The following is a 47,051-nucleotide window of genomic DNA, read 5'->3' as shown; positions in this document are numbered from 1 at the left end:
GCGGACCGCTTCCGCGGTCTGCCGGTCCGACAGCCCTTCGGCGAATTGCAGCACCGTGACCAGCATCAACACTCCAGGCGGCACCGCCGGGCGGCCTCCCGCCGGAAACAACGACCCGATCTCTTCCGCAGAGAAGACTTCCGCGAACTCATCCCGCAACCGCATCGCCAGGGTGCCCTTCGGGCACACCGTCCACGCCACCCGAGCTGTCTCCGCCGGGATCTCTCCCAGCCCCCACTGCCGCAGCGACACCGACACCCTCCCCAAACGCAACGTCGGCCTTCACCGCTCCCAACTGGGAGGAGAAGGCCGACGTCACGTTCAGCCCCCGGTTTCCCAACAGTGTCGGTTCGCCGGGGGCCGCACCGTACGCGTCACCCCACTACGGCCGCAGCTGCGGCTCGCGCTCGTTGTCGTGCCGGTCGAGCTTCGCGTCGTACCTGGCCAGCGGCTGCGCCGCGTCCGGGTCGGCCTGGACCGCCGCCGACGCGACCCCCGCCCACTCCAGGATGCGGGCGGTCGCCAGGTCGCGCTCGGCCGGGACCAGGCCCGCCACGTTGGCGCCGTGGTTGGCGCCGGGGGCCGTGAAGACGTACGAGTCGCGCGCCTTCTTGCCGAGGCGGAACGGCTCGGCGCTCCACGGGTCGTTCTCACCGTTCACGAACAGCATGTGGTCGGCGTTGTTCCGCACCCAGCTGTCGATCCGGCGCATCGCGTCCGGCTGGAACTTCATGGGGATGTCCCGCGGGACGAAGTTCCGCGGTGGCTGGTAGCCGTAGCGGATGTACTTCTTCTCGATGTGCGGGAAGCGGATCGTCGGCGCGCCCAGCTGTGTACCCGCCTGGTAGTAGTACGGCGTGTACGTGCTCAGGCCCTGGTCGGTGTAGGCGGAGAAACCGGAGATCGTGTCGACGGATGTCCAGATCTGTTCGTCGGTGGCGTTCTTCGCATCGGCCGGGATCAGGTCACTGTCGCAGTCCGCCAGGGTGCTGTACTGCCAGAAGCCCCAGACGTAGTCCAGGACGACCGCCTCGTACGCCCGGTCCAGGCTGCCGACCGTGTTGAAGGTGTAGCCCTCGGCGGCTACGAGCTCCTCGTACCGCTCCTTCAGCGGCGCACGGCGCACCAGGGCCTCGCGCTGCACCGCGTTCAGCCGGTCGCGGCACTCCTCGGTGCCCACCTTCGCGAAGAACCGGTCGTACGCCGAGTCCTCCTTGTTGTTCACGTCGTTCGGCGCGACGTACGCGACGACGCCGTCCATGTCGCGCGGGTAGAAGCGTTCGTAGTACGTGGCGGTCATGCCGCCCTTCGAGCCGCCCGTCGAGATCCAGTTCTCCGGGTAGAGCGGCTTCAGCGCCTCGAAGATGCGGTGCTGGTCGCTCGCCGCCTGCCAGATGTCGAGCTTGGACCAGTCGGCCGGATCGGGCCGCGACGGGGTGAAGAAGCGGTACTCCATCGACACCTGGTTGCCGTCCACGATCTGGGTCGGCTCGCGGCGGCTCGGGTTGGTCGAGACGTTGTAGCCGCCGGTGTAGAAGACCGTCGGGCGGCTGGTGTCCTTGTGCAGCACGGTGATCCGCTGCTGGAACGTGCCCTTGGACGGCCGCCGGTGGTCCACCGGCTGGGTGTACTCGAGCACGAAGAAGCGGTACCCGGTGTACGGCTTCTCCTCGACCAGGCTCATGCCCGGGATCGCGAGCAGCCGGTCCTTGATGTCGGCGGTGGCCGCGGGGCCGGAACCGGTGCCGTCGGCCGCGGGCTGGGCGGCCACGGCCACTGAGGCCGCGCCCGGCGTGCCTATGAGCACCGCGAGGGCCAGCAGCGATCTGAACGCCTTGCGCATGGGCTCTCCCCTGTGAAACAACTGTGCGCCGGAACCTAGCGGAGCCACCGGCACGGAGACCAGGGGGAGCGGCGCCAACCGGAGCAGTGTCGGCCTGGTGTAGGGAAAACCCTGCGGGGAGCCGGGACGTGTGCCTCGGGCCGCGCGGGGACGTGTGCCTCGGCTCGGGCTCCGCCCGCCACCCCGGCCTCAGCAGAGGGTCCAGCCCGAGCTGACCCCGCCCCGCCCCACCTCGCCCTGGACCCACACGCACCGCCGTCCGGCGTGCACGGTCACCGGTCCCGCGCGGTACCCGTACCGGCCCCGGTCGACGACCGGCCGGCTGCCGCGCGCCCGCACGCTGACGGACATCGGCTGCCGGGCGCCCTGCTTCCTGGCGACGGTGACGGCGCAGACGTACCCGCCACGCCGGTGGACCTGCACGGAACCGGTGGAGAAGGGGAACGTGCGGACCTTGCGGCCCGCGCAGAGCGCGGCGGCGGACGCGCTGTCCGGCCCCGCGACCACCAGCAGCCCGGACGCGGTCAGCAGGGCCAGCACGAGCGCACCGCGCCGCCGCAGCGCACCACGGGTACCTCTCGCTCCCCCGCTCACTTTCGTCCCTCTCGCCACTCCCACCTCACAGACCCCACAGAACGTACTGCTGTACGGACGCGGGAGCCGGACCGGACGGTTGCGTGCACCACCGGACGCGGTGTCAGCCCCGCGTCGTGGCCGCCGGCTCCTCCGCCTCGTCCAGGTCCCCGACGAACGTCCGCCACAGCCGCGCGTACCGCCCGTCCCGGCGCAGCAGTTCGTCGTGGGTGCCGTCCTCCGCGACCCGGCCGTGGTCCATGACGACGACGCGGTCCGCGCGGGCGGCGGTCGTCAGCCGGTGGGCGACGACCAGCGTCGTACGGCGGCCCGCCAGCCGCTCGGTGGCCTGGTTGACCTGGGCCTCGGTGGCGAGGTCCAGGGCGGCGGTGGCCTCGTCCAGGAGCAGGACGTCGGGGTCGACGAGCTCGGCGCGGGCCAGCGCGATCAGCTGGCGCTGCCCGGCGGAGAGGTTGCGGCCGCGCTCGTCCACCGCGTGCAGGTAGCCGCCGTCCAGGGTGGCGATCATGTCGTGGGCGCCGACGGCCCGGGCCGCGGCCTCCACCTCGGCGTCGCTCGCGCCCGGCCGGCCGTACGCGATGGCGTCCCGGACCGTGCCCGGGAACAGGTACGCCTCCTGCGGGACGACACCGAGCCGGTGGCGGTACGCGGTGAGGTCGAGGTCGCGCAGGTCCGTGCCGTCGGCCGTGACCCGGCCGCTCGTCGGGTCGTAGAAGCGGGCGACCAGCTTCACGATCGTGGACTTGCCCGCACCCGTCTCGCCGACGAAGGCGACGGTCTGCCCGGCCGGGATCGTCAGGTTCACCCCGCTCAGGGCCTCCTCCTCGTCCGAGTAGGCGAAGTGGACGTCCTCGAAGGCGAGGTCGCCGCGGAGGGACGTCACCTCCCTCGGCCGTTCGGCCGACCGGGTGGACGTGGGCTCTCGCAGCAGCTCCCGGATGCGGCCGAGCGAGACCGTGGCCTGCTGGTAGCCGTCGAAGACCTGCGAGAGCTGCTGCACGGGCGCGAAGAACAGGTCGATGTAGAGGAGGTACGCGACCAGCGCGCCGGTGGTGAGCGTCCCGGCGTCCACCCGCTGGGCGCCCACGGCGAGGACGGCCGCGGCGGCCACGGACGACAGCAGCTGCACGAAGGGGAAGTACACGGAGATCAGCAGCTGTCCCCGGATGCGCGCCCGGCGGTAGCCGTCGCTGCCGGCGGCGAACCGCGCCCCGCCGTCCCGCTCGCGCCGGAACGCCTGCATGATGCGCAGCCCGGCCACCGACTCCTGGAGGTCGGCGTTGACGCCGGAGACCCGCTCACGGGCGAGCTCGTACGCCTTCACGCTCGCCCGGCGGAAGAAGAACGTGGCGACGACCAGCGGCGGCAGCGTCGCGAAGACGACCAGCGCCAGCTCCACGTCGATCACGAGCAGCGCGGCCATGATGCCGAAGAAGGTGACGACGGCGACGAACGCGGTGACCAGCCCGGTCTGCAGGAACGTCGACAGGGCGTCCACGTCGGTCGTCATCCGGGTCATGATCCGCCCGGTCAGCTCCCGCTCGTAGTAGTCGAGCCCGAGCCGCTGGAGCTGGCTGAAGATCTTCAGCCGGAGCGAGTACAGCACCCGCTCCCCCGTCCGTCCGGTCATCCGGATCTCGCCGGTCTGCGCGGCCCACTGCGCGAGCACGGCGGCCAGCCCCAGCGCGGAGGCGGCCCACACCGCGCCGAGGGCGAGCTGCGAGACCCCCTGGTCGATGCCGTGCCGGATCAGCACGGGGAGCAGCAGCCCCATGCCCGCGTCGACGGCGACCAGCAGCAGGCTGAGCAGCAGGGGCGTGCGGAAGCCCCGCAGCAGCTGCCGCAGCCCGTAGGAGGTCCCGGGCTCGGGCAGCACCGCGCGTGCCTCGTCGATGTCCGGGGTGTCGGTGGCCGGGGGCAGCGCGTCGACCCGGGCGAGCAGCTCCGGGGTGGCGGGCGTCCCGGCCAGGGCGGCGTCGCGGGGTTCGCGGTCGCCGGTCCACAGCCGGGGGGTGATGCCGCGCTCGGCGTCGAACTCGGCGTCCAGCTCTTCGCGCACGGGATCCCGTACGAGGCTGTCCTCGGCCTTCTCGGACGAGGCCGACGGCACATGGCCGGGCGACACCCCGCCGAGCTCGTCGGGGTCGGTGAGGAGCCGCCGGTACAGCGCGGACCGTTCCTGGAGCTCCTCGTGGGTACCGATGTCGGCGAGCCGGCCGCCCTCGAGGACGGCGATGCGGTCGGCGAGGTTGAGGGTGGAGCGGCGGTGGGCGATGAGGAGGGTGGTGCGCCCCTCCATGACCTGCTGCAGCGCCTCGTGGATCTCGTGCTCGACCCGGGCGTCCACCGCGGAGGTGGCGTCGTCGAGGACGAGCAGCCGGGGGTCGGCGAGGATGGCGCGGGCGAGCGCGACCCGCTGCCGCTGGCCGCCGGAGAGGGTGAGGCCGTGCTCGCCGACCTTGGTGTCGTACCCCTCGGGCAGCTCGGCGATGAAGGCGTCGGCCTGGGCGGCGCGGGCGGCGGCCTCGATCTGCTCCCGGGTGGCGTCGGGCCGCCCGTACGCGATGTTGGCGCCCACGGTGTCGGAGAAGAGGAACGAGTCCTCGGGCACCAGTCCGATCGCGGCGCGCAGCGAGTCCAGGGTCAGCTCGCGCACGTCGTGGCCGCCGATGAGGACGGCGCCGCCCGTGACGTCGTAGAACCGCGGGAGCAGCATCGACACGGTCGACTTGCCGGAACCGGAGGCGCCGACGACGGCGAGGGTCTCACCGGCCCGGATCTCGAAGGACAGCCCGTCGAGCACGGGCGGCCGCCCGGTGTCGTACCCGAACGAGACGTCGTCGAACTCGACGGTGGCGGGGGCGTCGGCGGGCAGCACCTTGGTGCCGTCGTTCATGACCGGCCGGGTGTCGATCAGCTCCAGCACCCGCTCGCTGCCGGCCCGCGCCTGCTGTCCGACGGTCAGCACCATGGCGAGCATGCGCACGGGCCCGACGAGCTGGGCGAGGTAGGTGGAGAAGGCGACGAAGGTACCGAGCGTGATGTGCCCGTGCACCGCGAGCCAGCCGCCGAGCGCCAGCATGGCCACCTGCCCGAGGGCGGGCACGGCCTGCAGGGCGGGGGTGTAGCGGCTGTTCAGCCGAATGGTCCGCAGCCGCCCGGCGAACAGCCTGCGCCCGACCCCGCGCAGCTTCCCGGTCTCCTGCTCCTCCTGCCCGAACCCCTTCACCACGCGTACGCCGCCGACGGCGCCGTCGACCACGCCCGCGACGGCGGCGGCCTGGGCCTGCGCGTACCAGGTGGCGGGGTGCAGCCGGGTGCGGCTGCGGCGGGCGATCCACCACAGGGCGGGCGCGACGGCGAGCGCGACGAGGGTGAGGGGCAGCGACAGCCACGCCATGATGACGAGCGAGATCACGAAGAGGACCACGTTGCCGATGGTCATCGGCAGCATGAAGAGCAACCCTTGAATGAGCTGCAGATCGCTGGTGGCCCGCCCGACGACCTGCCCGGTGGACAGCTCGTCCTGCCGCCGCCCGTCGAGCCGGGCGACCGCCTCGTACATGTCGGTGCGCAGGTCGTGCTGGACGTCGAGGGCGAGCCGGCCGCCGTAGTAGCGCCGGACGAAGGTGAGGCCGTACACGAGGACGGCGGCACCGATCAGCAGCCCGGCCCAGGGAGCCATCTCCCGGCTGCCGTCCCCGACCACGTCATCGATGATCACCTTGGTGATGAGCGGCACGAGGGCCATGACGGCCATCCCGGCGAGCGAGGCACCGAGGGCGAGGACGACCTCCTTGGGCCGCCGCCAGGCGTAGGCGGCGAGCCGCCGGGCCCAGCCCGGACCCGGCTGTCCCCCCGCCCCGTCCGTACAGTGCTCGTCCCCCTGGTGCGCTGCCACGCGGGTGCCTCCCTCAGCTGCTGTTCTGCCGGAAGTCACCAACGCGGGCGGGGCGGGATTTCATCCCGCCGTTACATTCGGGCGCGGGCCGGTACCGCTCTTCCCTCACTCGTTCGAGCGGTGGGGTGCCACTCTTGCTCGATAGGCTGACGCGTGGGATCAGAATCGCGCCCATGGGAGTAGCCATGACCACCGCCGCCGCCGGGCAACCGCCGCTCATCCCCCAGCCCCCCGCCACCGTTGCCGCGCTGCGGCAGGCCATCAGCCAGATCACGCCTGCCGCCCTGCCGGCCTTCACCCGGGAGCTCGACCAGGCGGCCGATCAGTCCCGCCAGGGCTCCGATCTGGCACCGCTCCAGCGCTTCGTCGCCCAGTGGGCCGTCCATGTCCACATCCAGCGCCAGCCCGGCCTGGCAGCGGACCTCCGACGCTGGGAGGACACCGCCGAGAACGGGAACGCCGCCCAGGCGCGACAGGCCGCCTCCGAGATCGGACGGATCCTGGACGCAGCCCACGCGGCTGTCGGCCTGTCGGCCCGGTGAGCGGGGGGTGGCGCTGGGAGTACGACCCCGATCACGACCACGTGGCGGGTGGCGTCCCCGTTCACGTCGTGGCGGAAGTGCGACGCCTGGCCGACCAACTGGTCGACCTTGCCGGCACCGGCATCGACGTCAGTGACCTCGGTAACGGCCCCAGGCCGGGCGGTCTGCGACGCATGGACGCCGCCGGCGGTTGGTTCTACTTCCTGGTGGCACCGCGAGACCCGCTGATCATCGTTGTCCGGATCGTGCCCCCGTTCGACGCGTTGTAGTCACCTCATCGGTGACGCGCGCTCACCACTGAGTCACGCGTCCGCGTCGTCGGAGCTGAAGAGCGCGGCGACGTCGCACATCTGCCGCAGGGCCGGGCTCCAGGGGCGGCCGGCGGGGCCGGTGAGCACGAGGGTGCGGGACAGGTACGGCTCCAGCCCCACCATCACCAGTTCGGGGCCGATCATGCTGCTCGCGAGGGAGGGCATGACGGCCACGCCCAGGCCGGCGTCGACCATGCCGAGCAGGGTGCCGATGCTGTGCACCCGCTGGGCGGGCCGGTAGGGGGCGCCCACCCGCGTGTGCAGGCCCTTGATCTGGGGTTCGCAGCCCGAGGAGGAGACCAGCAGCGGGTCCTCCAGGAGGTCGGTGAGCGCGATGACGGGCTCACTGGCGAGCGGGTGGTCGGACCGGACGACGGCCCGGAAGTCGTCCTGTGCGAGGACGACGGCGCCCGGCCGCACGTGCTCCGGGTCGATCAGCACGGCCGCGTCGACGACGCCCGAGTCCAGCCAGTCGGCCAGCTCGTCGTCACCGCCCTCGAACAACGTCACCCGCACGTCCGGCAGCCGGGTCCGCCACTGCCGCAGGAGCCGCGGGACGAGGCGGTGCGCGGCGGTCGGGGCCACGGCGAGACGGACCGTGCCGGAGGTCGCGCCGGTCCGGTGGAGCGCGATCCGCGCCTCCAGCGCACGCGTCGCCGACTGCACCGCGCGTGCGTGCGGGACGAGCTCCTGCCCCAGGGCGGTCGCGGAGCTAGGCGGCGCCCGGTGCACCAGCTGATCGCCCACCTCGCGCTCCAGGGCGGCGACCGTGTGGGACACGGCGGACTGGCTCATCCGCAGATGATCGGCCGCCGCGCTGAACCCGCCCTGCTCCACGACGGCGAGGAAGACCTCCACCTGGCGAACCGTCACGCTCATGCAGACACCTCATGTGTGGATGAGTCTCATCTATTTGCTGCATAGAAAGCCTAGCCCGAACCTGGTGCACGACAGCAGGGGCATGCACCGGCAGGGGAGGACCGCGATGGCGGCGCAGGGCACAGGCACACCGGACCGGACGACGGGAAGCACGGGCTGGAAGCTGGGTGCCCAGTACCTGGGCGCGGCCGCGGCGTGGAGCGCCAGCTTCCTGTTCATCAAGGTGGCCGTGACCGGCATGGGACCGGGACAACTGGTCGTGGGACGGCTCACCGCCGGAGCCGTGACGCTCGCGGCCATCATGCTCGTCACCCGGCGACGCTGGCCGCGGGGTCTCGAGGTGTGGCTGCACCTGACCGGGATCGGCGCGGTGATGTGCGTCTTCCCGTTCCTGCTCTTCTCCTGGGCCGCCGAACGCCTGCCCTCCAGCCTGTCCAGCATCTACAACGGCACCACGCCGATCATGACCATGCTCGTCGCCCTGGCGTTCCTGCCCGAGGAGCGGCTGACGCGGGCGAAACTGTCGGCCTTCCTGGTGGCCGCCGCCGGCGTGGTGCTGGTCGCGGCGCCGTGGAACGCCATGGACTCCTCCCACGGCGACCTCCTCCTGGCCGGCCTCGCGTGCCTGGGCGGCACCGTCTGCTACGGCTTCGGCTTCGTCCTCACCCGCCGCTTCCAGCGCACCTCGCCGTACGACGCCCTCACGGTCACCGCGAGCCAGATCGGCGCCGGCGCCCTGCTCAGCATCGCCCTGAGCCCCGTCATCGCGTCGGGCCCTCTGAGCATCACCCCGGCAGTGGCAGCGAGCACGATCGTCCTCGGCGCGATCGGCACCGGCATCGCCTACGTCTGGTACGCGAACGTCATCAACGCCTGGGGCGCCACCATCGCCTCCACCGTCACCTACCTGACCCCCCTCGGCGGCGTCCTGCTCGGCACGGTTTTCCTCGCCGAGACGGTGACCGTTCGAGAGATCGCCGGCGGACTGGTCGTCGTCCTCGCGGTACTGGTCAGCCAGGGCCGCCTGAGGGTGCCGTCCCGCAACAGCGCCCCGACCGACCGGCGGACCACCCGCCCGGACCGTACGGCTCCGACCCGGCCCCCGGTTTCGTCCGCCATCTCCCGGGCACCTTGGGGGCCATGAGGATCGGGGGAAGCAGCCGGCACCGCCTGACCGTCGACCAGGACTCCGTCAACGGCCCGCCGGTCGACGCCATCGGCCGGCCCACCGCTCCCCGAGGGCGCCGATGAGGAGGGCATGGGTGGACCTGGCCGCCTCCGGAAAGTACGCGCCGGTCGAGAACGGACGAGACGCGCTCATCTTCATCGCGGTGTACGCCGCGACAGGAGTTGAAGGGGCCCGTGTCCGTGCTACCCGTGGAAATGCTCGCCGCCGAGGGCCGAGGAGGCTGGATCCCGGAAGGTACCGCCGGAAAGGTGGTGGTCGTCCTCATCTTCGCGTTCGTCGTCGCAATGTTCGCGTACGGGATATGGAACAGGAATCGCCGCAGGAGGCAACGATGAAATTCCTCATCATTCTCGCCGTCGTCATCGTCGTGCTCTACCTCGTCATGAAGCGGGGGCGCGGCTAGCCGCTTCCGCGGCCGCCCCCGCCGCCTGACGGGAGCCGCCCTCGGCAGCGGTCTGCTTCCGTACGCTGTCGGCCATGCTGAAGCTGGAACGACTGCACATCGACCACGGGGCGGCCCTGCTGGCCTTCGAGCGGGAGAACCGCAAGTATTTCGCGCGGTCGGTGCCGGATCGCGGGGACGCGTACTTCGCCGAGTTCGCCGACCGTCATCGTGCGCTGCTCGCCGAGCAGGACGCCGGGGAGTGTCACTTCCACGTCGTGCTGGACGGGGACGGCGAGCTGGTCGGCCGCGTCAACCTCGTGGACGTGGGCGCCCAGGAGGAGGGCACTGCTGAACTCGGCTACCGGATCGGTGAGCGCGCCGCGGGACAGGGCGTGGCGACGGCTGCGGTGCGGGAGGCGTGTGATCTGGCCGCCACGGCGTACCGGCTGTCCTCACTCACCGCGTTCACCACGCGCGACAACGCGGCCTCCATGACCGTGCTCGGACGCAATGGGTTCATCGCGGTGGGGGATGCCGGCATCGGTGGGCGGCCCGGAGTGCGGTACATGCGCCGGCTCGCCGCAACACTTTGACCACCGCACCCGCGTACGTCGACTGAGTTGCTCGCACGCGAGTGCGGGATCACGTCACCCCTGCTGAGTCACGCTTCTTCGGTCTGCCGCCCGGCGGGCTGCATTCGCGGGCCGCTGCGACGGAAGGGAGTATCGATGGATGACGCAAACGCGACAAGAAGGGTGAGCACCCTTTCTGCGATCGGGATCGTGGGAGGGGCATGCGCCTGCGTTGCGGGCACGCTTACCGGCGATGCCGTGCCGGTCGCACTCGGAGTTGTCGCCGCGGTGTGCGGAGCAGTTCTGGCGGTCATCGCCTTCCTGGCCCGTCGGAAGACCCGGTCATGATTGCGCAGGAGGGGCCGGAGCGTCAGCCGGCCGTCCGCACCCGCAGCGAGTAGAACCGCGTCGTCTGGGCCGCGTTCTGGTTGTCGTCGCTGACGAGGAGGACGTTCAAACGGCCCTTGCTGCGGCCGGTGATCGTCATGCCCTCGATGTTGTCGAGGAGGGGGTTGGGCTGGGGCTGCTTGGCGGTGGCGCCCAGGGTGGGGCAGTTCACCAGGTCGGCGAGGAGGGTCTTCTTGATCAGCCGTACGCCGCGCTGCCCGGTCAGCGCCTCGATGCCGCTGGTGTCCGTGGCGCGCTCCGGGTCGGCCAGGTAGAGGCGGACCGTGTTGCCGACGCCGGCGGTGAAGCCGCGCTCCAGGACGAGGAGGCGGCCGTCCGGGGTGGCGGTGACCTCGGGGACGCCGAGGCCGGGGTCGGTGCGGTAGGCGTACTGGGCGGAGAGCCGGAACTGTCCGCCGTGCGCAACTTCCTTCCGCTGCCAGGTCTGGAAGCGGACGATGTCCGCGCCGTCGCCGGAGATCGCGTACTCCATGGCGGCGAGCAGGGTGCGGTCGCCGGGCAGCATCGTCAGGCCCTCGAAGGTGCCGTTGGTGGTGGCGCGCCCGGCCGGGGCGACCCGGAGTGCGTCCGGTACGGGCAGCTCTTCGAGGACACGGCCGTCGCGGGCGTGCCGCCGTACCGCGGGCCCGGTCTCGTCGCTGATCAGCCGGGTGCCGTCGCGGTCCACGACCAGGCCCTCGGCGTCCAGCGCGGCCCCGTCGCGGTCGGCGAGCTGTACGACACCGGTCGGCCGGAGGGTCCCGCGGTCCAGCCGGAACAGCGCGGACCGGTCGGAGACCGCGGCGAGGGAGCCGTCGCGGTCCACGGCCAGGGCGGAGAAGTTACCGACGTACGTGCCGTCGTACGTCGTCTTGTCGAGGGCGTCGGAGAAGCCGTCGAGGGAGACGGCGGGCGAGCAGGACCTGTTCCCGGCACGGGGGTCACCCGCGTGGGCGGGACCGGCGACCGTGAGCGTGGTGGCCGCCGTGAGGCCGGCGGTGAGGGTCACGAGGAGGGTTCTCAGGCGCATGCCGTCACCGTAGGCCGCGTGGGGTGGTGCGGGGTGGTACGAAAGTGGACTCCGCGTGAACGGGCCGGAGTTCAGCCCGTCGGCGGCACCGGCACGAAGGCCTCCTCCGGTTCGTCGGTGGGCTCGTACCGCTGGGCGCCGGCCCCGTGGGTGACCGGTACGAGGTCCGCGTGGACGGCTCTGGCGATGCCCTGGATGGTGGCGACGCCGTAGTTCATGGTGCTGTTGCCGTGGGTGAGGACGACGATCGTGTAGTCGTGCCCGGCGCCCTCGAACGCGCCGATGCTGTGCACGCGCCAGCCGTACGTCGACCGGGACAGCCAGCCGTTCTTGACGTGCACCGAGACGGTGGCGGGCGCCCCGGCGGGCGTGCCCCAGCGTTGCGAGGGGACGACCTTGCCCATGAGTTCGAGGATGTACGCGCGGTTGGCGTCGCTCAGCACGGAGTTCTCGGCGGTGATCAGTGCGAGGAGCTTCTGCTCGTCCCGGACGGTGATCTGGGTGAGCCCCCAGTAGCCGTTGGCGCCCGCCCTGGTCTCGGTCATCCCGGCCGCGGCGAGGAAGTCCTTGATCTTCGCCATCCCCAGCTGCCGCCACAAGGTGCTGGTGGCCGCGTTGTCCGACTTGGTGATCATGGCGGTGGAGAGCTGCCTCTCCCGCTGCGTGAGCCTGCGGCCCTCCTGCCGCGCGTCCCTCAGCAGGGTCGCGAGCACGGTCACCTTCACGACGCTGGCCGAGTCGAAGGTGGTGTCGGCACGCAGGGTGCAGGTGGTGTCCGTCCCCCGGTCGTGCACCCCGACCGCGATCGTGCCCCTGCGGTGCGCGAGTGCGGCGGTGATGTCCCGGTACAGGGCGGCGGCCAGCGCCGCCCGGTCCGATGTGCAGTGCAGCTTCGGCACGTCCCCGCCCGCGGGCGGTCCCGTCGCGGGCGCCGCGACGGCGACGGACGGTATGAGCAGCCCGGCGCCCACGGCACCGGCGACGGCCGCGCGTACGTGACCTAATCTGCGGTGGGTCCGATGAGTTCGGTTCATGAGGGCCCCCTCTCCATGGACCGCTGTACTCGCCTCGTCGGCTCACCGCAACACGTCGTCGTCCGTATCCCCGCGCGCGCCCACCGCGAGCCGGCCACCCCGGCTCTCCGCGATCCGGTGCACGTCGGTCAGCGCCTCGTGCATCCGGGCGAGCAGGTACCGCAGCTGGGTGGGGGTCGCGCGGCGGTCGGTGAGCATGTCGGCCGCGTGCGCGAGGAGGTCGCCGGCCATCCCCAGCTGCACGGTCTCGGTCGTGTCGGCCAACCGCGAGAGATGGCCGGTTCCGTCGGTGATCAGGTAGCAGCGCCTGCCGTCCGGTGACGGCCAGGGCAACAGGCGGGCGCTCTCCAGTCCCCCGTCGCTCACAGCGCCACCTCCACACCATGGACGGCGAGCAGGAGCGTGCGGCGCCGGGTGCGCCGCCGCCGCGCTTCCTCACACCGCTCGTGCGCCACGAGGTAGGGGCGGACCAGGTGGTTGTCCTCGCCCCGGAGCGGACGGGAGCCTGCCTGCCTGGTGGTCGGCGTGTCGGGGACGTACGGGGCGAGTGGCTGCCCGACCGCTCGGCGGTGCCGTCCACGGGCGGGAAGCAGCAGTCGTAGCAGCGGCTCGGTGAGCCGGGCGATACGGTGACGCACGTCATCAACTCCCTGTGATGTGGCGGTTGGTGGCCATGCCCCCGGACCGGTTGCTCGGTCGCGGGGGTGTCGCTTTGTGTAGCGGCACGTTCACAGAGTGGTGCCGCTGTGGCTAGGCTCGCCAGAGGGAAGTTGGTGACAGGGTCGTTGTAGCAAGGGGGTTGACGAGTTGGGCAACGTCTACGGCGACTGGCTCAAGGCGCAGCGCGAGGAGGCGGGGCTGACGCAGCAGCAGTTGGCCGACGCCGCGATCATGAGTCGCTCACTCATCGGGCACATCGAGACAGGCCGCCGCGTCCCGACCAAGGGGGACGCGCAGCGGCTGGACGGGGTCCTGAACACGGGGAACGTACTGAGCAGCTTCCTCCCACAGGAGGACGCGGCGGTGGCCGACTACTTCGAGACGGCGAGGCAGCTCGAACAGCAGGCGGTGCTGATCCAGGAGTTCGCTCAGTGCCTCGTCCCGGGCATCCTGCAGACGGAAGGGTACGCGCGTGCGATTCTGGGCACGGCCTTCCCTCCTGTGAGTGAAGGGGAGTGTGACAGGCGCCTTGTCACACGGCTCGAGCGCGCAAAAATCCTCGACGAGGCGGTCACCCCCGTAATGTGGGCGCTGCTCGACGAGGCGGTGCTACGCCGTCGAATCGGCGGGCCGGACGTCATGGCCGAGCAGATCGATCATCTCGTGAGCCTCGCGGAGAGCGGCAGGATCCAGGTGTATGTGCTGCCGTTCGCTCTGGGTTTCCACCCTCTCCTGGGCAACATGCTCACGCTGATGTGGTTCGAGGACCAGCCACCCGCGGTGTACAGCGAGGGCCTGTACGTGGGGAAGGTCCACGACGCACCGTCCGTGGTGCAAGAGCTGCAGCACCGCTACGCCCTCGCACTGGCGAACGCGCTGCCGCTCGCGGAAACATTGGCCCTACTCAGGGCGACCGCAAGGGACTACGAACTTCATGACTGACATACCGACCACCGCAGCACCGCAGGGCTGGCGGAAGTCCTCGTACAGCAACGACCAAGGCGGCAGCTGCCTCGAAGTCCTCGACCACCACCCCGCAGGCGTCCCCGTCCGGGACTCCAAGTACCCGGACGGCCCCGCCCTCCTCTTCCCGACAGCCCCTTGGTCGTCCTTCGTCACCGCCGTGCGGAACGGCGACCTCCCCGCCTGATCAGCGACTCCGACGCCGCGCGAGCAGCGTCGAGTCCTCGGCGTGGACGGTCGCACCCTCGCGGTTCATCGTCCGGGGCCGCTGCTCCACCACGACCGCCTCGAAGTCGTCCGGCAGGGCACCCCGCAGCTCCTCCGCGAGGAACATCGCCTTGCGGTGGCTCTCGGTCAGCTGGGTGAAGTGCGCGTCCGGCGCGTGGCCGACGACGAGCAGGTGACCGCCGGGGGCCACCGCACCGGCGAGCCGGCGGGTCACCTCGACCATTCCGCCGTCGGGGGCGTGCAGATAGTGGCTGGTCACCAGGTCGTACGACCGGTCGCCGGCCTCGAAGGTCCGGGCGTCGACCTGCCACCAGTCGACGCGGTCGGCTACACCGGTCTCCTCGACGTGCCGGGCGGCGCGGGCCAGGCCGTTGGCGGAGAAGTCGGCGCCGGTGACCGTCCAGCCCTGTCGGGCCAGCCAGACCACGTCGCCGCCCTCGCCGCAGCCGACGTCCAGGGCGGTTCCCGGGGTCAGCCGGGAGGCGATCTCGACGAGCTGCGGGTTGGGGTTCCCGCTCCAGAACGCCTCCTCGCCCGCGTACCGCTCCTCCCAGGCCGGCGGCTCGAACATGTCGGCCGCCGCCTCGTCGTGCCCGTGCCCGTGCTCGTGTCGCGTCACATCGTCATGAGTGCTCATGCCGCGATGGTGCACACGCTGCCGGAGAACCGTCACCAAAGATTGCCGGAACGGCAAAGGGCGGGGCGGAAGGAGCAAGGGCCGGGTGGTCAGCGGTCGCCCTCGTCGACCGTCTCGCCCGCGGGCCCGCTGGTACCGGGAACGACGTCCTCGGGTCCGAGCGGGCGGCCTTCCCACAGGAGCACCCGCCAGCCCTGTTCGGGGGAGCCTTCGAGGACGACGACGCCGGTGTTCCGCAGCGCGTGCTCGGCCGCGTACCGGGCGCCGACGTTCTCCGCGCGGGCGGCCACCCACATGCGTATCGCCGCGCCGTGGCTGACCATGGCCACCGTCTCCGCCCCGGTGGCGGCGGCCTCCTCGACGACGGCGTCGTAACGCGCGAGGGCCTCCACGCCGTTCTCCCCGCCCGGCATGCGCAGCTCGGTGTCGCCCGCGGACCAGGCCAGGGCGGTGGTCATGTACGTCAGGCCGGCCTCCTCGTCGCCGCGCATCTCCAGGTCACCGGCGAGGACCTCCCGGATGCCGTCCCGGACGCGGACCTCGAGCTGCTTCGCGGCGGCCAGCGGTGCGGCGGTGAGCTGGGTGCGCACCAGCGTGGACACGTACAGGGCGTCGATCTCCTCAGACGCCAGCACCTCGGGGAGTGCGGCCGCCTGCTCCTGACCCAGGGGGGTCAGTCCGGGGCCCGGCTCCGCGGTGTCCAGGAGGTGCTTGACGTTGGAAGGGGTCTGGCCGTGGCGGATGAGCAGCAGGCGCATGTAGGGGTCTACCTCCGAGGACTCCGGGGACACTGGTCGCGTCCCTCCACTGTGCCACTCGGCGGTGCCGTTCCCGGCGGCAGGTCGGCCTCTTCGCCTCGCCGTCGTCGTCCGTCACCGGCGCCGTAACCTGCGCTTTCTCCGCTCCGGGCGCTCCGGGCGCGGGACGCCCGCCGCACGGGAGGTCACTTCGGGGCGGCCTCCGCGCACGGGTGGTGGCCCTCCGGCAGGTGCCTGTCGGCCCACCGCGCGAGTTCGGTCAGGGCCGGTTCGAGCGCGGCGCCCGACTCGGTCAGCCGGTAGGAGACGCGCAGCGGGGGCCCCTCGTTGATCTCGCGCACCACCAGTCCCGCGTCGGCGAGCTCGGTGAGGCGGTCGGAGAGCATGCGTTCACTGATGCCGGGGACGGCCCGGCGCAGGTCGGCGAAGTATGCGGGCTGCCCCACCAGCACGGACACGATCGGGCCGCTCCAGCGCTTGCCGAGCAGCTGGAAGACGCGCGTGATGCCGCCGTCGACGCGTTTGCACACTGCTTCATCGTGGATCTGCTCGTGCGTGTCCTCGGCCGCCATGCCCTCATGATACCGCCCACCGACCTAGTAGCTGAGAAAAAGTAAGCTAGTGTGGTATCACTAGTTAGGCACGAAACTTCATCGGGGTCGGCCCGTGCCGGGGCGCCCTTCCTTCCTCACGTCCTCTTCCTCTCGGAGACATGCCATGGCCACGCTGCTGCACATCGACTCGTCCGTCACTCCCGGCGCCGCGTCCTCCTCCCGCTCGGTCACGGCCGCCTTCCGCACCGCCTGGCTGGAGCAGCACCCGGAGGGCACGGTGATCTACCGCGACCTGTCCACCCACCCCGTCGCGCACATCACCGCCGAGGCGCACACGGCCGGTTTCGTCGACCCCGCCACGCACACCCCGGAGCAGGCGGCGGCCTTCGCCGAGCGCGCCCGGCTCATCGAGGAACTGGAGCAGGCCGACGCCGTGCTGATCGGCGCCCCGATGTACAACCTGTCGATCCCGTCGACCCTGAAGGCGTGGCTGGACAACGTGTTCCTGGTCGGCCGCACGGCGGGCGACGCGCCGTCCCTGAAGGGCACCCCCGTCACCGTGGTCGCCAGCCGCGGCGGCGCCTACGGGCCCGGCACGCCCAGGGAGGGCTACGACTACGTACAGAACTTCCTGGGGGCCGTCCTCGCCGACGTGTTCGCCATGGACGTCGAGTTCCTCGTCCCCGAGCTCACCATGGCCCCGCACAACCCGGCGATGGCCGAGCTGGTCCCCCTCTACGAGGCCTCCCACGAGCGCGTCCTGCAGGAGGCGGCGGCCAGGGCCAAGGCGATCAGCGGCCGGCTCGCCGCCGCCTAGGGCCTGTTGCGTGGTGATCGGCCGGATGGCGGGGGACCGGCGTGCGGGTGTCGTCGCCCGCACGCCGGTCCCCCGCCACCCTCAGGAGTGCGTACGGACCTGACGAACTGCCCCGATCCGTCCCGGTCCACCGGTCGGCACCCGGGCGTCTCGACACACAACCGCCTCACCGCGTTCACCCGTTCAGGCGTACGTCCGTGCCACCCTCCTCCCGTTGGCCGCTCCATCAACTCGCGTAGAACGGACACCCCATGCCCGCCACGCACATACGCCGCCGCCGCTGGATCGCCCCCGCACTGACGAGCGCTGCGCTGCTGGCCGCCCTCACCCCGGCCGCCACGGCCTCCACCGTCCCCTCCCCCGCGTCCGCGACCGCCGCGGTGACGACCGCCGCGTACGACGACACGTACTACGCGGGCGCGACCGGCAAGACGGGCAGCGCGCTCAAGGACTCCCTGCACGACATCATCAGCGACCAGAAGAAGCTGTCGTACTCGGCGGTGTGGGACGCGCTGAAGGTGACGGACCAGGACCCGGACAACAGCAACAACGTCCGGCTGCTCTACTCGGGCCTCTCCCGCAGCAAGTCGCTGAACGGCGGCAACACCGGCAACTGGAACCGCGAGCACGTGTGGGCCAAGTCCCACGGCGACTTCGGTACCGCGACCGGTCCCGGCACCGACCTGCACCACCTGCGCCCGGAGGACGTGCAGGTCAACTCCGTGCGGGGCAACAAGGACTTCGACAACGGCGGCAGCTCCGTCAGCAACGGCGGCGGCAGCCTCACCGACTCCGACTCCTTCGAGCCGCGCGACGCCGTCAAGGGCGACGTGGCCCGGATGATCCTCTACATGGCCGTGCGCTACGAGGGCGGCGACGGCTGGGCCGACCTGGAGCCCAACAACTCCGTGACCAACGGCAGCGCCCCGTACCACGGACGCCTCTCCGTGCTGAAGCAGTGGAACGACGAGGACCCGCCGGACGCCTCCGAGAAGCGTCGCAACGACCTCATCCACAGCGACTACCAGGGCAACCGCAACCCGTTCATCGACCACCCGGAGTGGGTCGAGGCGATCTGGTAGTCGTCGGCAGCACGACCACCGACGGGCCCGGCGCGGACAGCGCCCGCGCCAGGTCCGACGCCAGTGTCTCCGGGCCCGTCCGCACCCCCGGCACGCCGAACGACTCCGCCAGCGCGACGAAGTCCGGCGGAACGCCGTCACCGTCGTCATCGCAGTCGCCGTCACCGCAGTCGCCCTCGTCGACGACCAGCCAGGTGACGTCCAGGCCGTACCGGCGGGCCGTGGCCAGCTCGGCGATCGAGTACAGCGCGCCCCCGTCGCCGGACACGGCCAGCACCGGGTACGTCGGGTCGGCCACCGCCGCGCCGAGCGCCGCCGGGAAGGCGTAGCCGGGGCCGCCCGCCCCCTGGGCCGAGTGCATCGTGTTCGGGTGGCGGGCGTCGAAGGCGGACCAGACCCGGTAGGTCAGGGGCGTCAGGTCCCAGAAGGAGGGCGCCCGGGGCGGAAGCGCCTTGCGGACGGACGCCAGCACGTCCTGCTGCTCAGGGGCGGGATCCCGGGCGGCGCGCTCCTCCCCCGCCCGGTGGTCCAGGAGGGCCCGTACGCGCGTGGGTGCCGTGTCGTCCTCGCGCGTGCCGGCCGTCTCCAGGAGTGCCTGGAGCGCGAGGCGGGCGTCGGCGTGGATACCGAGGGCCGGGTGGTTGGACTCCAGCTTGCCCGCGTCGGCCTCGATCTGGATCACCCGGCCGCGGGGGGCGAACGTGTGCCCGTCGGCGGAGAGTTCACCGAGGCCGGAGCCGATCACCAGCAGGACGTCGGCGTCCTCCAGGAAGTCCGTGGTGGCGGGGTCCGCCGGCCAGGAGCGCAGCGACAGCGGGTGGTTCCAGGGGAACGCGCCCTTGCCGCCGGAGGTGGTGACCACGGGGACCGACAGCCGCTCGGCGAGCTGTCGCAGCTTGCCGGCCGCGTCCGCCCGGACGACCCCGCCGCCCGCGACGATCACCGGCCGCTCGGCGCGCGTCAGCAGGTCGGCGGCGACCGCGGTGAGCTCGGGACGCGGCGGCAGCTCCTCCGGCGTCGCGTCGACCCCCGTCACCACCGGGATCGCCGTCTCCGCCAGCAGCACGTCCTGCGGGATCTCCACCCACACCGGCCCGTGCGGGACGGTCAGCGCCGACCGCCAGGCCGCCGCGAGCGCCGAGGGGATCTGCGACGCGGTGCGGGCCGTGTGGACGGACTTGACGACCCCCCGCAACGAAGCCACCCGGTCGGGGACCTGGGCGCTGATCGCCAGGACGGGGGCGGAGGCCGCGGCGGCCTCCTGGAGCGCGGCGAGCGACAGCAGCGCGCCCGGACCCGCGGGCAGCAGGAGGGGGGCCGCCTCACCCGTGATCCGGCCGTACGCGTCCGCCGCGAACCCCGCGTTGTGCTCCGTCCGCAGCCCCACGCACCGCAGGTCCGAGCGGCGCAGCGCGGCCAGGACGCCGGGCGCGAGCCGGCCGGGCAGGCCGAAGACGGTGGTCGCGCCGAGTCCGGCCAGGGTCTCCACGACGAGGTCGGCGCCGTTGCGGCCGGGGGGAGGGTTCAGTGCGGCCCGCGTCTGGGCGGGTGTGGGGCGCAGTTCCAGGTCGTGGTCGTGGGTCACTTGGCGCGGGCCTCCGCGATGGTGCGGGTCATGAGGGTGGTGAGTTCGTACGCCGTGTGGGACGCGGCCACCGACGTGATCTCGGCGTGGTCGTACGCGGGCGCCACCTCGACCACGTCCGCGGAGACCAGGTTGCAGGGGGCGAGTCCGCGCAGGATCTCCAGCAGCTCGCGGGAGGTCATGCCGCCCGCCTCCGGAGTGCCCGTGCCCGGGGCGTGGGCCGGGTCCAGGCAGTCGATGTCGACGGAGACGTAGAGGGGCCGGTCGCCGATGCGCTGCCTCAGCTGGTCGGCTATCTCGTCGGCGCCGCGCCGGTAGACGTCCGCCGAGGTGACGATGCCGAAGCCCATCTTCTCGTCGTCGGTCAGGTCCTGCCTGCCGTACAGCGGGCCGCGCGTGCCCACGTGGGACAGCGCCTCCGTGTCCAGGACGCCCTCCTCCACGGCCCGGCGGAACGGCGTCCCGTGGGTGTACTCGGCGCCGAAGTACGTGTCCCAGGTGTCGAGGTGCGCGTCGAAGTGGAGGAGGGCCACGGGGCCGTGCTTCCGGGCGACGGCGCGGAGCAGCGGCAGCGCGATCGTGTGGTCACCGCCCAGCGTCATCAGCCGGGCCCCGGTGCCGAGCAGGTCGTCCGCCGCCGCCTCGATGGTCTCCACGGCCTCGTTGATGTCGAACGGGTTGGCCGCTATGTCGCCCGCGTCGGCCACCTGCGCCAGCGCGAACGGCGAGGCGTCCTGCGCCGGGTTGTAGGGGCGCAGCAGCCGGGAGGCCTCACGGACGGCGTTGCCGCCGAAGCGGGCGCCCGGCCGGTAGGAGACGCCCGAGTCGAACGGCACGCCCACGACGGCGACGTCGGCGGCGCCGACCTCGTCGAGGCGGGGCAGCCGGGCGAAGGTCGCGGGGCCGGCGTACCGCGGGACGCGGGAGGAGTCGACGGGGCCGCGGGGCGTCTCGGTGCTGCTCATGGAGGTCCTGCCTGCTTTCCTTCGCTGCGCTGCTCACGTACGACCGGGCACGGCCGGTCGTGACTCTACTGCCGGGCCGGGACGGACCGGCCCTCCGGCTCCGTGACACGCGTCCCAGCGGGCGGGAGACCGGGTGCCCGCGCGGGCGCCTGCCCCACAATGGGAGGCATGCCGATACCCGGGACCCCCAGCCGCGCCGAGCTCGTCGACCACCTCGTCAGAACCCGTATCGCGGGCGATGTCGCCACGCCCCGCGAGAACAACCTCTCCCACTACCGCAAGCTCGCGAACGGCGACCGCCTCTACTGGCTGGGCCTGGAACTGGGTGACCGCTGGACCGACGAGCAGGACGTCCTCGCGGTGATGGCGGAGCGCGTCGGCGTGGTCGACGACCCGGAGCACCGGCACGGCCAGGACACCATCGACCCGGAGCTGACCGTCGGCGCCCTGGAGCGCATGGCGGCGCGGCTGCGCAAGGCCGCGGACGGGGAGCAGCGGGTGCTGTTCGCCACGGGTCACCCGGGCGGCCTGCTGGACGTGCACCGTGCGACGGCGGCCGCCCTGCGCGCGGCGGGCTGCGAGATCGTGGTGATCCCGGAGGGGCTGCGGACGGACGAGGGGTACGTCGTGCAGTTCGCGGACGTGGCCGTGCTGGAGCACGGGGCCAGCCTGTGGCACACGCACTCCGGCGAGCCGATGCGGGCCATCCTCACCGGCCTGGAGCGCGCGGGCCGCCCGCTGCCCGACCTGGTGGTGGCCGACCACGGCTGGGCGGGGTACGCGGGACAGCACGGCGTGGACTCGGTCGGTTACGCCGACTGCAACGACCCGGCGCTCTTCCTCGCCGAGTCCGAGGGCACCGTGCAGGTGACGGTGCCGCTCGACGACCACGTGGTGAGCCCGCGCTTCTACGACCCGATGACGGCGTACCTGCTGGAGCAGGCGGGTCTCACCGGCTGAGCCGCCGGGTCCGCAGGCGGTACCGGGCGGCAGCGGGCCGACGGCGGTCCGGCGTTCACCGGAATGTCGCCGTCCCGCTGTCCTACGCTGGGTCCGTCGTCGCGGCGCCGACCCGGGAGGCCGTCATGGACGAACCCTCATGGCTCACGGACGTCGCCCGCGCCCGCCACCCCGGCCCGGCCGCCCTCCCGAGGGACGAGGTGGCGGAGCTGCGCGCCGAGCTGCGGCACCTGCGGGCGGAGCAGCACACCCACCGTGTGGTCTCCCACGCGGCGGGGGTCCTGCTGGAGCGCTACCGGCTGCCGTGTGCCGAGACCGGGCTGCGGCTGCTGCGGGACGGGGCACAGCGGCACGGTCTGCCGGTGCACGTCCTCGCGGGCGCCGTGCTGCGGGAGCCCCGGTACGGCGACGGCGGTCCGCCCCGGCTCCCCGGCCGCCGGCCGCCCCCTCCCCCGCTGTCGTTTCTCGGCGGGACGCACGACCCGGTGCCCCGCGCCACCGTGCTGGCGGCGGCGCTGGACCGCGGCCTGACGGTGATGGGCACGCGGACGGGCAACCTGCAGTCGACCGGTTCCGGCACCGACGTGCTCCTCATGGAGCACCACCACGGCTTCGACAGCTCCTTCCTGGACCGCTTCGCCGTGATCCGCGGGACGGGCACCCCCTGCGGCCGCGCCGCCGACCAGCGCAGACCCGTCGTCTCCCACGTCGTGTCCGACCGCTTCTACACCGAGCCCGACCGGGAGGCCCTCCTGGTGGCCGGGAGCCGCACCATCCACAGCGTTCCCCTGCTCTCCGTCGCCGGCCGCGCGCACGGGGTGGTCTCCGTCCACCTGGACCGGTCCGGCGTGCTGCTGCGGCGCACCGAGGCCCACGCCCTGTCGGCGCTGGCCACCGAGACCGGTCAGTGGCTCGCCTGGCACCGGTTCACCACGCTCCTCGACGCCTTGGCCGACCTGCACCGCTGCGCCGTCACGGCACCGTCCCCCCGGGCGTCCCGCGCGCCCGCCCACGCCGCCGTCACCGGGGGTGCCGGCCGCTCCCCGGGCGAGGACGATCCGCTCCCGGGCAGGGAACCGGCGACCGTGCGCCGGGCCCTGTCGTACATGGAGGCCCACGCCGCCCGGCCGCTGACCGTCGGCGACCTGGCCGGAGCCGTCGGGATCAGCGTCCGCGCGCTCCAGCAGGCCTTCGCCCGGCACCGTGGCACCACTCCGATGAGCGAGTTGCGGCGGGTCCGGCTGGCCCACGCCCACCGGGAGCTGCGGGCCGCCGATCCCACCCGGGGCGCCACCGTCGCGGAGATCGCCCACCGCTGGGGCTTCGGCCGTGCCGACCGTTTCGCCGCCGCCTACCGCCGCGTCTACGGGGTGCCGCCCTCCCGCACCCTGCGCGGCTGAGATCCTGAGCGCCGCCGGCCCGTGCCCGACGGCGCTCAGGCTCTCGGACCGCGGTGGAAGGGCGGCTCGGTGAGGGCGCCGTCGACGACGGCGCGGGCGGTGTCGCGCAGGGAGCGCCGGTGGCTGCGGGCGTACCCGCGCAGCAGGGAGAACGCCTCGTCGAGGGTGCGCAGCCGGCGTTCGGCGAGGATGCCCTTGGCCTGTTCGAGCACCACCCGGCTGTCCAGGGCCCGCTGCAGTTGTTCGGCCCGTTGCGCGTGCCCCTGCGCGGCCAGGGCCGTGGTGCAGGCGTCGGCGAGCGCCTGCACCACGGCGGCTGCCCGGCGGGGGACGGCGGTCTCCTGGTACTGGTAGACGGAGAGGACGCCGAGCGACCGGCCCTGGTGGCGCAACGGCAGGGTGACGACCCGGCGGACGCCCGCGGCCAGGGCCTGTGCGGCGAACACCGGCCACCGCGGGGGTGCGGGGCCGTCCAGCGCGGTGCCACCGGACGGCCGCCCGGTGCGCAGGGCCTCCACCGTGGGCCCCTCGCCCCGGTCGAACTCCAGTCGGTGCAGGGTGGCGGCCCCCCGTCCGCTGTGCCCCGCGGCGCTGCGGGCGCCCGCGCAGGCGTCCCACAGCAGCACGGTCACCTCGGTCCGCAGCCCGTCGGCGGCCAGCACGTCCCGCGCGTACCGCGCCAGCACACCGAGCCGCTCGCAGATGTTCCCCGGGGTGTGCGGCCCGGGCGTCCGCTCGGCGTCGGCCAGGTCCGCCAGCGCCACGGCCAGCCGCAGTTCGCTGTTCATGCGGCGACCGGTTCCACCGGGTGCCCCGGCTCCGGCACACCCGGCCGGGGCCGCTCCCACTCCCGCATGACGTCCTCCTCGCACCGGCGCACCGGCCCCTCCATGACACAGCAGCCGGGCCGCCGGTCACCAGGACGGCCCGGCCCGGGCGTCGCTTTCGGGGGGCGGGACTGCGCGGGCGGGGGGTGTTGTGCGCCGGGCGCCCCGGAGTGCGCCACAGGCTCTCAGGACCTGGGGACGCGGATCACGCCTTCCTGGATCACCGAGACCGCCAGCCGCCCGTCCTGGGTGTAGATGCGGGCCTGGCCGAGCCCCCGGCCGCCGTGCGCGGAGGGGGACTCCTGGTCGTACAGGAGCCATTCGTCGGCGCGGAACGGGCGGTGGAACCACATCGCGTGGTCCAGGGAGGCGCCGACGACGTCCCCGACCGCCCAGCCGCCGCGGCCGTGCGCGAGCAGGACGGAGTCCAGGAGGGTCATGTCGGAGACGTAGGTGGCGAGGACGACGTGCAGCAGGGGTACGTCGACCGCGCCGGCGAGCTTGCCGTTGGTGCGGAACCAGACCTGGGAGTGGGGTTCCCGGGGCTCGCCGAACCGGCCGTACGGCGGCTCCTCGACGTGGCGCAGGTCGACCGCGGCCCGCGCCTGGAGGAACCGCTCCACGACCTCGGGTTCCAGGTGGCCGTACCCCCGCAGCCGCTCCTCGCCGGTGGGGAGCGTGACGGGGTCGGGCGCGGGCGGCATCGGGGCCTGGTGGTCGAGGCCGTCCTCGTACTGCTGGAAGGAGGCCGACAGCGTGAAGATCGGCTTGCCGTGCTGGACGGCGACGACGCGGCGCGTGGTGAAGGAGCGGCCGTCGCGGAGGCGGTCGACGTCGTAGACGATGGGCGCGCCCGGGTCGCCCATGCGCAGGAAGTACGCGTGCAGCGAGTGGGCGGGCCGGTCCGCGGGGACCGTCCGTCCGGCCGCGACGAGCGCCTGGGCCGCGACCTGTCCGCCGAAGACGCGGGGGACGACGGCGGACCGGGACCGGCCGCGGAAGATGTTCTCCTCGATCTGCTCCAGGTCGAGCAGATCGAGGAGATCCTGGAGTGCCTGACTCATGGGTCGAGTCTGTCAGCGAGGTGTGACAGCGGGGTGTACGGCGGTCACAGCCCCATGTCCTTGGCGATGATCGTCTTCATGATCTCGCTGGTACCGCCGTAGATGCGGTTGACGCGGTTGTCCGCGTACAGGCGGGCGATCGGGTACTCGTTCATGTAGCCGTAGCCGCCGTGCAGCTGGAGGCAGCGGTCGATCACGCGGTGGGCGACCTCGGTGCAGAACAGCTTGGCGCTCGCGGCCTCGGCGGCGGTCAGCTCGCCCGCGTCCAGGGCCTCCAGGGCGCGGTCGGCGACGGCCTCGGCGGCGTCCACCTCGGCCTGGCAGGCGGCCAGCTCGAACTTGGTGTTCTGGAAGTGGGCGACCGGCTTGCCGAAGACGACGCGCTCCTGGACGTACTGCTTGGCGAACCGGACGGCGGCCTTGGCCTGCGCGTACGCGCCGTAGGCGATGCCCCAGCGCTCGGAGGGCAGGTTGGCGCCGAGGTAGTGGAAGCCCTTGTTCTCCTCGCCGAGCAGGTCCTCGGCGGGCACCTTGACGTCGACGAACGCCAGCTCGGCGGTGTCGGAGGTCCTCAGGCCGAGCTTGTCGAGCTTGCGGCCGACGGAGTAGCCCTCCGACTTGGTGTCCACGGCGAAGAGGGAGATGCCGTGGCGGCGGTCCTCGGTGGTCGGGGCGGCGGTGCGGGCGCAGACGATCACCTTGTCGGCGTGCACGCCGCCGGTGATGAAGGTCTTGGCGCCGTTGAGGACGTAGTGCGTGCCGTCCTCACTCAGCTTGGCGGTGGTCTTCATGCCCGCGAGGTCGGAGCCGGTGCCCGGCTCGGTCATCGCGATGGCCCACATCTCCTCGGCGGAGACGAACTTCGGCAGGTACCGCTTCTTCTGCTCGTCGGTGGCGAGCATCTTGAGGTACGGCAGGGCGAGCAGGACGTGCACGCCGGAGCCGCCGAAGGTGACGCCCGCGCGCGCGGTCTCCTCGTACTGGACGGCCTCGAACTTGTGGGTCGTAAGGCCCGCGCCGCCGTACTCCTCGGGGACGTTGATGCCGAACAGGCCCAGCTCGGCGAGCTTGTGGTAGAACTCGCGCGGCGCCTGGCCGGCCGCGAACCACTCGTCGTGGACGGGGACGACCTCGGACTCGATGAAGTCCCGCAGGGTCTCCCGGAACGCCTCGTGATCCTCGTTGAACACCGTGCGGCGCAACCCCGCCACCTCCACCTGCATCAAGTCCGGACGCCTAAGCGCTTGCTCAGTCCAAAGGTACCGGCCGGTACGAGAACCCGTCCAGACCCGTCCGGCCCTTGGGCCCCGTAACGCTCGTCACCCGTCGGCCGCCGCGAAGGCCCCCTTCGCCATCCGGTGCAGCAGCGCCGCCGTCGCCCCGCGGCCCGGCAGCGTGCCCGCCCGCCCCAGGTGCGGGGTCGAGTTCAGCAGCCCGAACACCGAGTGCACCGCCGAGCGGGCGGCGGGCTCGGACAGCCCGGGGTGCACCTCGCGGACCACCTCCACCCAGATCTCCACGTACTGCCGCTGCAGCTGGCGCACGAGCTTGCGGTCACTGTCCCGGAGGCGGTCCAGCTCCCGGTCGTGCAGGGTGATCAGGGGGCGGTCGTCGAGCGCGAAGTCGATGTGTCCCTCGATGAGCGAGTCGAGGACCTTCTCCGGATCCCCCTCCGACTCGGTCACCCGCCGCCTGCCCCCGGTCAGCAGCTGTTCGCTGATCCCGACCAGCAGCTCGGCGAGCATCGCGTCCTTGCCGGCGAAGTGCCGGTAGAGGCCGGGGCCGCTGATGCCGACGGCCGCGCCTATCTCGTCGACACCGACCCCGTGGAAGCCGCGCTCGGCGAAGAGCCGGGCAGCCTCCCTGAGGATCTGCTCGCGTCGGGTGGGGGCGTCCGTTCTGCTGGCCATGAGAACAATTCTAGACAGGGCGGTTAGCGGTCGTTAACCTAGAGGAAATGCGTTAACGCTCATTAACAAGTGAGGGGACCGCAGGATGGACCAGGCACCGGAGCTGACGACCGCGGCCGACCCCGCGTCGGAGGCCTTTCGGGCCAATGAGGCCGCGCACCGCGCGCTCGGCGAGAAGCTGCGCGCGAAGCTGGCGGCCGCCCGGCTCGGCGGGGGCGAGAAGGCGCGCGAGCGGCACACCGCGCGCGGGAAGCTGCTCCCGCGCGACCGCGTGGACACCCTGCTCGACCCCGGCTCGCCCTTCCTGGAGCTGGCCCCGCTGGCGGCCGACGGGATGTACGACGGGCAGGCCCCGGCCGCAGGGGTGATCGCCGGGATCGGGCGGGTGAGCGGGCGCGAGTGCGTGATCGTCGCCAACGACGCCACCGTCAAGGGCGGCACGTACTACCCGATGACGGTGAAGAAGCACCTGCGGGCCCAGGAGGTGGCGCTGGAGAACCGCCTCCCCTGCGTGTACCTGGTGGACTCCGGGGGCGCCTTCCTGCCCCTCCAGGACGAGGTGTTCCCCGACCGCGACCACTTCGGGCGGATCTTCTACAACCAGGCGCGGATGTCCGGCGCGGGCATCCCCCAGATCGCGGCCGTCATGGGCTCCTGCACGGCGGGCGGGGCGTACGTCCCGGCGATGAGCGACGAGGCCGTCATCGTGCGGAACCAGGGCACGATCTTCCTCGGCGGCCCGCCCCTGGTGAAGGCGGCCACCGGCGAGGTCGTGACCGCGGAGGAGCTGGGCGGCGGCGAGGTCCACGCGCGCGTGTCGGGTGTCACGGACCACCTCGCCGAGGACGACGCGCACGCGCTGCGGATCGTGCGGACCATCGTCTCCACGCTGCCCGCGCGCGGGCCGCTGCCCTGGGCGGTGGAGCCGTCCGTTGCGCCCAAGGTCGACCCGTACGGGCTGTACGGGGCGGTGCCGGTCGACCCCCGCACCCCCTACGACGTGCGCGAGGTCATCGCGCGCGTGGTGGACGGCTCGCGGTTCGCGGAGTTCAAGGCGGAGTTCGGGCAGACGCTGGTGACGGGCTTCGCGCGGATCCACGGCCACCCGGTCGGCATCGTCGCCAACAACGGCATCCTGTTCTCCGAATCGGCCCAGAAGGGCGCCCACTTCATCGAGCTGTGCGACCAGCGCGGCATCCCGCTGCTCTTCCTGCAGAACATCTCCGGCTTCATGGTCGGCCGCGCCTACGAGGCCGGCGGCATCGCGAAGCACGGCGCCAAGATGGTGACGGCGGTGGCCTGCACGCGCGTGCCCAAGCTGACCATGGTGATCGGCGGCTCGTACGGCGCGGGCAACTACTCGATGTGCGGCCGGGCCTACTCGCCGCGCTTCCTGTGGATGTGGCCGGGCGCCAAGATCTCGGTCATGGGCGGCGAACAGGCCGCGTCCGTCCTCGCCACCGTCAAGCGGGACCAGTTGGAGGCGCGCGGGCAGGAGTGGCCGGCCGAGGCGGAGGAGGAGTTCAAGGCCCCGGTCCGGAGCATGTACGAGCGCCAGGGCGACGCCTACTACGCCACCGCACGCCTGTGGGACGACGGCGTGATCGACCCGTTGGAGACCCGGCAGGTGCTGGGCCTGGCGCTGACCGCGTGCGCGGGCGCGCCGCTGGGCGAGCCCGCCTTCGGCGTCTTCCGGATGTGAGGGGGAGCGGACCATGACCATGTTCGAGACGGTGCTCGTCGCCAACCGGGGCGAGATCGCCGTACGGATCATCCGGACGCTCAGAACGCTCGGGGTGCGCTCGGTGGCCGTGTTCTCCGACGCCGACGCGGACGCCCGGCACGTCCGGGAGGCCGACACGGCGGTACGCATCGGCCCGGCCCCGGCGGCCGAGAGCTACCTCTCGGCGGAGCGGCTGCTGGACGCCGCGGCCCGCACGGGCGCGCAGGCGGTGCACCCGGGCTACGGCTTCCTCGCGGAGAACGCGGACTTCGCGCGCGCCTGCGAGGACGCCGGCCTCACGTTCATCGGCCCGCCCGCGGCGGCGATCGCGCTGATGGGCGACAAGATCCGCGCCAAGGAGACGGTGCGGGCGGCCGGGGTGCCGGTCGTGCCCGGCTCCAGCGGCAGCGGGCTCACCGACGCGGAACTGGCTGCGGCCGCCCGGGAGATCGGCATGCCGGTGCTGCTGAAGCCGAGCGCGGGCGGCGGCGGCAAGGGCATGCGGCTGGTCCACGACGCCGGGGCCCTGGCGGAGGAGCTGGCCGCCGCCCGCCGTGAGGCCCGCGCCTCCTTCGGGGACGGCACCCTCCTCGTCGAGCGCTGGATCGACCGCCCCCGGCACATCGAGATCCAGGTCCTGGCGGACGGCCACGGCAATGTGCTCCACCTGGGCGAGCGCGAGTGCTCGCTCCAGCGCCGCCACCAGAAGGTCGTCGAGGAGGCGCCGAGCGTGCTCCTCGACGAGGCCACCCGCGCGGCGATGGGCGAGGCGGCGGTCCGCGCGGCCCGCTCCTGCGGGTACCGGGGCGCGGGCACGGTGGAGTTCATCGTGCCGGGTGGAGACCCCGCCGCCTACTGCTTCATGGAGATGAACACCCGGCTCCAGGTCGAGCACCCGGTCACCGAGCTGGTCACGGGCCTGGACCTGGTGGAGTGGCAGCTGCGGGTGGCCGCGGGCGAGCGGCTGCCCCTCGGCCAGCAGGACGTGACGCTGACCGGGCACGCGATCGAGGCGCGGGTGTGCGCGGAGACCGTGTCCGTCAAGGAGGGCGCCCGCGGGTTCCTGCCCTCGGGCGGCACCGTGCTCGCCCTGCGCGAGCCGCGGCGGGAGGGCGTCCGCACCGACTCGGGCCTCAGCGAGGGCACCGAGGTCGGCAGCCGCTACGACCCGATGCTCTCCAAGGTGATCGCGTACGGGCCGGACCGGGACACCGCGCTGCGCAGGCTCCGGGCGGCCCTCGCGGAGACGGTCACCCTGGGCGTGCCGACCAACGCGGGCTTCCTGCGCCGGCTGCTGGCCCACCCCGCGGTCGTCGCGGGCGAGCTGGACACCGGGCTCGTGGAGCGGGAGATGGACGCCCTGGTGCCGGGCGGGGTGCCCGAGGAGGTGTACGAGGCGGCGGCGGCCGTACGGCTGGACGCGCTGCGGCCGGCGGGCGGCGGCTGGACGGACCCGTTCTCGGTGCCGAGCGGCTGGCGGCTCGGGAGCGTGCGCCGGCCGCCCGCCTTCCCGCTGCGGGTGCCGGGCCTTGCCCCCGTCGAGCACGTACCGCGGGGCGCCCACACCGTCACCGCGGACGAGGTGTCGGTGGTCCTGGACGGCGTCAGGCACACCTTCCACCGGGCCGGCGACTGGCTGGGCCGGGACGGCGACGCCTGGCAGGTGCGCGACCACGACCCCGTGGCCGACTCGCTCACCGCGGCCGGCGCGGGCGGCGCGGACTCCCTGACCGCTCCCATGCCCGGCACGGTGACCGTGGTGAAGGTGGCCGTCGGCGACGAGGTGGCCGCCGGGCAGAGCCTGCTGGTGGTCGAGGCGATGAAGATGGAGCATGTGATCGCCGCGCCGCACGCCGGCACCGTCACCGAACTGGACGTGGCCCCGGGCACGGCCGTCGCGATGGACCAGGTGCTGGCCGTGATCGCACCGCTCGAGGAGGCGCCGGCATGACGGCCCCGGACCTGCCCATGGCCGTCCCCGCCGAGGGACTGCCCGCGCGCGTACGGATCCACGAGGTCGGCCCGCGGGACGGCCTGCAGAACGAGAAGGGCACCGTCCCCACGGAGGTCAAGGCGGAGTTCGTCCGCCGACTGGCCGAGGCGGGGCTGACGACGATCGAGGCGACCAGCTTCGTCCACCCGAGGTGGGTGCCCCAACTGGCCGACGCCGAGCAGCTGTTCCCGCTGGTCGCCGGCCTGCCCGTGGAGCTGCCGGTCCTGGTGCCGAACACCCGCGGCCTGGACCGCGCCCTCGCGCTGGGCGCGCGGCGCGTCGCGGTCTTCGCCAGCGTCACCGAGTCCTTCGCGAGGGCCAACCTCAACCGGACCGTCGACGAGGCGCTGGCCATGTTCGAACCGGTGGTGGCCCGCGCGAAGGCGGCGGGCGTGCACGTCCGCGGCTACCTCTCCATGTGCTTCGGCGACCCGTGGGAGGGCCCGGTGGCCGTCCCCCAGGTCGTACGGGTCTGCCGGGCGCTGTCGGACCTGGGCTGCGACGAACTGAGCCTGGGCGACACGATCGGCGTGGCGACGCCGGGCCACGTGAAGACGCTGCTGACCGCGCTGAACGAGGCGGGTGTCCCCACCTCCGCCCTCGGCGTCCACTTCCACGACACCTACGGGCAGGCGCTCGCCAACACCCTCGCCGCCCTCCAGCACGGCGTGAGCACCGTCGACGCCTCCGCGGGCGGCCTCGGCGGCTGCCCGTACGCCAGGTCGGCCACCGGCAACCTCGCCACCGAGGACCTCGTGTGGATGCTGCGGGGCCTCGGCATCGACCCGGGGGTCGACCTCGGCCGCCTCACCGCGACGAGCGCGTGGATGGCCGGTCACCTGGGCCGGCCCAGCCCGTCCCGCACCGTAAGAGCCCTCTCGCCCCACCAGGAGCCGTGAGCAGCCATGGACCACAACCTCTCCCCCGAACTTCAGGAACTCCGCCGGACGGTCGAGCAGTTCGCCCACGACGTGGTGGCTCCGAAGATCGGCGACCTCTACGAGCGGCACGAGTTCCCGTACGAGATCGTCCGTGAGATGGGCCGCATGGGCCTGTTCGGGCTGCCGTTCCCGGAGGAGTACGGCGGTATGGGCGGCGACTACCTGGCGCTGGGCATCGCGCTGGAGGAGCTGGCCCGGGTGGACTCCTCGGTGGCCATCACCCTGGAGGCGGGGGTGTCGCTGGGCGCGATGCCGATCCACCTGTTCGGCACGGAGGCGCAGAAGCGCGAGTGGCTGCCCCGCCTCTGCGCGGGCGAACTGCTCGGCGCGTTCGGCCTCACGGAACCGGACGGCGGCTCGGACGCGGGCGCGACCCGGACCACGGCCCGCCTGGACGCGTCGACGGACGAATGGGTGATCAACGGCACCAAGTGCTTCATCACCAACTCCGGCACGGACGTCACGGGCCTGGTGACGGTGACGGCCGTGACGGGCCGCACGCCCGAGGGCAAGCCGCTCATCTCCTCGATCATCGTCCCGTCGGGCACCCCCGGCTTCACGGTCGCCGCCCCCTACTCGAAGGTCGGCTGGAACGCCTCGGACACCCGGGAGCTCTCCTTCTCCGACGTGCGGGTCCCGGCGGCGAACCTGCTGGGCGAGGAGGGCCGGGGCTACGCGCAGTTCCTCCGCATCCTCGACGAGGGCCGCATCGCGATCTCGGCGCTGGCGACCGGCCTGGCACAGGGCTGCGTGGACGAGTCGGTGAAGTACGCGAAGGAACGGCACGCCTTCGGCCGCCCGATCGGCGCCAACCAGGCCATCCAGTTCAAGATCGCCGACATGGAGATGAAGGCCCACACCGCGCGCCTCGCGTGGCGGGACGCGGCCTTCCGGCTGGTCGCGGGGGAACCCTTCAAGAAGGAGGCGGCCCTCGCCAAGCTGTACTCCAGCACCGTGGCCGTGGACAACGCCCGCGAGGCCACGCAGATCCACGGCGGCTACGGCTTCATGAACGAGTACCCGGTGGCCCGCATGTGGCGCGACAGCAAGATCCTGGAGATCGGCGAGGGCACGAGCGAGGTGCAGCGGATGCTGATCGCGCGGGAACTGGGGCTGGCCGGCTGACCCCCGGAACTGCTCCTGGTCGATGGGAAGGTTAGGCTAACCTAACGTCAGAGTCACCGTCGCCACCCCCTGACAACGCCCCGGGACCACCGATGACCACGGCCGTAGCCACCCCGTTCCGCATCTTCTCCCTGCAGGTCGCACGGACGAGGCGGCTAGGCCCGTCATTGGTCCGCGTCACCTTCGCCGGCCCCGACCTGCTCGCCTTCCACTCCGACGGCATGGACCAGTCCCTCTCGCTGTTCCTGCCGCGCCCGGGGCAGCCGGAACCCGTCGTGCCGCTGGACTACGGGGACTCGTGGTGGCAGGCCTGGTGCGACGTACCCGAGGACGTGCGGGCGGTGATGCGCTCGTACACCCTGCGCGCGCTGCGCCGGGACGCGGACGGCGATGTCACCGAGATCGACATCGACTTCGTGCTCCACGGTGTCGGGCCGGGGGCGGACGCACCCGCCGGTCCCGCCTCCCGCTGGGCGGCCGCGGCCGCGCCCGGGGACCGGGTGGCGCTGATCGGCCCGGCGGTCGCCGACAACCGGGCGATCCGGTTCCGTCCGCCGGAGGGCACCGACCTGGCGCTGATCTGGGGCGACGAGACCGCCCTGCCCGCCGCCGCCGCGATCCTGGAGTCCCTGCCGCCGGGCACGCGCGCCCACGTGTGGCTGGAGGTGCGGCACGCGCAGGACATCCAGGACCTGACGACCGTGGCCGACGCGGAGATCACCTGGCTGGTGCGCACGCCGGGCGCCCCCACGGCCCTCGACCTGATCCGGGAGACCGAACTCCCGGACGGCGGGCAGCCGTACGCCTGGATCGCCGGGGAGGCCGGCCGGGTGAAGGAGCTGCGCCGCCACCTCGTGCGCGAGCGCGGGATCGACAAGCGGTGCGTGACCTTCGTCGGCTACTGGCGGGAGGGCCTGACGGAGGAACAGCTGCGCGTGCGAGGCGAGTGACGGACGTGACGCCGGTCACGGGTGGGGCAGGTTTCGGCGAGGTTTCGTTAGGTTAGGCTTGCCTAAGTTAAAGCCGCGCGACTCCGTCCCCACCCCTGTCCCGCACGGACTTTCTCCCACCCGGAGGGCCCCCACCATGCGCTCGCACCTGCTCAATGACACGACCGCGGAGCAGTACCGCCGCTCCGTGACCGAAGGCGTGGAGCGGGTGGCGGCCAAACTCGCCACCACCGACCGTCCGTTCACCGGTGTCACCGTCGACGCCCTCGCACCCCGCATCGACCGCATCGACCTGGACCGGCCGCTCGGCGACACCACCGCGGTCCTGGACGAGCTGGAGGACGTCTACCTCCGGGACGCCGTCTACTTCCACCACCCCCGCTACCTCGCCCACCTCAACTGCCCCGTGGTCATCCCGGCAGTCCTCGGCGAGGCGATCCTCTCCGCCGTCAACTCCTCCCTCGACACCTGGGACCAGTCGGCCGGCGGCACCCTCATCGAGCGCAAACTCGTCGACTGGACCACCGAGCGCATCGGCCTCGGCCCGGCCGCGGACGGCGTGTTCACCTCCGGGGGCACCCAGTCCAACCTCCAGGCGCTCCTGCTGGCCCGCGAGGAGGCCAAGGCCTCCGACCTGGCGAAACTGCGGATCTTCGCCTCCGAGGTCAGCCACTTCAGCGTGAAGAAGTCGGCGAAACTGCTGGGCCTGGCCGCCGACTCGGTGATCTCGGTCCCGGTCGACCGCGACAAGCGGATGCAGACGGTCGCCCTCGCTCACGAGCTGGAGCGCTGCCGCCGGGACGGCCTCGTCCCCATGGCCGTCGTCGCCACCGCGGGCACCACCGACTTCGGCTCCATCGACCCGCTGCCCGAGATCGCCGAGCTGTGCACGCAGTTCGGGGCGTGGATGCACGTGGACGCGGCCTACGGATGCGGACTGCTCGTCTCACCGGAGCGCCGTCACCTCCTCACGGGCATCGAGCGCGCCGACTCGGTGACCGTGGACTACCACAAGTCCTTCTTCCAGCCGGTGAGTTCGTCCGCCGTACTGGTCCGCGACGCCGCCACGCTGCGCCACGCGACCTACCACGCCGAGTACCTCAACCCGCGCCGCATGGTGCAGGAGCGCATCCCCAACCAGGTCGACAAGTCCCTGCAGACCACCCGCCGCTTCGACGCGCTGAAACTGTGGGTGACGCTGCGCACGATGGGTGCCGACGGCATCGGCCGCCTCTTCGACGAGGTGTGCGACCTGGCGGAGCAGGGCTGGGAACTGCTCGCCGCCGACCCCCGCTACGACGTGGTGGTCGAGCCCAGCCTGTCCACGCTGGTCTTCCGCTACATCCCCGAGGCCGTCACCGACCCCGCCGAGATCGACCGCGCCAACCTGTACGCCCGCAAGGCGCTGTTCGCCTCCGGTGACGCGGTGGTCGCGGGCACCAAGGTGGGCGGCCGCCACTACCTGAAGTTCACCCTGCTCAATCCCGAGACCACCGCCGACGACATCGCGGCCGTCCTCGACCTCATCGCCGGCCACGCCGAGCAGTACCTGGGAGACTCCCTTGACCGCGCTTCCTGAACGCCCGGAACCCGTGCAGACCACCCATGACTTCGTGGGCATCGGGCTCGGCCCCTTCAACCTCGGCCTGGCCTGCCTCACCGAGCCGATCGCCGAGCTGGACGGCGTCTTCCTGGAGTCCAAGCCGGACTTCGAGTGGCACAGGGGCATGTTCCTGGACGGCGCCCACCTCCAGACGCCGTTCATGTCGGACCTGGTGACCCTCGCCGACCCGACGTCCCCGTACTCCTTCCTCAACTACCTCAAGGAGCGCGGGCGGCTGTACTCGTTCTACATCCGCGAGAACTTCTACCCGCTGCGCGTCGAGTACGACGACTACTGCCGCTGGGCCGCGTCGAAACTGAGCAGCATCCGCTTCGGCACGACGGTCACCGAGGTGACGTACGACGAGGCGGACGGGCTGTACCTCGTCCGCACGGCGGCCGGCGACACCTACCGCGCCCGCCACCTGGTCCTCGGCACCGGGACGGTCCCGTACATACCCCAGGCGTGCCGGGACCTGGACAGCGACTACTTCCACACCGCGCACTACACGCAGCGCAAGGCGGAGCTCCAGCGGAAGAAGTCGATCACGATCGTGGGCAGCGGCCAGAGCGCCGCGGAGATCTACCACGAGCTGCTCGCCGAGATCGACGCGCACGGCTACCAGCTCAACTGGGTGACGCGCTCCCCGCGCTTCTTCCCCCTGGAGTACACCAAGCTGACGCTGGAGATGACGTCCCCGGACTACATCGACTACTTCCGCGCGCTGCCCGAGGAGACCCGCTACCGGCTGGAGAAGGAGCAGAAGAGCCTCTTCAAGGGCATCAACTCGGACCTGATCAACGACATCTTCGACCTGCTGTACCAGAAGAACGTCACCGGCGGCGGCCGCCCGGTCCCCACCCGGCTGCTCACCAACTCGACGCTGCGGACCGCCCGGTACGAGGACGGCGTCCACCACCTGGGCCTCCACCAGGACGAGCAGGACAAGGACTTCGAGATCACCACCGAGGGCCTGGTCCTCGCCACCGGCTACCACTACGAGCCGCCGGCCTTCCTGGAGCCGGTACGCAGCCGCCTCCGTTACGACGGCCACGGCCGCTTCGACGTGGGCCGCAACTACGCCATCGACACCACCGGGCGCGGGATCTTCCTGCAGAACGCGGGCGTCCACACCCACTCGGTCACCTCGCCCGACCTGGGCATGGGCGCCTACCGCAACAGCTTCATCATCAGCGAGCTGCTGGGCACCGAGTACTACCCGGTGGAGAAGACCATCGCCTTCCAGGAGTTCGCGGTATGAGCACCGACGGCATCGGCACCCTGACGTTCCGCCCGGTCGACCCGCTGACGGACGCCGAACTGCTGCACGACTGGGTGACCCACCCCAAGGCGGCGTTCTGGTTGATGCAGAACGCCCGGCTCCAGGACGTCGAACGGGCCTACATGGAGATCGCGGCCGACGAGCACCACCACGCCCACCTGGGCCTGCGCGACGGCGTGCCCGTCTTCCTGATGGAGCGGTACGACCCGGCCGAGCGCGAGCTGGTGGGCCTGTACGAGCCCGCGCCGGGCGACGTCGGCATGCACTTCCTGGTGGCGCCCACCGACACGCCCGTCCACGGTTTCACCAGGGCGGTCATCACCGCCGTCATGGAGGAGCTGTTCGCCGACCCGGCCACCCGGCGGGTCGTGGTCGAACCCGACGTGCACAACAAGGCGGTGCACGCGCTGAACGCGGCCGTCGGCTTCGTGCCCGACCGCGAGATCGACAAGCCGGAGAAGCGCGCGCTGCTCAGTTTCTGCACGCGCGAACAGTTCGAGGAAGCGAAGCGCAGCCAGGCTGCCCGAGGAGTGGCTGTATGACCCTGTCCGACGCCGTGGCGCACCTGTCCCCCCACCGCTGGGCGCGGGCCAACCGCCTGCTCGTCCGCAAGGCGCTCGCCGAGTTCACGCACGAGCGGCTGCTCACCCCCGAGCCCGCCCCCGAGCCCGCGGGTGAGGCGGGCGGGGACCGGTACGCCGTCCGCAGCGACGACGGCTCGACCACCTACACCTTCACCGCCGTCCGGCGCGCCCTCGACCACTGGCAGGTCGACGCGGACTCCATCGCCCGGCACCGCCACGGGAGTGAGCTGGACCTCGCCGCGCTCGACTTCTTCATCGAGTTCAAGGACGCGCTCGGCCTGACCGACGACATCCTGCCCGTCTACCTGGAGGAGATCTCCTCCACCCTCTCGGGCACCTGCTACAAGCTCACCAAGGAGCAGGTCCCGGTCGCCGAACTGGTCACGAGCGGCTTCCAGGCCATCGAGACCGGCATGACCGAGGGCCACCCCTGCTTCGTCGCGAACAACGGCCGGCTCGGCTTCGGGGTCCACGATTACCTCTCGTACGCGCCCGAGACCGCGAGCCCGGTCCGGCTGATCTGGCTGGGGGCGCACCGCTCCCGGGCCGCGTTCACGGCGGGTGTCGGCATCGAGTACGAGGCGTTCCTCCGCGAGGAGCTGGGCGCGGAGACCGTCGAGCGCTTCCGCACCGTACTGAGCGAGCAGGACCTCGACCCCGCGGACTACCTCTTCATCCCGGTCCACCCCTGGCAGTGGTGGAACAAACTGTCGGTCACCTTCGCCGCCGAGGTCGCCCGCCGGAACCTCGTCCTGCTGGGCGAGGGCGACGACGAGTACCTGGCCCAGCAGTCCATACGGACGTTCTTCAACGCCTCGCACCCCGGGAAGCACTACGTCAAGACGGCGCTCTCGGTCCTCAACATGGGCTTCATGCGCGGACTGTCCGCCGCGTACATGGAGGCCACCCCGGCGATCAACGACTGGCTCGCCCAGCTGATCGAGAACGACCCGGTGCTGAAGTCGACGGGCCTGACGGTCATCCGTGAGCGCGCCGCGGTCGGCTACCGGCACCTGGAGTACGAGGCCGCCACGGACAAGTACTCCCCGTACCGCAAGATGCTGGCCGCGCTCTGGCGGGAGAGCCCGGTGCCCTCGCTCCAGGACGGCGAGTCGCTCGCCACGATGGCGTCCCTGCTCCACGTCGACCACGAGGGCCGCTCCTTCGCGGCCGCGCTGATCGAGCGCTCGGGGCTCACCGCGGCGGAGTGGCTCTCGCGCTACCTGCGGGCGTACTTCGTCCCGCTGCTGCACAGCTTCTACGCGTACGACCTGGTCTACATGCCGCACGGCGAGAACGTCATCCTCGTGCTGGAGGACGGCGCGGTGCGGCGTGCGGTCTACAAGGACATCGCCGAGGAGATCGCGGTGATGGATCCGGACGCGGTGCTGCCGCCCGAGGTGGCCCGGATCCGCGTCGACGTCCCCGACGACCAGAAACTGCTGTCGATCTTCACGGACGTCTTCGACTGCTTCTTCCGGTTCCTCGCCGCGCACCTCGCCGACGAGGGCGTCCTGACGGAGGACGACTTCTGGCGCACGGTCGCGGCCTCCGTCCGCGCGTACCAGGAGGCGACGCCGGAGCTGGCCCACCGGTTCGAGCAGTACGACATGTTCGTCCCCGAGTTCGCCCTGTCCGCGCTGAACCGGCTCCAGCTGCGCAACAACAAGCAGATGGTCGACCTGGCGGACCCGTCGGGCGCCCTGCAGCTCGTCGGCTCCCTGAGGAACCCCATCGCGGGGCTCTAGCCCCGCAACCCCGGGTCACGAGACGGGCGGGCACCTCGGAGTACGGTCCTCCGAGGTGCCCGTCATCCTCACCCCTGCCGCGCGGGCCAGGGCACCTCCGGCGCCCGGTGGTAGCCGATGCCGAGCGCGTCCCAGCGCGGTCCCTGCGCCGCCAGCCGCTCCTTGTAGGCGTCCCAGTCGTGGGTGTCCGCCGACGACCAGCCCAGCTCGGCGACGCCCGGCAACCGGGGGAAGGCCAGGTACTCGAGGTGGTCGGAGTTCTGCACCGTCTCGGTCCACAGCGGTGCCTCGACCCCCCGGACGGCCGACGCCGGGACGCCCGGCAGGTACGTGTCCGGGTCCCAGTCGTACGACCGCCTGACGTCCACGAGCCCGGCCCAGTCCAGGCCGAGAGGGGTGTCGTCGTCGTACTTCATGTCGAGGTACACCCGGTCGGCGGGCGAGAGGATCACTCCCGTGCCGTTCCGCGCCACCGCGGCGACCTGCTCCTTCTCCGCGGCGGGGGTACTGTCCAGCCCCCAGTACTGCACGAGCGCGCCCTTCGCCGGCGCCGCCCCGGCCAGCTGGTGCCAGCCGGTCACGGTCTTGCCGTACTTCCCGACGACCGGCTGCACCCGCTCCATGAACCGCACGTAGTCCTCGTGGCTGGTGGAGTGCGCCTCGTCGCCGCCGATGTGCAGATGGCGGCCCGGGGTGAGCGCGGCCAGCTCGCGGACCACGTCGTCCACGAAGTCGTACGTGACCTCCCTGTCCACGCACAGCGAGCTGAAGCCGACCTCGGTGCCGGTGTACAGCGGGGGTGCCACGCCGTCGCAGTTCAGCTCGGGGTAGGAGGCGAGGGCCGCGTGGGTGTGGCCGGGCATGTCGATCTCGGGGACGACCTCCAGGTGACGGGAGGCCGCGTACCGGACGATCCTGAGGTAGTCGGCCTTGGTGTAGTGGCCTCCGGGACCGCCGCCGACCTCGGTGGAGCCCCCGTACGTGGCGAGCCGCGGCCAGGAGTCGATCGCGAGGCGCCAGCCCTGGTCGTCGCTGAGGTGCAGGTGCAGCTTGTTGATCTTGTACAGGGCGAGCTGGTCCACGTACCGCTCGACCTGGTCGACGGTGAGGAAGTGGCGGGAGACGTCGAGCATCGCGCCGCGCCAGGCGTAGCGCGGGGTGTCCTCGATGGTCCCGCCCGCGACCAGCCACGGGCCCGGCTGCCGGGTGTCCCGTTCGACGGCGGCGGGCAGCAGCTGGCGCAGGGTCTGCACGCCGTGGAAGAGCCCGGCGGGTTCGCGGGCGGTGATGGTCACCCCGCGCCGGCCGCTGTCCAGGCGGTAGCCCTCGGCGCCGAGGGAGGTGTCCGTGGTCGCGAGGGTCAGCCGGATGCCGTCGCCGTGCCGGTCCGTCACGGGCAGCCGGTAGCCGGTGGAGGGCCGCAGGACGTCCGCGAGGTACCCGCCGATCCGCCGCACCTCCCGCGCGTCGTCCACGTGGATGCGGGTGCCGGCGGTGATCCGGTACGGTGCGCCGCCCGCCCGCACGGAGGCGGGTGCCGGAATCACCCGGTGCAGCGGGGTGGCGGCCGGGCTGTCCTGCGCCGCGGGTGCCGCGGGTGCCGCGCCCACGGCGAGGACACCGGACGCCGCCATGAGCAGCAGCGCCCCGAAGAGGCGAGTCGTTCTGTGATGGTGGTGCCGTTTCACCTGCGCTCCTTCCATCAGTGGACCCACCGCCGTCATCGGGAGATGGGTATAGACCACTCTCCCGCAAGGCCGATGGAAGAATCACCCCCATGGCGGAAATCATCCAGCGGGACGGCACGTGGACCTTCGACGGCGATGCGCTGCGGCTCACCCCGGGGCGCGACAAGGGCGTGAGCCTGTTGCGCCGGACGCTGGGTGAACTGACCGTCCCGCTGGGCGCGTTGGCGGGCATCTCGTTCGAGCAGGGCAAGAAGTCGGGCCGGCTGCGGCTGCGGCTGCGCGACGGCGCGGACCCGCTGCTGCACGCCACCGGGGGCCGCCTCACCGAGGGCAACGACCCCTACCAGCTCGTCGTCGAGTCGGACCGCTACGGCGTCGCCGAGTACGTGGTGGACGAGGTCCGCGGCGCCCTCTTCCTCGACCAGGTTCCCGGCGACGCCGTCGACGGCTACCTGCTGCCGGGGCCCGCCGTCCCGCTCTCCGTCTCCGCCGGGGACGGCACGGCGAGCTTCGACGGCGAGCACGTACGGCTGGAGTGGAACTGGAAGACGGAGGACGCGAAGGCCGCCGCCGGGGCCCGCACCCTCGCCCTCGGCGACATCCAGGCCGTGGAGTGGCAGCCGGCGGCCGGCCTGGAGAACGGCCACCTCCGCTTCGCCGTGAAGAACGCGCCGACCAAGGCCCCGCCGAAGTACGACCCCAACTCCGTGGAGCTCTGGGGGTTCAAGAAGGACCCGTTGATGGCCCTGGTCGCGGCGGCGGTCCAGGCCCGGCTCCCGCACCCGGCGGCGGCCCCCGGGACGGCCGAGGTGCCGCAGGACCGGACCCCCCTCCCGCTCCCCCCGCCCGCACCGGCCCCCGAGGACGACCACGACGCCCTGCTGCGCCGACTGCGCGAACTGGGTGAACTGCACAAGTCGGGCGTACTGACGGACGAGGAATTCGCCCTGGCCAAGCAGGCACTCCTCAAGCGAATGTGACGCGGACCGGGCCCCCACCCCTTCCCTTCGCCGCCTCTTGCCCGATATCGGGCAGGATTCTTGCGAAACAGCTCCCGGTACTTCAGGATCATCGGGTGCACGACGAACTTGTTGATCACCTGACGCGGTCCACGCCCCTCAGCCGGGGCGAGGCCGCGCGGGTGGTCCAGGACGTGCTCGCCTACTTCGACGAGACGACCGAGGAATACGTCCGTCGGCGCCACCGCGAACTCCAGGCCCAGGGCCTGGTGAACGCGACGATCTTCGAACGGATCGGGGCGGACCTCAGGTACCGCGCGGTCGCACCCCCGGAGCTCACCCTCCGGCAGCTGCGCCGCATGGTCTACGGCTGATGACCGGCCCCTACGGGGAGAGAAGGAAAGAACCATATGTGCGGAATCGTCGGATACATCGGCAAGCGCGACGTGGCGCCCCTGCTACTGGAGGGCTTGCAGCGGCTGGAGTACCGCGGCTACGACTCCGCGGGCATCGTCGTCACCAGCCCGAAGTCGGCCGGTCTGAAGATGGTCAAGGCCAAGGGCCGCGTCCGTGACCTGGAGGCCAAGGTCCCCGCGCGCTTCAAGGGCACCACCGGCATCGCCCACACCCGCTGGGCCACCCACGGCGCCCCCTCCGACGTGAACGCCCACCCGCACATGGACCCGGAGAACAAGGTCGCCGTCGTCCACAACGGCATCATCGACAACGCCTCCGAGCTGCGCAAGAAGCTCGAGGCGGAGGGCGTCGAGTTCCTCTCCGAGACCGACACCGAGGTCCTCACCCACCTCATCGCCCGCGCCCAGGCCGACAAGCTGGAGGACCGGGTCCGCGAGGCGCTCCGCCTGATCGAGGGCACGTACGGCATCGCCGTCATGCACGCCGACTTCCCCGAGCGCATCGTGGTGGCCCGCAACGGCTCCCCGGTCGTCCTCGGCATCGGTGAGAAGGAGATGTTCGTCGCCTCGGACATCGCCGCCCTGGTCACCCACACCCGGCAGATAGTGACCCTCGACGACGGCGAGATGGCCACCCTCAAGGCGGACGACTTCCGCACGTACACCACCGAGGGCACCCGCACCACCGCCGAGCCGACCACCGTGGAGTGGGAGGCCGCCTCCTACGACATGGGCGGCCACGACACCTACATGCACAAGGAGATCCACGAGCAGGCCGAGGCGGTCGACCGCGTGCTGCGCGGCCGCATCGACGACCGGTTCTCCACCGTGCACCTGGGCGGCCTCAACCTGGACGCCCGCGAGGCGCGCCAGATCCGCCGCGTGAAGATCCTCGGCTGCGGCACCTCGTACCACGCGGGCATGATCGGCGCCCAGATGATCGAGGAGCTGGCACGCATCCCCGCCGACGCCGAGCCGGCCTCCGAGTTCCGCTACCGCAACGCCGTCGTCGACCCCGACACCCTCTACGTCGCGGTCTCCCAGTCCGGTGAGACCTACGACGTGCTGGCCGCCGTGCAGGAGCTCAAGCGCAAGGGCGCCCGGGTCCTGGGCATCGTGAACGTGGTCGGCTCGGCGATCGCCCGTGAGGCCGACGGCGGCATGTACGTGCACGCGGGCCCCGAGGTCTGCGTCGTCTCCACCAAGTGCTTCACCAACACCACGGTCGCCTTCGCGCTGCTCGCGCTGCACCTCGGCCGCACCCGTGACCTGTCGGTCGCCGACGGCAAGCGGATCATCGAGGGCCTGCGCAGGCTGCCCGGCCAGATCTCCGAGATGCTGGAGCAGGAGGAGGAGATCAAGAAGCTGGCCGAGCAGTACGCCGAGGCCCGCTCCATGCTCTTCATCGGCCGTGTCCGGGGTTACCCGGTGGCGCGCGAGGCCTCGCTGAAGCTGAAGGAGGTCTCGTACATCCACGCCGAGGCCTACCCCGCCTCCGAGCTGAAGCACGGTCCGCTGGCGCTCATCGAACCCGCCCTGCCGACCGTGGCGATCGTCCCGGACGACGACCTGCTGGAGAAGAACCGCGCGGCCCTGGAGGAGATCAAGGCCCGCAGCGGCAAGATCCTCGCGGTGGCCCACCGCGAGCAGGAGAAGGCCGACCAGACGATCGTCGTGCCCAAGAACGAGGACGAGCTCGACCCGATCCTCATGGGCATCCCGCTCCAGCTGCTCGCCTACCACACGGCGCTGGCGCTCGGCCGGGACATCGACAAGCCCCGCAACCTGGCCAAGTCGGTGACGGTGGAGTAGGACCCGCAAGGCTCCCGCCGAACGGCAACTCCCGGTCCGTGGACCGAGGATGCAACGTGAACGACCCCCTGCGCGCCACCCGCACAGGGGGTCGTTCCCGTGAGGGACCGGGGCCGCCCAATGCCCCGGCCCCGCCGGGCGAAGGGGGCCCACACCCCCCACCCCGGCCCGCGGCGCCTCAGCCGGTAGCCGTCACCCCCGGCCGGCAGCGCGTCCGAAATCGTGCAGGTGCACGTGCTGCCGCGCGGTGACCGGTATATGCCCTTCACAAACACGCAAACACCCGTACGCGTCAGTAGATGTGTGCGACATGGGGGAAGAACGCGCCAAGCCCCCGACTCGCCCCATGCGGGACGGAACGACGGGCGGGGATGCGCCCTAAGGGATGACGATCACCGGGCGCTGCGCGCGCTTGGCGAGCCGTCCGGCGACCGAGCCGAAGAGACGGCCCACGAGCCCGTGCGAGGAACCGACGACGATCGCGTCCGCCTCGTACTCCCGCCCCACCTCTTCGAGTTCGTGGCAGATGTCGCCGCCGCGCTCCACCAGGATCCAGGGGACCTCGGCGAGGTAGTCCGCGCAGGCCAGCTCCAGCCCGAGCACCTCGGTGCGGTGGTCGGGGACGTCCACGAAGACGGGCGGCTCACAGCCCGCCCACACCGTGGTGGGCAGCCGGTTGGCCACGTGCACGATGATCAGGCCCGTACCGGAGCGGCGGGCCATCCCGATGGCGTACGCCAGGGCGCGCTCGCTGGACGTCGAACCGTCGAAGCCGACGACGACGCCGTGCTGGAAGGCGGGGTCGCAGGCGGGGCGTGACTCCTCAGCCGCCAGGGGGTCGGCCGCCGTCGGGTCGGCGACCGGCCGCCTGCGGTCAGCGGGATCGAAGAATTCGTGACCGGCCATGGGTGTCTCGGCGTTCGGATCCTCGGTGGGTGGGACAACAGTGTGCGGCGGAGCTGTGTCCGGGAATCATCTTCCCAACCCCATACCCCCAAGGGTACGGCGGCACGCCTCCACGAGCCCGGACCCGCGCACGCCGCACGGGGTTCCCCGGAGCATGCACGAGCGGACGCCCGTAACGCAATGGTTGCTGCCTCGTACAGGTGGTTCGCGCGGCGTTCACCGACGACCGGCACACTGCCTCTCGCGGGCGTACGGCGACCGGCGGCCGGAACACCGCCCCCCGCGTACGGCCGGCCCCGCGCCACGGGGCCGGGCGGCACGGCGCCCCGGACGCGTCCGGCCCGGTCCGCGGGACACGCCCGGCCGCACGGCCCGGCAGTGACCGACCGGTCGAACAGGCGTTGAACCCGGGTCAGCCACCCGTACCGAGAGGACGCCGCGCCGTGCCCGGACGTCGGACCGCATCCCGGCCCACCCCACCCGCCCCCCGGCCCGTGGAACAGCCCACCGCCGACACCGCGACCGACGTCATCCGCTGGGCGCTGTTCTCCTGCGTCCTCGTCCCCGTGACCCTGGTCTGGTACGGCACGTCGCTGGCGGGCGCCGCCGGGACGGCCCTGGGCCTCGCGGCCGTGACCGGCGTCTGCAGGCTGCTGCTGCGCCAGTCGGAGCGGGGGGCGGCACGGCTCGCCGAGAAGGGCGTTCCGCACCGTGGCCGGCATGGCAGGAGCGGTGCCGGGGCACACCGGGGAGGACGCCGCCCCGGGAGTCACTCTTCGGTCGACTGACCGGTTCACGCACAGGCTTCCGCTTCTTTTCAGCCAACTTCGGCTTCCTGGGCATGCCTTGCGGTAACACCCCCCCACCCCTCCCTCGACCTGCGCTGAAAGGGGCTCGCCGGGCGCCCGCACCCTACGGGGACCGGCCACCGCGACAAGGCGCACTTCCCTGAGCGTCGCGAGGGTGCCACGCTTCGTGATCGAATGCTTCACGCCAAGTTGCCATGTCGACAATGTGCCGGGTGGGAACTGGTCACGCCGGTACGACACCACACAGTAGATTCGATCATGATGGTCTTTACGGCGGGGGACTCGTGCAGGACCGAGGGGAAACGTGCAGGAGCGACACAACCGAGGAGCCGCGACCACCGAGGGGGGCTTAGCAGCATGAGCCACGACTCCACTGCCGCGCCGGAAGCCGTGGCCCGGAAACTCTCCGGGCGACGCCGCAAGGAGATCGTCGCGGTGCTGCTGTTCAGCGGCGGCCCGATCTTCGAGAGTTCCATACCTCTGTCGGTGTTCGGCATCGACCGCCAGGACGCCGGGGTACCGCGCTACCGCCTCCTCGTGTGCGCCGGCGAGGACGGACCGCTGCGCACCACCGGAGGACTCGAACTCACCGCACCGAACGGACTGGAGGCGATCGCACGAGCGGGCACCGTCGTCGTGCCCGCCTGGCGGTCGATCACCTCACCGCCACCGGAGGACTCGCTCGACGCGCTGCGCCGGGCGCACGAGGAGGGCGCCCGCATCGTCGGACTGTGCACCGGCGCCTTCGTGCTGGCCGCCGCCGGCCTGCTGGACGGGCGCCCGGCCACCACGCACTGGATGTACGCGCCCACGCTGGCCAAGCGCTACCCGTCCGTCCACGTGGACCCGCGCGAACTGTTCGTGGACGACGGGGACGTCCTGACCTCCGCGGGCACGGCGGCCGGCATCGACCTCTGCCTCCACATCGTGCGCTCGGACCACGGGAGCGAGGCAGCGGGCGCACTCGCCCGCCGCCTGGTGGTACCGCCGCGCCGCAGCGGCGGCCAGGAACGCTATCTCGACCGGTCTTTACCGGAGGAGATCGGCGCCGACCCGCTCGCCGAGGTCGTCGCCTGGGCACTGGAGCACCTCCACGAGCAGTTCGACGTGGAGACGCTCGCGGCGCGCGCGTACATGAGCCGGCGCACCTTCGACCGGCGCTTCAGGTCGCTCACGGGGAGCGCTCCCCTGCAGTGGCTGATCACCCAGCGGGTGCTCCAGGCACAGCGGCTGCTGGAGACGTCGGACTACTCGGTGGACGAGGTGGCGGGCCGCTGCGGCTTCCGTTCGCCGGTGGCCCTGCGCGGCCACTTCCGCCGGCAGCTCGGCTCGTCCCCGGCGGCGTACCGGGCGGCCTACCGCGCCCGGCGGCCGCAGGGCGAGAAGCCCGACCTGTCCGACGGCCCGGCCGGACCGTCGGGCCCCGGCGGGCCGC

At 72.1% G+C, this 47,051-nt stretch carries 45 protein-coding genes; 25 read left to right on the top strand and 20 right to left on the bottom strand.

The features are described from left to right. The 4 genes from UW392_RS34040 to UW392_RS34025 form a co-directional block, all read right to left on the bottom strand. Positions 1–252, bottom strand: a 252-nt coding sequence (locus UW392_RS34040; protein WP_320779058.1) for a transposase, incomplete at its 3' end; no start/stop codon positions are given. Positions 253–382: 130 nt separating this feature from the next. Further along, positions 383–1,843, bottom strand: coding sequence for a S28 family serine protease (locus UW392_RS34035; RefSeq protein ID WP_320779057.1), 1,461 nt, complete (start codon positions 1,841–1,843; stop codon positions 383–385). Between the two features lie 189 nt (positions 1,844–2,032). Then, positions 2,033–2,374 carry a hypothetical protein gene (locus UW392_RS34030; RefSeq protein ID WP_320779062.1) on the bottom strand — a complete coding sequence of 114 codons (342 nt, stop codon included), beginning with the start codon at positions 2,372–2,374 and terminating at the stop codon, positions 2,033–2,035. A 166-nt stretch (positions 2,375–2,540) separates the two neighbouring features. Next, positions 2,541–6,338 carry an ABC transporter ATP-binding protein gene (locus UW392_RS34025; protein ID WP_320779056.1) on the bottom strand — a complete coding sequence of 1,266 codons (3,798 nt, stop codon included), beginning with the start codon at positions 6,336–6,338 and terminating at the stop codon, positions 2,541–2,543. 185 nt (positions 6,339–6,523) lie between these two features. On the opposite strand from UW392_RS34025, the gene UW392_RS34020 reads away from it, so the two are divergent. Further along, entirely contained in the window at positions 6,524–6,880 is a 357-nt protein-coding gene (locus UW392_RS34020) for a DUF6247 family protein (RefSeq protein ID WP_320779061.1), read from the top strand. Positions 6,881–6,948: 68 nt separating this feature from the next. Next, positions 6,949–7,149 carry a hypothetical protein gene (locus UW392_RS34015; protein ID WP_320779055.1) on the top strand — a complete coding sequence of 67 codons (201 nt, stop codon included), beginning with the start codon at positions 6,949–6,951 and terminating at the stop codon, positions 7,147–7,149. A 33-nt stretch (positions 7,150–7,182) separates the two neighbouring features. On the opposite strand, the gene UW392_RS34010 is transcribed toward UW392_RS34015, so the two are convergent. Then, positions 7,183–8,070: a LysR family transcriptional regulator gene (locus UW392_RS34010; RefSeq protein WP_320779054.1), complete on the bottom strand. Its 888-nt coding sequence runs from the start codon at positions 8,068–8,070 to the stop codon at positions 7,183–7,185. Between the two features lie 64 nt (positions 8,071–8,134). On the opposite strand from UW392_RS34010, the gene UW392_RS34005 reads away from it, so the two are divergent. The 3 genes from UW392_RS34005 (at position 8,135) to UW392_RS33995 (ending at position 10,237) form a co-directional block, all read left to right on the top strand. Then, complete coding sequence (locus UW392_RS34005) at positions 8,135–9,214, top strand: DMT family transporter (protein ID WP_320779053.1); 1,080 nt, start codon at positions 8,135–8,137, stop codon at positions 9,212–9,214. Between the two features lie 118 nt (positions 9,215–9,332). Continuing rightward, a complete protein-coding gene (locus tag UW392_RS34000) occupies positions 9,333–9,662 on the top strand; it encodes a hypothetical protein (RefSeq protein WP_320779052.1) in 330 nt (109 codons plus the stop codon). A gap of 74 nt (positions 9,663–9,736) precedes the next feature. Then, positions 9,737–10,237, top strand: a complete 501-nt coding sequence (locus UW392_RS33995) for a GNAT family N-acetyltransferase (RefSeq protein ID WP_320779051.1) — start codon at positions 9,737–9,739, stop codon at positions 10,235–10,237. A 349-nt stretch (positions 10,238–10,586) separates the two neighbouring features. Here the strand turns inward: UW392_RS33995 and UW392_RS33990 are convergent, their stop codons facing one another. The 4 genes from UW392_RS33990 to UW392_RS33975 all read right to left on the bottom strand — a co-directional run bounded on the left by UW392_RS33990 (position 10,587) and on the right by UW392_RS33975 (position 13,305). Then, entirely contained in the window at positions 10,587–11,633 is a 1,047-nt protein-coding gene (locus tag UW392_RS33990) for an esterase-like activity of phytase family protein (protein WP_320779050.1), read from the bottom strand. A gap of 71 nt (positions 11,634–11,704) precedes the next feature. Continuing rightward, the gene (locus tag UW392_RS33985; protein ID WP_320779049.1) at positions 11,705–12,667 is read right to left on the bottom strand and encodes a serine hydrolase; all 963 of its coding nucleotides are present in this window, start codon (positions 12,665–12,667) and stop codon (positions 11,705–11,707) included. Positions 12,668–12,709: 42 nt separating this feature from the next. After that, positions 12,710–13,033: a hypothetical protein gene (locus UW392_RS33980; protein ID WP_320779048.1), complete on the bottom strand. Its 324-nt coding sequence runs from the start codon at positions 13,031–13,033 to the stop codon at positions 12,710–12,712. Continuing rightward, on the bottom strand, positions 13,030–13,305 hold the full coding sequence (locus UW392_RS33975; protein WP_320779047.1) for a hypothetical protein: 276 nt from the start codon (positions 13,303–13,305) through the stop codon (positions 13,030–13,032). The genes UW392_RS33980 and UW392_RS33975 overlap by 4 nt, the downstream gene beginning before the upstream one ends. Positions 13,306–13,474: 169 nt before the next feature. Here UW392_RS33975 and UW392_RS33970 point away from each other — a divergent pair, with 169 nt between their 5' ends. Together UW392_RS33970 and UW392_RS33965 are read left to right on the top strand one after the other, a co-directional pair. Continuing rightward, positions 13,475–14,269, top strand: a complete 795-nt coding sequence (locus UW392_RS33970; protein ID WP_320779046.1) for a helix-turn-helix transcriptional regulator — start codon at positions 13,475–13,477, stop codon at positions 14,267–14,269. Beyond that, on the top strand, positions 14,262–14,477 hold the full coding sequence (locus tag UW392_RS33965; protein WP_320779045.1) for a DUF397 domain-containing protein: 216 nt from the start codon (positions 14,262–14,264) through the stop codon (positions 14,475–14,477). The genes UW392_RS33970 and UW392_RS33965 overlap by 8 nt, the downstream gene beginning before the upstream one ends. On the opposite strand, the gene UW392_RS33960 is transcribed toward UW392_RS33965, so the two are convergent. The 3 genes from UW392_RS33960 to UW392_RS33950 all read right to left on the bottom strand — a co-directional run bounded on the left by UW392_RS33960 (position 14,478) and on the right by UW392_RS33950 (position 16,485). Further along, on the bottom strand, positions 14,478–15,155 hold the full coding sequence (locus tag UW392_RS33960) for a class I SAM-dependent methyltransferase (protein ID WP_320779044.1): 678 nt from the start codon (positions 15,153–15,155) through the stop codon (positions 14,478–14,480). A gap of 89 nt (positions 15,156–15,244) precedes the next feature. Further along, the gene (locus UW392_RS33955) at positions 15,245–15,913 is read right to left on the bottom strand and encodes a histidine phosphatase family protein (RefSeq protein ID WP_320779043.1); all 669 of its coding nucleotides are present in this window, start codon (positions 15,911–15,913) and stop codon (positions 15,245–15,247) included. A 185-nt stretch (positions 15,914–16,098) separates the two neighbouring features. After that, positions 16,099–16,485 (bottom strand): helix-turn-helix domain-containing protein, encoded by a 387-nt coding sequence (locus tag UW392_RS33950; protein ID WP_320779042.1) that lies wholly within the window; start codon positions 16,483–16,485, stop codon positions 16,099–16,101. A 145-nt stretch (positions 16,486–16,630) separates the two neighbouring features. Between UW392_RS33950 and UW392_RS33945 the strand changes: the two genes are divergently transcribed. Next, positions 16,631–17,284, top strand: a complete 654-nt coding sequence (locus UW392_RS33945) for an FMN-dependent NADH-azoreductase (protein ID WP_320779041.1) — start codon at positions 16,631–16,633, stop codon at positions 17,282–17,284. Positions 17,285–17,535: 251 nt separating this feature from the next. Continuing rightward, on the top strand, positions 17,536–18,366 hold the full coding sequence (locus UW392_RS33940; protein WP_320779040.1) for an endonuclease I family protein: 831 nt from the start codon (positions 17,536–17,538) through the stop codon (positions 18,364–18,366). On the opposite strand, the gene UW392_RS33935 is transcribed toward UW392_RS33940, so the two are convergent. Together UW392_RS33935 and speB are read right to left on the bottom strand one after the other, a co-directional pair. Next, positions 18,329–19,951 (bottom strand): thiamine pyrophosphate-binding protein, encoded by a 1,623-nt coding sequence (locus UW392_RS33935; protein WP_320779039.1) that lies wholly within the window; start codon positions 19,949–19,951, stop codon positions 18,329–18,331. The two genes, UW392_RS33940 and UW392_RS33935, sit on opposite strands and share 38 nt — an antisense overlap. Then, on the bottom strand, positions 19,948–20,916 hold the full coding sequence (speB, locus tag UW392_RS33930) for an agmatinase (protein ID WP_320779038.1): 969 nt from the start codon (positions 20,914–20,916) through the stop codon (positions 19,948–19,950). Before speB ends, UW392_RS33935 begins: the two co-directional genes overlap by 4 nt. A gap of 168 nt (positions 20,917–21,084) precedes the next feature. Here speB and UW392_RS33925 point away from each other — a divergent pair, with 168 nt between their 5' ends. Together UW392_RS33925 and UW392_RS33920 are read left to right on the top strand one after the other, a co-directional pair. Beyond that, a complete protein-coding gene (locus tag UW392_RS33925) occupies positions 21,085–21,876 on the top strand; it encodes a phosphatase (RefSeq protein WP_320779037.1) in 792 nt (263 codons plus the stop codon). A gap of 125 nt (positions 21,877–22,001) precedes the next feature. Continuing rightward, positions 22,002–23,276 carry a helix-turn-helix domain-containing protein gene (locus UW392_RS33920; protein WP_320779036.1) on the top strand — a complete coding sequence of 425 codons (1,275 nt, stop codon included), beginning with the start codon at positions 22,002–22,004 and terminating at the stop codon, positions 23,274–23,276. 35 nt (positions 23,277–23,311) lie between these two features. Here the strand turns inward: UW392_RS33920 and UW392_RS33915 are convergent, their stop codons facing one another. The 4 genes from UW392_RS33915 to UW392_RS33900 all read right to left on the bottom strand — a co-directional run bounded on the left by UW392_RS33915 (position 23,312) and on the right by UW392_RS33900 (position 27,077). Continuing rightward, on the bottom strand, positions 23,312–24,064 hold the full coding sequence (locus UW392_RS33915; protein WP_320779035.1) for a GAF and ANTAR domain-containing protein: 753 nt from the start codon (positions 24,062–24,064) through the stop codon (positions 23,312–23,314). A gap of 224 nt (positions 24,065–24,288) precedes the next feature. Next, positions 24,289–25,167 carry an acyl-CoA thioesterase II gene (locus UW392_RS33910; RefSeq protein WP_320779034.1) on the bottom strand — a complete coding sequence of 293 codons (879 nt, stop codon included), beginning with the start codon at positions 25,165–25,167 and terminating at the stop codon, positions 24,289–24,291. A 44-nt stretch (positions 25,168–25,211) separates the two neighbouring features. After that, on the bottom strand, positions 25,212–26,369 hold the full coding sequence (locus UW392_RS33905) for an acyl-CoA dehydrogenase family protein (protein WP_320779060.1): 1,158 nt from the start codon (positions 26,367–26,369) through the stop codon (positions 25,212–25,214). Between the two features lie 117 nt (positions 26,370–26,486). After that, a complete protein-coding gene (locus UW392_RS33900; protein ID WP_320779033.1) occupies positions 26,487–27,077 on the bottom strand; it encodes a TetR/AcrR family transcriptional regulator in 591 nt (196 codons plus the stop codon). 85 nt (positions 27,078–27,162) lie between these two features. Here UW392_RS33900 and UW392_RS33895 point away from each other — a divergent pair, with 85 nt between their 5' ends. The 9 genes from UW392_RS33895 (at position 27,163) to UW392_RS33855 (ending at position 39,026) form a co-directional block, all read left to right on the top strand. Continuing rightward, complete coding sequence (locus UW392_RS33895) at positions 27,163–28,779, top strand: carboxyl transferase domain-containing protein (RefSeq protein WP_320779032.1); 1,617 nt, start codon at positions 27,163–27,165, stop codon at positions 28,777–28,779. A gap of 19 nt (positions 28,780–28,798) precedes the next feature. Beyond that, positions 28,799–30,751: an acetyl/propionyl/methylcrotonyl-CoA carboxylase subunit alpha gene (locus tag UW392_RS33890; RefSeq protein WP_320779059.1), complete on the top strand. Its 1,953-nt coding sequence runs from the start codon at positions 28,799–28,801 to the stop codon at positions 30,749–30,751. Next, positions 30,748–31,692 carry a hydroxymethylglutaryl-CoA lyase gene (locus UW392_RS33885; RefSeq protein WP_320779031.1) on the top strand — a complete coding sequence of 315 codons (945 nt, stop codon included), beginning with the start codon at positions 30,748–30,750 and terminating at the stop codon, positions 31,690–31,692. The genes UW392_RS33890 and UW392_RS33885 overlap by 4 nt, the downstream gene beginning before the upstream one ends. A 6-nt stretch (positions 31,693–31,698) precedes the next feature. Next, positions 31,699–32,859 carry an acyl-CoA dehydrogenase family protein gene (locus tag UW392_RS33880; RefSeq protein WP_320779030.1) on the top strand — a complete coding sequence of 387 codons (1,161 nt, stop codon included), beginning with the start codon at positions 31,699–31,701 and terminating at the stop codon, positions 32,857–32,859. 92 nt (positions 32,860–32,951) lie between these two features. Then, complete coding sequence (locus tag UW392_RS33875) at positions 32,952–33,809, top strand: siderophore-interacting protein (RefSeq protein WP_320779029.1); 858 nt, start codon at positions 32,952–32,954, stop codon at positions 33,807–33,809. Between the two features lie 136 nt (positions 33,810–33,945). Continuing rightward, entirely contained in the window at positions 33,946–35,388 is a 1,443-nt protein-coding gene (desA, locus tag UW392_RS33870) for a lysine decarboxylase DesA (protein ID WP_320779028.1), read from the top strand. Further along, on the top strand, positions 35,372–36,673 hold the full coding sequence (locus UW392_RS33865) for a lysine N(6)-hydroxylase/L-ornithine N(5)-oxygenase family protein (protein ID WP_320779027.1): 1,302 nt from the start codon (positions 35,372–35,374) through the stop codon (positions 36,671–36,673). The genes desA and UW392_RS33865 overlap by 17 nt, the downstream gene beginning before the upstream one ends. Beyond that, positions 36,670–37,236: a GNAT family N-acetyltransferase gene (locus tag UW392_RS33860; protein WP_320779026.1), complete on the top strand. Its 567-nt coding sequence runs from the start codon at positions 36,670–36,672 to the stop codon at positions 37,234–37,236. Before UW392_RS33865 ends, UW392_RS33860 begins: the two co-directional genes overlap by 4 nt. Next, positions 37,233–39,026, top strand: a complete 1,794-nt coding sequence (locus UW392_RS33855) for an IucA/IucC family siderophore biosynthesis protein (RefSeq protein ID WP_320779025.1) — start codon at positions 37,233–37,235, stop codon at positions 39,024–39,026. The genes UW392_RS33860 and UW392_RS33855 overlap by 4 nt, the downstream gene beginning before the upstream one ends. A gap of 68 nt (positions 39,027–39,094) precedes the next feature. Here the strand turns inward: UW392_RS33855 and UW392_RS33850 are convergent, their stop codons facing one another. After that, the gene (locus tag UW392_RS33850) at positions 39,095–40,729 is read right to left on the bottom strand and encodes a beta-N-acetylhexosaminidase (RefSeq protein WP_320779024.1); all 1,635 of its coding nucleotides are present in this window, start codon (positions 40,727–40,729) and stop codon (positions 39,095–39,097) included. Positions 40,730–40,803: 74 nt separating this feature from the next. Between UW392_RS33850 and UW392_RS33845 the strand changes: the two genes are divergently transcribed. From UW392_RS33845 to glmS, 3 genes are all read left to right on the top strand, one after another. Next, on the top strand, positions 40,804–41,694 hold the full coding sequence (locus UW392_RS33845; RefSeq protein ID WP_320779023.1) for a DUF4429 domain-containing protein: 891 nt from the start codon (positions 40,804–40,806) through the stop codon (positions 41,692–41,694). 95 nt (positions 41,695–41,789) lie between these two features. Beyond that, on the top strand, positions 41,790–42,047 hold the full coding sequence (locus tag UW392_RS33840; protein WP_320779022.1) for a hypothetical protein: 258 nt from the start codon (positions 41,790–41,792) through the stop codon (positions 42,045–42,047). A gap of 36 nt (positions 42,048–42,083) precedes the next feature. Beyond that, positions 42,084–43,901, top strand: coding sequence for a glutamine--fructose-6-phosphate transaminase (isomerizing) (gene glmS, locus UW392_RS33835; RefSeq protein ID WP_320779021.1), 1,818 nt, complete (start codon positions 42,084–42,086; stop codon positions 43,899–43,901). 378 nt (positions 43,902–44,279) lie between these two features. Here the strand turns inward: glmS and UW392_RS33830 are convergent, their stop codons facing one another. Next, a complete protein-coding gene (locus UW392_RS33830; RefSeq protein WP_320779020.1) occupies positions 44,280–44,807 on the bottom strand; it encodes a universal stress protein in 528 nt (175 codons plus the stop codon). Positions 44,808–45,301: 494 nt separating this feature from the next. Between UW392_RS33830 and UW392_RS33825 the strand changes: the two genes are divergently transcribed. Both UW392_RS33825 and UW392_RS33820 read left to right on the top strand, forming a co-directional pair. Next, entirely contained in the window at positions 45,302–45,595 is a 294-nt protein-coding gene (locus tag UW392_RS33825) for a hypothetical protein (RefSeq protein WP_320779019.1), read from the top strand. 378 nt (positions 45,596–45,973) lie between these two features. Next, a partial coding sequence (locus tag UW392_RS33820; protein WP_320779018.1) for a helix-turn-helix domain-containing protein occupies positions 45,974–47,051 on the top strand: 1,078 nt, incomplete at its 3' end.

The sequence above is a fragment of the Streptomyces sp. CRN 30 genome (genome assembly GCF_034105845.1).
The sequence above is the reverse complement of the archived record's forward strand: the minus strand, read 5'-3'. Positions and strand labels throughout refer to the sequence as shown.

Coding starts and splice junctions, on each gene's coding strand:
- UW392_RS34035 (WP_320779057.1), bottom strand. CDS start 1,843: ATGCGCAAGGCGTTCAGATCGCTGCTGGCCCTCGCGGTGCTCATAGGC.
- UW392_RS33880 (WP_320779030.1), top strand. CDS start 31,699: ATGGACCACAACCTCTCCCCCGAACTTCAGGAACTCCGCCGGACGGTC.
- UW392_RS33995 (WP_320779051.1), top strand. CDS start 9,737: ATGCTGAAGCTGGAACGACTGCACATCGACCACGGGGCGGCCCTGCTG.
- UW392_RS33855 (WP_320779025.1), top strand. CDS start 37,233: ATGACCCTGTCCGACGCCGTGGCGCACCTGTCCCCCCACCGCTGGGCG.
- desA (WP_320779028.1), top strand. CDS start 33,946: ATGCGCTCGCACCTGCTCAATGACACGACCGCGGAGCAGTACCGCCGC.
- UW392_RS33885 (WP_320779031.1), top strand. CDS start 30,748: ATGACGGCCCCGGACCTGCCCATGGCCGTCCCCGCCGAGGGACTGCCC.
- UW392_RS33845 (WP_320779023.1), top strand. CDS start 40,804: ATGGCGGAAATCATCCAGCGGGACGGCACGTGGACCTTCGACGGCGAT.
- UW392_RS33915 (WP_320779035.1), bottom strand. CDS start 24,064: ATGAACAGCGAACTGCGGCTGGCCGTGGCGCTGGCGGACCTGGCCGAC.
- UW392_RS33890 (WP_320779059.1), top strand. CDS start 28,799: ATGTTCGAGACGGTGCTCGTCGCCAACCGGGGCGAGATCGCCGTACGG.
- speB (WP_320779038.1), bottom strand. CDS start 20,916: ATGAGCAGCACCGAGACGCCCCGCGGCCCCGTCGACTCCTCCCGCGTC.
- UW392_RS33875 (WP_320779029.1), top strand. CDS start 32,952: ATGACCACGGCCGTAGCCACCCCGTTCCGCATCTTCTCCCTGCAGGTC.
- UW392_RS34020 (WP_320779061.1), top strand. CDS start 6,524: ATGACCACCGCCGCCGCCGGGCAACCGCCGCTCATCCCCCAGCCCCCC.
- UW392_RS33850 (WP_320779024.1), bottom strand. CDS start 40,729: ATGGAAGGAGCGCAGGTGAAACGGCACCACCATCACAGAACGACTCGC.
- glmS (WP_320779021.1), top strand. CDS start 42,084: ATGTGCGGAATCGTCGGATACATCGGCAAGCGCGACGTGGCGCCCCTG.
- UW392_RS33830 (WP_320779020.1), bottom strand. CDS start 44,807: ATGGCCGGTCACGAATTCTTCGATCCCGCTGACCGCAGGCGGCCGGTC.
- UW392_RS33950 (WP_320779042.1), bottom strand. CDS start 16,485: ATGGCGGCCGAGGACACGCACGAGCAGATCCACGATGAAGCAGTGTGC.
- UW392_RS33910 (WP_320779034.1), bottom strand. CDS start 25,167: ATGAGTCAGGCACTCCAGGATCTCCTCGATCTGCTCGACCTGGAGCAG.
- UW392_RS33990 (WP_320779050.1), bottom strand. CDS start 11,633: ATGCGCCTGAGAACCCTCCTCGTGACCCTCACCGCCGGCCTCACGGCG.
- UW392_RS33965 (WP_320779045.1), top strand. CDS start 14,262: ATGACTGACATACCGACCACCGCAGCACCGCAGGGCTGGCGGAAGTCC.
- UW392_RS33955 (WP_320779043.1), bottom strand. CDS start 15,913: ATGCGCCTGCTGCTCATCCGCCACGGCCAGACCCCTTCCAACGTCAAG.
- UW392_RS33945 (WP_320779041.1), top strand. CDS start 16,631: ATGGCCACGCTGCTGCACATCGACTCGTCCGTCACTCCCGGCGCCGCG.
- UW392_RS33940 (WP_320779040.1), top strand. CDS start 17,536: ATGCCCGCCACGCACATACGCCGCCGCCGCTGGATCGCCCCCGCACTG.
- UW392_RS33985 (WP_320779049.1), bottom strand. CDS start 12,667: ATGAACCGAACTCATCGGACCCACCGCAGATTAGGTCACGTACGCGCG.
- UW392_RS33920 (WP_320779036.1), top strand. CDS start 22,002: ATGGACGAACCCTCATGGCTCACGGACGTCGCCCGCGCCCGCCACCCC.
- UW392_RS33860 (WP_320779026.1), top strand. CDS start 36,670: ATGAGCACCGACGGCATCGGCACCCTGACGTTCCGCCCGGTCGACCCG.
- UW392_RS33900 (WP_320779033.1), bottom strand. CDS start 27,077: ATGGCCAGCAGAACGGACGCCCCCACCCGACGCGAGCAGATCCTCAGG.
- UW392_RS33895 (WP_320779032.1), top strand. CDS start 27,163: ATGGACCAGGCACCGGAGCTGACGACCGCGGCCGACCCCGCGTCGGAG.
- UW392_RS33960 (WP_320779044.1), bottom strand. CDS start 15,155: ATGAGCACTCATGACGATGTGACGCGACACGAGCACGGGCACGGGCAC.
- UW392_RS33925 (WP_320779037.1), top strand. CDS start 21,085: ATGCCGATACCCGGGACCCCCAGCCGCGCCGAGCTCGTCGACCACCTC.
- UW392_RS34010 (WP_320779054.1), bottom strand. CDS start 8,070: ATGAGCGTGACGGTTCGCCAGGTGGAGGTCTTCCTCGCCGTCGTGGAG.